Source organism: Goodfellowiella coeruleoviolacea (genome assembly GCF_024171785.1).
GTDB lineage: Bacteria > Actinomycetota > Actinomycetes > Mycobacteriales > Pseudonocardiaceae > Goodfellowiella > Goodfellowiella coeruleoviolacea.
In genome coordinates, this window is sequence record NZ_JAMTCK010000003.1 from 1 (window position 1) to 57,671 (window position 57,671).

The window sequence follows — 57,671 nt, forward strand, 5'->3', positions numbered from 1 at the left end:
ATGGCGGAGGGGAAACGCCCGGTCCCATTCCGAACCCGGAAGCTAAGCCCTCCTGCGCCGATGGTACTGCACTCGGAGGGGTGTGGGAGAGTAGGTCGCCGCCGGACATTCTTTCTGGTCTGGAGGGGTTTGTGGTTGACGCGAGAGCGTCCCCGAACCCCTCCAGACCATTTTTTATGCCCAGCATCTGCTGACGCGCAGAAGACACCGGGTGCTGGACATGCCCTGGGTGTCCCACCGCCAGGTCAGACTGGCGGTCAGGCGGGCGTGTCCACAATCGTGACTCGGCTGACGTCGTCGATCCGGTAGCCGAACCCGCGCACGGTGGTGATCAGCGGCAGCTCGGCACCGAGTTTGCTGCGCAGGCGGCGGACGTGGACGTCCACCGTTCGACTGTCGTCGTGCTTGACCTCGCCCCAGACCCTGGTCATCAGGGCCTTGCGCGGGTGGACCTGGTGCGGGTGCTGGCAGAGAAACAGCAGCAGGTCGAACTCCAGCCGGGTCAGGTCCAGCGGGTGGTTGTCCCGAACGACTCGCCGGGCGGCGACCACGATCTGGAGCAGCGGCCAGGCCGCTGGCGAGCTGGCCGAGCGTGGGCGGGGTAGCCGGGGTTGCGCTGTGTCGTCCCCGGAGGCGGTTTCATTACTGCTGGGGAGCGCGGCGTCGGTGATGATGGCCAGCTCCGACCGGATGGCCGGGCCGAGCGCCGCGCGGATGGCCTTGGCCAGGTGGGCGGCGAGGGTGGGCGCCTGGTCGTAGTCGGTCCGCACCTGGAAGGTGACCGTGACCTCGGCGCTCCGGGACGATCTGGTCGGTGGCGGTGCCGGTTCGGCAGGGGCGGCTGTCTCGCGGTGCTGGGAGATCCGCACAAGCATGGGTACCTCACGACGATCAGTGCACCGGCCGGTGGCCGGTGCAGACGTGTGTCGGCTCAGAGGTGGTGCAGGGCCTGCTGTTGTGGTTGCTGGCCATGCGCACGGCACGGCCAGCAGCGGGCACATGCCTGAGCCGCGACACGGACAAAGTCAACGTGTCGTCGCTTGGTCAGGGTGGTGGAAACCACGCAACTATCGGACCAAGGGGCGCGGGACGGTGTCAACGCGTTCCAGTTGGTGGGCCGACTGCGTGGTGGGGTGGTCAGCTGGTGGCGGCGTAGGCCGGGGTTGGTGCTGCCACGTCGGCAGGTGCCACTTCGGCAGGTGCCGGTTCTGCGGTTGCTCGGGCCTGGGGCGCGGGGGTCGGCCGGGCAGCCGTCCTGGTCAGGGCGAACCACGCGACCAGGGTGGCCAGGATGACCGCGGCGCCGGCCAGGTGCAGGGTGACGGCCGGACCGATGTCCTCACACAGCCAGCCCAGCAGCGGGCCGCCCACCGCGCCGGCGCCGGCGCTGACCATGCCCTGGGCGGAGAGCACGCGGCCGCGCATCTCCTCAGCGGTGTCCAGCTGCACGCGGGTGCTCATGGTGGTGTCGATGAGGACAGCTCCCGCGGCGATCGGGATCAGCAGGGTGGCGAAGGCGAACACGCCGTTGGACAGTCCGCTGACCGCCTGGAGCATTCCGGTGGTCGCCGCCGTGACCAGCAACAGCCGCAGGGTGAGCGCGGGCCGCTGCGCCGCGACCAGGCCGCCGAGCACCGTCCCCACGGCGAACACCGTGGACAGCAGGCCGTATCCGGCCGCGCCGGCGTTGAGCGGCCCCTGGCTCATGGCGGCCATGGTCACCTGGTAGTTGCGGCCGAGACTGGACAGCGCGAATCCGAGCAGGAACAGCACCAGCACGCGGTGGTCGGCGCGCAGGTAGCGCAGGCCGGCGCGGATACCGGCGCGTTCCGGTGGGCTGACCGCCAGCGGGTGCAGCAGTTCGGGGCGGATGCGTGCCAGGGCGACGAGCACCGCGACGAAGCTCAGGGCGTTGCCCAGGAAGAGGACCGGCTCGCCAAGCACACCGACCAGCACGCCGGCCAGGCTCATGCCGAGGATGCGTCCGGCTGAGTTGAGCACCGAGCCCAGCGCCAGTGCGTTGCCGAGATCGGCGGGGCCCACCACCTGGGAGCCGAAGCGCCCCAGCGCCGGTCCGTCGAACACGCCGACCAGGCCGGACAGGACGGACAGCAGGTAGAACCCGGACAGTGGGCCGTCGCCCCAGGCCAGCGCCGCCATGGCGAGCGCGAGGACGGCGTGCGTGCTCTGCGCGTACCGGATGACCCGCTGCGGCGGGAACCGGTCGGCGAGCGCCCCGGCCCAGGAACCGAGCAGCAGCGCGGGCAGTGCCTGCAACAGCACGGAGAGGCCAACCGAGGCCGCCGAGCCGGTTCGGTCCAGTACCAGCCAGTTCAACGCCAGGACCTGCATCCACGAACCGGTGACCGACACCAGGTCGGCCGTTGCCCACAGCCGGTAGTTCCGCTGGCCGAGGGCACGGAACATCGGCGGCATGCGGTGCCGCAAGGGGACCTTCCTTAGGACAGGCTGAACGTCGCCGAGTCAGCGAAAGCGCCCCGCCAGCAGCGACAGTGGGTGTGGGTGTGATGGGCGCCGAACAACAAAAGACCGCCTGGCAGCGTAGCAACCGCGGAACGCGATTCCGGCCTCCAGCGGCCGGACTATTGCCTATCCCACGTTTGCTAACACTTCTCCTCAGTGGATCATCGCCGCAGGTCAGCGGCTTGTCGGGGTAGCTGGACGGTGCCGGGTCGGCGGTTGGGCCAGTATCGGAGTGAGTACTTACTTCTCCATTGACGGAGTAAGTACTCACTCCGTACTGTTGCGGTATGACACCCACACCACCCCGGCGTCGGGCGCCGGGCATGAGCCCTGAACAGCGGCGCGAAATGATCGTGCGGGCGGCGTTGCCGCTGGTCGCCGAGTACGGCGCGAGCGTGACCACCGCTCAGGTGGCCCGCGCCGCCGGCATCGGCGAGGCCACGATCTTCCGCGCTTTCACCGACAAGGACAGCCTGCTGGCCGCGTGCATGGCCGAGGCGATGCGGCCCGACCACGTGGTGCGGGAACTCGCCTCCGTCTCGTTGGACCAGCCGCTGGCCGCGCGGCTGCTCGACGCGGCCGACGCGCTCAGCGCGTTCCTGGCGCGCATGGGGGCCATCGCCGGTGCCCTGCACGCGTCCGGTCACCTGACTCGCGCACCCGAGCGCGGGGCCGAGCGGAAGCCACCGCGGGCGGCGGAGCGGGATGCCTCGCTGGCCGCGATCCAGGACGCGCTGGCCGAGCTGTTCGAACCCGATCGCGCGTCACTGCGCCTGCCGCCGGAGCGGTTGGCCGACGTGTTCGGCATGCTGATGATGTCGGCCGGCCGGATGCGCTCCGAGATCAGCGACCAGGGCGCCGTCAGCACCAGGGAGCTTGTCGACCTCTTCCTGCACGGTGCTGTCACGGATGGGGGCGTGGACACGTCAGCGGTACCGGAGGACCGGTGACCGCCGCCGCCGAGGCCGACCCGTTCGCCGAGATGAGCGCCGGCACGCGGCGCGCGGTGACGTTCGCGCTGCTCGGTTGCGCGTTCCTGGGCATGCTCGACGGCACCGTGGTCGGCACCGCCATGCCGCGGATCGTCGCCGACCTGGGTGGTGACCAGACCTGGTACGTGTGGGTGGTCACCGTCTACCTGTTGACCTCGACGGTGACCGTGCCGCTGTACGGGCGGTTCTCCGACCTGCGTGGCCGGCGCGCACCGCTGCTGACCGGGCTGGGGATCTTCCTCGCCGGCTCGGTGGCCTGCGGGGCGGCCGGCAGCGTCCCCGCCCTGGTCGTGTTCCGGGCGGTGCAGGGCATCGGCGCTGGTGCGCTGCTGACCGTGGGCATGGCAGCGGTGCGGGACCTCTACCCGCCGCACCGGGCGACCGGCCTGCTGCGGATGCAGACGCTGCTCGCCGGCATGATGGCGGCCGGTCTGATCGGCGGCCCACTGGTCGGCGGGCTGCTCAGCGACCACGCCGGTTGGCGCTGGGCGTTCCTGCTCAACCTGCCGGTCGGCCTGGTCGCCGGCGCGGTCGTGGTGCTCGGCCTACCCCGGCACCGCCCGTCGCGTGCCGGCACCGGACCGGTGGACCTCGCCGGGATCGTGCTGCTCACCACAGGGCTGTCGCTGGTGCTGCTCGGGCTGGCGCTCACGGGCCACCCGGTGGCGGCGCAGCCGCGCGCGTGGACGGATCCGCGGGTCGCCGTGGCCCTGGTCGTGGGGCTGGGGCTGCTGGCGGTCCTCGTTCCGGTCGAGCGGCGAGCAGCGGTACCAGTGCTGCCGCTGCGCCTGTTCACCCGCCGGACCTATGCGGCGGTGGTTGCGGCGGGGTTCTTCTTCCAGGTGGCCAGCCTGCCGGCGACCATCCTGCTGCCGTTGTACTTCCAGCAGGTGCGTGGGCACACGGCGACCGCGTCCGGGTTGTTCCTGCTGCCGTTGATGATCGGCATGGTGGTGGGCAACCGGCTCACGGCCGCGCTGATCATCCGGACCGGGCGGGCCAGGGCCGTGCTGCTGGCCGGGGCGGGGTTGGTGACCGGGGGAACCGTGCTGTTCTTCCTGCTCGGCACCACCACGGCACCGGCCGTGGTCAGCTGTTGGCTCGCGCTCATCGGGCTGGGCATCGGGCCGGCCATGGGTGGCGCGACCATGGTGGCCCAGTTCAGCGTGCCGGGTGCGGACGCTGGTAGCGCCACCGCCGGCTCGGCGTTGAGCAAGCAGGTGGGTGGGGTGTTCGGGCTGGCCTGCGCGCAGTCGCTGCTGGCCCAGCAGCTCGCGGCGCACGGGGCTTCGGCCGAGGCCACCAGTCGGGCCATCGGCGGCACGGTGGCGTGGATCGGCGGCGCCGCCGGCCTGCTCGCCGTGGTGGCGGTGCTGGTGATGCGGGATATCCCGCTGTTGGCGGGTGTGCGGCAGCCGCCCGGGAGTGCGGGCCAGCGGCGACAACAGGAACAGCGGGCGGTGGCGACGGATTCCCCGTGACCGTGTTCGTCCAGAGTGGACGTTGTGGGACATGTGGGATTTGGTTGCCGTGAGGCGGGGCGCCGCCGGCTGGGCCCGAGCGAGGTCGCGCGTGGACAGCGGGGTGCGGTGCGCTGTTGTCGTTGCGTGGCATGGGTAGCCGTCGGAGTGGTGTGTCCTTCGTGGACAGTCCACAGTTGACTGTGGTGCTGCGGGGTTCGGGGCGGTCGCCACGCTGCGGACGTCCGCGGGTGGTTCCGTCGGCGGGAGCTGTCGCCGGGGTGGGTGGTGGTGATCGGCGGCTGGTTTTGGCGCCGCTGTCAGGTGCCCGAGGTCAGGAGATCCGGGGCGGACGCGTTCTGCCCGTTGCCAGGCAGCCGGTGCTCGTGGCGGTGGTGCGGGGGCGGTGCGCCTTCGGCTGCGGTCTGCTCGTTGGCCCAGGCCAGCCCCCACCCTTCCCTGGGGGGCGACCCCGGGTCCAGCCTACCCGGGGTCGCGTGGGGAGGGCAGTGGGGCGGGTGGGGGTGTGGACAACACCGGGGGCTGTGGATAACTGGTGACACGATCGGGTGGTTGTGGCTGGGTTAGGACGCGTTTTTGCTAGCGGCGAGAAAGGGGCAGCCGACCAGCTTGCGCAGTTCCGTGGCCAGTTCGGCGGCGCTGGTCACCGCGCGGGAGAACGCGATCCGAACGTCGTGGTCGGAGTCGGCCGCCTCCACGCGCAGCCGCAACCCCAGCCGGTCCAGGCCCAGCGGGCGGACGTGGCCACCCCGCAGGTGCTCCGGCAGGTGCCTGGCCAGCAGGCCGACCACGTCCCGGTGGGACAGCTCCAGGTGGCGCAGCCACTCGTCCTCGTACTGGTGGAACGGGTCGGGGGCGGCGTTGGCGAACTCGTCGGCCGGCACCGACCCGGTGCCCTCGGCGTCGGCCAGCACCAGCGACAACGGGTTGAGCCGGAGCACGGTCGCGCCGTGGCCGGCGTCGAGCAGCCTCGGGTCGGGCCGCTGCTCGGCGATGGCCAACACCTCGGCCCTGGCCTTCTCGCCGGACAGGGCCCGCAGCCAGCCGGTGATCCACAGCAGGCCGCGCACGGGTTCGCGCAGCCGCACCGGGGCCTGGTCGGCCACCTCCAGCATGGCGGTCAGCTCGCCCCGGGCGGCCTGCCAGGCCGTGGCGACCAGGGGGTGGTCATCGGGCAGCAGCACCGACGCCGCCCCGCACGGGTGCACGTGGTGCAGCAGCGGGCTGATCCGGGCCACCGGGCCGGCGGCCGTGGCCGTGCCCTCGGGGGAGGGCAGCAGGGCGGCACGGCCACCCCGGGCGGCAATGGTCCTGGCTCGTTCGGCCAGCTTCGGGGCTGGTGGACGACGGTCGGTCGGTTCGGTCAACTCGGCCACTGCTCACCTCCTGGTTAGGCGAGCCTAACTTGCCGGGGCAACGGAGAAAAGGGCTGGGAAAACCGTAGCGGGACCATCGCCGCACGTGGTAACGCCAACGTTGGTGAGCGAACCACCCAAAAGGGGGACGGAGGTCGACAACGGGCAGGTTCGGCCAGCACAGTCCCCGGACGTGCCGGCAGAACCACCTGAACGGCCTAGCGTCGGCGCGCTGGTCGCGCGCCCGGAGCTGGCCGTGCGGTCGGGCGTCGCTCGACCGGGGCGTCCGCTAGGTTGGCGTGGTTGAGCTGGGCGGGTGACCGTCGCGGGCGTGTCGTGCCAGGGTGGGGCAGTGCGGGCCGCTGGCCTCTTCCGGGTAGCGGGTGCCGGCCGGCTCGGCGAGGCCGCGGTGGAGCTTTTGGGGTAGCCGGCAGGCGCGACCGCAGTACGCGGTTAGTCGCTCCGGGTGTTCGCCAGCCGGACATCTTTGTTCAGTTGCTGGTACGCCACTAGCGTGTCTGCCGTGTCAAGCGCTGTCGAACTCCGTGCGCCCGGTCCACGTGGCACTCCTCCGCTGTTGGCGAGGCTTGTCGACGATGCGGCGTTGTTCCCCCCGGGAAACGCCAGCATGTCCGATGCGGTGCGGGCTCACCTGGATGGACGGGCCGGCGAATTCGCCGGCGTGCTGGGTCTGTTCCTGTGCCCGGCCTCTCGGCTGCCCGAACTCATCACCGAGCTGATCAAGGCCAAGCCGGTCAAGCCGGTCGGACTGTCCCTGGTGATCGACACCGGCCTCGGCGGGGTGCCCAAGGCCGTGTCGATCGTGGAGTCGCGCAGCGAGCTGCTCGCGCTGCGCATGGTCGAGATGCCGGCCCCGTCCGACGTTGACGAGGTGTGGCTGGAACGCGTGTCGGAGTTCGTGCCCGAGGATGTCATCCGCGTGGTCGAGCCGCGCCGGGGCGGCCCGGAGTGGCTGGACGGCGTGCGGCGCGTCGCCGAGCACGGCTCGTGGCCAAAACTGCGCTGCGGTGGGCTGAGCCGGGAGACACCGCCGAGCATCGACGAGGTCGCCGACTTCATGTCCGTGGTCAGCGGCAGCGGCGTGTCGTTCAAGACCAGCGCCGGACTGCACCACGCGGTGCGCCGGATAGACGAGGAGACCGGCGTGGGCCACCACGGGTTCCTCAACCTGCTGGTCGCGACCGCCCGGGCGCTGTCCGGGCGGGACGTCCGCGAGGCGCTGGCCAGTACCGACGGTGCGGCCCTCGCTGAGGAGGCCCGGTCCCTGTCCGACCCCGCAGCACACGCCGTGCGCGGGGTTTTCGCGTCTTACGGGTCGTGTTCCCTGGCCGAGCCAGTGGCCGACCTGGAACGCCTGGGGCTGCTGTGAGCTGGATCGACGATCCCGCCTTCACCGCCGACCAGCCGTTCGGCCCGCAGACCCTGCCCTACGGGGTGGTGGAGCTGGACGACGGGCCGAGCGTGGCGGTCCGCGTGGGTGAGCACGCCCTGCCGCTGCGGCCGGTCGCGGCCAGCCTGGGAGAACGGCTGGCCGAGGTGGTCTCGGCCGGCTCGCTGGACCCGCTGCTGGCCGCGGGCCGGCCGGTGTGGAGCGAACTGCGGGCCAGGCTGATCGAGCTGGTCGGCGCGAGCGCGGCGCCCGCCGGCGGCCGGCTGCTCCCGCTTGACCGGCAGCGGCCCGTGCTGCCCTTCACCGTGGGCGACTACGTCGACTTCTACTCCTCGCGCCACCACGCGGAGAACGCCACCCGGATCTTCCGGCCCAACGGCGTGCTGCCGCCGAACTGGACCCACCAGCCGATCGGCTACCACGGCCGGTCCGGCACCGTGGTGGTGTCCGGCACGCCCGTGGTGCGGCCGAGCGGGCAGCGCAGGGGCGAGTCCGGCCCGGTGTTCGGGCCGACCACCGCACTGGACATCGAGGCCGAGGTCGGGTTCGTGTGCGGCGGCCCGGTGGCCCGGCGGGTGCCGGTGTCGGCCGCGGCCGAGCACGTGTTCGGGGTCGCCCTGGTCAACGACTGGTCCGCGCGGGACATCCAGGCGTGGGAGTCCCAGCCGCTCGGGCCGTTCCTGGGCAAGTCCTTCGCCACCTCCATCTCCGCGTGGATCACGCCGCTGGAGGCGTTCGCGGTGGCCAGGGTCGCGCCGCCGGCGCTGCCCCACCCGCCCATGGACTACCTGGCCGAGGACCAGCCGTGGGGCCTGGACCTGACGCTCGCGGTGCGGTGGAACGACACCGTGGTGGCCACCCCGCCGTTCGCCGAGATGTCCTGGACCTTCGCCCAGCAACTGGCCCACCTCACGGTGAACGGCGCCACGGTCCGCCCCGGCGACCTGTTCGCCTCCGGCACGGTGTCCGGCCCGGAGCCGCGACAGCGGGGCTGCCTGCTGGAGCTGACCTGGGGCGGCCGGGAACAGCTCACCCTGGCCGACGGCACCACGCGCACCTACCTGGCGGACGGCGACACCGTGGTCATCACCGCGACCGCGCCGGGTGAGGACGGTTCCGTGGTGGGGTTGGCCGAGGTCAGTGGAACGGTGCTGCCCGTGCACGGCCCAGGGGACCACCCGGAACGGAGGTGATCGCGGTGGTCGGCAGACCGCCCCCGCCGGCCCGGCGCACGCCGTCGTCAGCCGCCGGCCCGGCCGCACCGTGGGCGTCGGCGTCGTCCGCGGCGGCGCCCTCGGCACAGGCCGCGGTGCCGGGCGCGGACGTGGCACCCAGCGCGGCCCCGGCCGGGCCAGCGGCTTCGGTGGCCGTGCCGAGCACCGCGGTCACCCCGTCGGCGGCTCCCCGCTCGGCGCCTTCCCACGCGGCATCTCCCCACGCGGCGGTGCCCCCGTTGGCCGCGCACCCGGTGGGGAGCGGCGCGCCGGCCGGGCTGGTCTCGGCCGCACCGGTCGAGGCCGTGACCCTGGACGGGGTGACCAGGCCGGCCGCGGCCAAGGAGAGTTCGCTGACGCTGGAGCGCGGGCTGGCGCTGTTACAGGCGGTGGCCGACGCCGACACCGAGGCGTTGAGCATCAGCGACCTGGCCGCCACGATCGGCGCCAGCCGGGCGGCCGTCTACCGGCTGCTGGTGCCGTTGCAGGCCAGGGGACTGGTGCGGCGGGACGGCTCCAAGGTGCGGCTCGGCCTCGGCGTGCTGCGCCTGGCCGCCAGGGCACTGCCGCAGCTGCGGGTGGCCGCCCTGCCCGCGCTGCGCACCCTGGCCGAGCAGGTGGGGGCGACCGCGCACCTCACCGTGGCGGACGGGCCCGAGGCGCAGGCCGTGGCCGTGGTCGAGCCGTCCTGGACCGCGTTCCACGTCGCCTACCGGGTGGGCACCCGCCACCCGGTGCGCCTGGGCGCGGCCGGCCGGGCCATCGAACTGCCCCCGGGTGCGGACCCCTGGGTGTGCACGATGGGCGAGTTACAGCCGGGCGCGTGCGGGGTGGCCGCTCCGGTGCGGGGCGTGCCCGGGCTGCGGGCCAGCGTGGGCGTGGTCGCCATGCAGGAACTCGACGTCGACCGGGTCGGGCCGGCCGTGCTGACGGCCGCGACCGAGGTGGCCCAGGCCCTGCACTGAGCAGTGCGCGCTGCCCGCTGGGCACTGGGTAGCACTGGGCAGCACTGGGCACTGGGCACGGCACCGCGCGGGCACTGCTCACCGGGCGGCCGCGGGCCGCGGCTGGAAGTCGGCGGCGTGGTCGCGCGCCCACTCCAGGAAGGTCCGCGCCGGCCTGCCGGTGACCTCCTGCACGGTGGTGGTGACCGGGGCGGGTGGCTGGGCCGCCATGCTGGCGTAGCCGTCCAGCAGGACATCCACGAACGACAGCGGGATGCCGTCGGCGAGCAGCTGTTCCCGGGCGTCGGCGCGGTCCAGTTCGACCCAGCGCAGCGGCCGGCCGATGGCCGTGCCGATGACCCGCACCTGCTCCGCCTGGGACAGCACCCGCGGCCCGGTCAGCAGGTAGCTGGCCCGGTCGTGCCCGTCCTCGGTGAGCGCCCGCACCGCCACCGCCGCGATGTCGCGTTCGTGCAGCACGGCCATGCCCAGCGCGCCGTGGCTGCCCCGCACCACGTCACCGCGGCGGATCTGCGGCACCCACCACAGCGCGTTGGCCGCGAACGTGCTGGGCCGCAGGTAGGTCCAGCTCGCGGCGGACCGGGCGAGCAGGTCGCGCTGCCGGTCGAAGCCGAAGTCGGCGAGCGCCCCGGTGCCGAGCAGCACGACGCGGCGCGCGTGCCCGCCGACCAGGTCCAGCACCGCGGGCGCGGCCTCGGCGGTGTGCAGCGGCCAGATCAGGAACACGGCGTCGACGCCGGTCAGGCCGGGCCGCAGGCTGTCGGGGTCGGCGAGGTCGCCGCGGACCACCTCGACGCCCTCGGGCAGTCGGGCCGCGCCGGGGTCGCGGGTCAGCGCGCGCACGGCCACCCCGGAGTCCAGCAGCTGTGCCACCACCTCGCGGCCGACGTTGCCGGTCGCGCCGGTCACCAGGATCCTCGGGTCGTTGTTCATCGGTGTTCCTTTCCCGGCTGCCGTGCCCCGGGGGCACGGGCGCGCCGGTCGGGGGGACAGGGCGAAGACGGCGGCAACGGTCCTGCCGGCGGAGTGCGGGCACCAGCCAGTCGGCCAGATCCGCTGATTTCCGCCACTGATTACGCTGTGGCGGTGGAATCCGCCGTGGCACCCGCCGTGCTGGATGGGCTCGACCGGGGGCTGGTGCACGCGCTCCAGGTCGACGGCAGGGCCCCGTTCAGCCGGATCGCGGCCGTGCTCGGGGTGTCCGAACAGACCGTTGCCCGCCGCTACCGGCGGCTGCGCTCGGCCGGGGTGCTCCGGGTGGTCGGCGCGGTCAACGCCGCCCGGCTCGGCCACGCCTCGTGGACGGTGCGGCTGCGCTGCACCCCGGACGCGGCCGAGCCCATCGCCGCGGCGCTGGCCCGCCGCCCCGACACGTTCTGGGTGCACGTGCTGTCCGGTGGCACCGAGATCTCCTGCAACGTCCTGGCCCGCACGGCCGCGGACCGGGACGCGCTGCTGCTGGCGAAGTTGCCGCGCACCAGCCGGATCCTCGGGATGACCGCGCACTCGATCCTGCACGGGTTCGCCCTGCCCGACGACTGGTCGGGACTGGCCTGGCTGACCGACGCGCAGGTCGCCCAGCTCCGGCGGGGCCGGCCGGCGGCGCCGGACCACCGGGGCGAGCGGGCGGACCCGGGCGAGCGGGTCGTGCTGGAGCGGGGGGACCACGCGCTGCTGGCGGCACTGGCCCGGGACGGGCGCGCCGGCCACGCCGAACTCGCGGCCGGCACCGGGTGGTCGGAGTCCACGGTGCGGCGGCGCGTGGACCACCTGCGCCGCGCCGGGGTGCTCACCTACCAGCTCGACATCCCACCCGCCGCGCTCGGCTTCCACGCCGAGGCGCGGCTGTGGATGTCGGTGCGGCCGGCCGGGCTGGTCGGCGTGGCCAACACCCTGGCCGGCCACGCCGAGGTGAGCTTCGTGGCGGTGACCACCGGGCCCACCAACCTGGTGGCCACGGTGGTCTGCCGCGACTCGCACGGGCTCTACCGCTACCTGACCGAGCGGGTGGCCGCGCTGGAGGCGGTTCGCGACGTGGAGACGGCACCGGTGATCCGCACGGTCAAGCGCGCCGGCGCTGTGCTGCCGTTGCCCGGGCCGGGCACCACCTCGGCGACCGGACAGTGATCCAGGTCACGGAACCGCAACCGACTGATAACCATCCGATCGGGGTATTGACGCCGCCGGTTGTGTCTTTTGTCGGTCGGGTGACGTGAGGAGCGGTTTCGTGCGAGTTCGACCCATCGTGGCCAGGTCGGCCGTGGCGGTCGCGGCCCTGGTGCTGGCCGCCGGCTGCGCTGGCGGTGACAGCGGCGGCGCGGGCAGCGGTGCCTCCACCACCGCCACGTCGGGCAGCACCACGGGCACCTCCACCGCCGGGTCGTCCGCGTCCTCGGCGCAGCCCACGTCCTCGGCCGCGGCCGGCGCGAGCGGCGTCGGCCTCACCAAGCCGGGCACCACGCTCAAGGTGGGCGAACGGGCCGTGGTCCCGTTCGAGTACGCCGACTACAAGGGCACCCTCGGGCTGACCGTGACCAGCATCGACAAGGGCGACCCGGCCGATCTGGCCGCGCTCCAGCTCGGTGACCGGGCCGCCGGGATGACCCCGTACTACGTGCGGATCACCGTGGACAACGAGGGCGGCACCGACCTGTCGAACGTGTTCGTGCACGGGTGGGACGGCCTGCTGGCCGACGGTGACCAGGCCCAGGCGGTTTCCGTGATCGGCAGCTTCGACAAGTGCGACGACTCCGGCGCGAACGACGGCTTCACCACCAAGGGCGCGACCTTCCAGATGTGCCACCTCGCGCTGGCCGGTCAGGGCACCGCCGTGACCGCGGCCCAGTACGGGGACGGCGACTACAGCGACAAGCCGGTCGTCTGGAAGCAGTGACCGGGGCGGCGGTGCCCGGGTGCGGGCGCCGCGGCAGGGAAGACTTCCTCGGGGATGGGGAAGAAACGGTCTCTGGGCGGGTTCGCCCAGAGACCGTTCTGCTTTCCGGGGTGCCGGCCGCCGGCTGTCACCAGGGGGCCAACCACCCGGCCAACCAGGGGCTGACCGGGGGGCTCAGCCGAGCACCGCCTGGACCAGGGCGACCAGGGCGAACGCCCCGAACACCACGCCGGCGCCGCGCTGCACCCAGTGCGCCGGCACCCGGCTGCGGATCTTGCGACCGACCAGCACGGCCAGCCCGGTCACCGCCATCAGCGCCAGCCAGGTGCCCAGCATGACCGCCACCGGCTGGGCGTACCTGGCGGCCACGCCCACCGCGGCGAGCTGGGAGGCGTCCCCCCACTCGGCCGCGAACAGCATGCCGAACGAGGTCAGGGCCGCGCGCAGGAACGAGGCCGTCGGCCGCGCCGACGCGGCCTGGTCGCCCAGCTCGTCGCTGTCCTGACGGCTGAACCCCTCCCGGAACAGCAGGAACGCGCCGACGCCGAACAGCACGGCCACCGCCGCCGCCACCAGGCGTTCGGGCAACAGGGTGATCGCGCTGCCGAGGCCGACCGCGATGATCGACTGGAGGGTGAAGGCGACCGCGGCACCGGCCACCACGGGCAGCGCGTGGAACCGCGTGGTCAGTACCAGGGTGAGTGCCGTGGTCTTGTCCGGCAGTTCCAGCACGAAGACCGCGCCGAACGCCGTAACCAGGGCCAACAGCCAAGAAGCCATGAAGGTGCAGATCCTCCCGTCCGACCCGGACGGAGGCATGCTGACCCCGACCGGGTGTGTCACAACCCGGCCGGAGGTCTCGTTCGCCCATCGCAGTGGGTGAGGGACCGGACCCAGAGATCAGGTCAGTCTGTCGATCACCTCGCCACGCCGTCGCGGTCCTCTCGGGCCGGTCGAACGCGGGAACTACTCCCCTCAGGCACTAAACATGCTACCGGGCGCATGCGTGCGCGGCGAGGATGACCAGGGCGAAACGTGGTGAGTCCCACTGTCGGTGGCATGCCGCACCCATCCGGGTGACCGCGCTCACGGGACCTTGGTCCTGGGTGGACAGAGGACCCGCGTCCCTGCTCAGCGCGGCTGTGCGCACCTACTGTCAACGGTGAACGCACAGCTGGGGGAGGCTCGGAGTGGACGTGCTGGACGTGGCCCGGTGGCAGTTCGGGATCACCACCGTCTACCACTTTCTGATGGTTCCGCTGACGATCGGTCTCGCACTGCTGGTCGCGGGCATGCAGACGGCCTGGTACCGCACGGGCAAGCCGCGGTACCTGGCGATGACCAAGTTCTGGGGCAAGTTGATGATGATCAACTTCGCCATGGGCGTGGTCACCGGCATCGTGCAGGAGTTCCAGTTCGGCATGACCTGGAGCGCCTACTCGCGGTTCGTCGGCGATGTGTTCGGCGCCCCGCTGGCCATGGAGGGGCTGGTCGCCTTCTTCGTCGAGTCGACCTTCCTCGGGCTGTGGATCTTCGGCTGGGACCGGCTGTCCCGCCGCGTCCACCTGGCATGCGTCTGGGCGTTCTCGCTGGCCACGGCCGCGTCCGCGTACTTCATCCTGGCCGCCAACTCGTGGATGCAGCACCCGGTCGGCGTCGAACTGGTCGACGGCCGCCCCCGGCTCACCTCCATCTGGGCGGTGCTGGGCAACAACACCGTGCTCGCCGCGTTCCCGCACACCCTGGCCGGCGCCTTCGCCGTGGCCGCCACGTTGCTGGTGGGCGTCTCGGCCTGGCACCTGTGGCACAAGCACCGCGACCGGCAGGAGGAGCGCGACGCGGCGGACCCGGCTGACCGCGCGGTCTGGCAGGCGTCGCTGCGGCTGGGCGGCTGGGTCGGTGTCCTGGCCTTCGCCGCCGTGGCGATCAGCGGGGACGCCCAGGGCAAGCTCATGTTCGAGCAGCAGCCCATGAAGATGGCCGCGGCCGAGGCCCTGTGCCACACCGAGGCACCCGCGTCGTTCTCGGTGTTCGCCTACGGCGACGTGTCCCGGTCCGACTGCGAGAACGTCAAGAGCATCAACCTGCCCGCGCTGCTGTCCTTCCTGGCGCACAGCGACTTCACCACCGAGGTCAAGGGCGTGCAGGACCTCATCCCCGAGTACCAGGCCAAGTACGGCACCCACTACCCGGTCGACGAGCGGTTGGGCGCGCTGTCCGGGCAGCCCATCGACTACGTGCCGGTGCTGCCGGTGACCTACTGGGGATTCCGCCTGATGATCGGGTTCGGCGCGGTCGCGGCCGGCGCCGGCGTGCTCGCGCTGTGGCTCACCCGCCGAGGGCGCATCCCGCGCAGCCGCTGGTTCCCCCGGCTGGCCCTGGCCAGCATCGCCACCCCGTTCCTGGCCAACTCGGTCGGCTGGATCTTCACCGAGATGGGCCGGCAGCCGTTCGTGGTCGTGCCCAACCCGTCCGGAGTGGACGGGGTGTGGATGTACACGGCGACCGCGGTGTCCAACCTGTCCGTGGGCGAGGTGCTCACCTCGCTGATCACCCTCACCCTGGTCTACGGGGTGCTGGCCGGGGTGGAGGTCTTCCTGCTGCGCCGCTACGCCCGGGCGGGTGTGGCCGGGGTGATGCCGGCCGGGGCCGGCGGTGCCACCGGTGGCGGGGACGCCAACGACCGGGACGCCGACGACGGGGACGCCGACGACCGGGACGGCACCGGTGGGCGCGGCGGTGCTGACCGGGCCAAGGCCGACGACGTGCTCTCCTTCGCGTACTAGGAGTTGTGGTGATGTTGCTGCACACCGCGGGTGCCGCCGCCCAGTCGGTGCTCGCCGCCCCCGCCGGCGCCGCCCCGGCCCAGCCCGGTGGCCTGGCCGTCTTCTGGTTCTGCGTGATCGCCGTGCTGTGGCTGGGCTACCTGTTCCTGGAGGGCTTCGACTTCGGCGTGGGCATGCTGCTGCCGGTCCTGGGACGCGACGAGACCGAGCGGCGCGTGCTGGTGAACACCATCGGGCCGGTCTGGGACGGCAACGAGGTGTGGCTGATCGTCGCGGCCGGAGCCACCTTCGCCGCGTTTCCCGGGTGGTACGCCTCGCTGTTCAGCTCCGCCTACCTGCCGCTGGTCGTGCTGCTGGTCGCGCTGATCGGCCGGGGCGTCGCCTTCGAGTACCGGGGCAAGGTCGACTCGGCGCGCTGGCGGCGGGTGTGGGACCGGGTGATCGTGTTCGGCTCGTGGGCGCCCGCGCTCAGCGTCGGCCTGCTGCTGTCGTGGAACGTGCTCGGGCTGCCGCTGGACGCCAACGGGGACCGGGTGGGGTCCGCGTTCGCCGCGTTCAGCTGGCCGACCCTGCTCGGCGCGCTGGCCGTGGCCGGCTTCGCCCTGGTCCACGGGGCGGTGTTCGTGGCGCTCAAGACCGAGGGGCCGATCCGGGACCGCGCCAGGACACTGGCGCTGACGGTCGCGCCGGTGGCCCTGCTGCCGCTGGTCGGCCTGGTGCTGCTGGTGCAGACGCGGGCGGGGTCGTTGTGGACGTGGGTGCCGGTCGTGGTGGTGCTGGCCGCTGCCGCGGCCGGCCTGGTGCGGCTGGCGGCCGGTCGGGAGGGGCAGGCGTTCGCGCTGCTCGGTGTGGTCGTCGCGGCCGCGGTCGTCGCCCTGTTCGGCGCGCTCTACCCGAACACCATCCCGTCCACTGTGGACCCGGCGTTCTCGTTGACCGTCGCGGACACCGCGTCCAGCCCCTACACCCTGTCCGTGATGACCTGGGTGGCGGCGTTCGGCACGCCCGCGGTGCTGGTCTACCAGGGGTGGACCTACTGGGTGTTCCGCCGCCGCATCGGCACCCGGCACATCCCGGCCGTGCACGTGCCCGCAGCGCCGTGACCACCCTCGATGGCGCCGGGACGACCACGCCGGCGCGCCACCCGGCCCCGACCGCGACCCCCGCCCCGACCGCAGCCTCAGCTGCGACCGCAGCCTCAACTGGGACCACGGCCTCAACTGCGGCCACGACCACCGAAGACCTTCCCGGCCGGGACCTTCCCGCCAACACCCGGTTGGGAAGAGGCCCGCTCGGCGCGCTGCCCGCACTGTCTCCGTCAGCGCGCCGGGCGTTGGCCGCCTGCGGGGTGCTGGCCGCCCTGCACGCCGTGGCCCTGGTCGCGCAGGCCGTGGCGCTGGGCACGGCCCTGGCCCAGGTGGCCGGTGGCGGTGCCACCCCAGCCGGCCTGCGGGTGCCGCTGGCCGCACTGGCCGGCGCGGTCGTCGTCCGGGCGGTGCTGGCGTGGGCCACCGAGTCGGTGGCGGCCAGGGCCGCGGCCGGCGCCAAGGAGGAGCTGCGCGCGGCACTGCTGGACCACGTGCTGGCGCTGGGGCCGGAGTGGATCGCGCGCCGTGGACCGGCCGAGGTGACCGTGCTGGCCACCCGAGGACTGGACGCGCTGGACGCCTACTTCACCCGGTACCTGCCGGCCCTGGTCACCGCGGTGGTCACCCCACCCCTGGTGGGCGCGTGGATCCTGGTCAGCGACTGGCCCTCGGCCGCGCTGGTCGCGGTGACCCTGCCGCTGATCCCGGTGTTCGCGATCCTGGTCGGCTGGTACACCCAGCGGCGCAGCGCACGGGCGGCGGACGCGACCGCCCGGCTGTCCGGTCACCTGCTGGAACTGGTGCGGGCGCTGCCCGTGTTGACCGCGTTCCGTCGGGCCGGGGCGCAGGCCGACACCGTGCGGCGGGTCAGCGACCAGCACCGCGGCGCCACCATGGGCACGCTGCGGGTGGCGTTCCTGTCCGCGCTGGTGCTGGAGCTGGTGGCCACGCTGTCGGTGGCGCTGGTCGCGGTGGGCATCGGCCTGCGCCTGGTCTCCGGGGAGCTGGGGCTGGTCACCGGGCTGGTCGTGTTGATCCTCGCACCCGAGTGCTACCTGCCGCTGCGCAACGCCGGTGCCGCGCACCACGCCAGCGAGGACGGCCTGGAGGCGGTGCGCCGGGTCGCGGCGGTGCTGGCCGAACCGGTGCCGTTCGCGGGAACGGGAACGGCACCGGGAACAGGCACTGGCACGGGTGCTGGCGCTGGGGCTGGGGCGGTGCCGGATCGCCGGCTGGGTGTGGTGGTGCGGGAACTGCGGGTGGCGCGGCGGGGCGGTGCCGCGCCGGACGGACTGTCGTTCGTCGTGCGGCCCGGCCACGTGGTGCGGTTGAGCACCCCGAGCGGGTCGGGCAAGTCCACCGCGTTGGCCGTGCTGCTCGGTTTTGTCGAGCCCACCTCGGGCACGGTCACCGTCGGCGGCGCTGATCTGTCCACTGTGGACATGGTGGCGTGGCGGCGGGCCGTGGCGTGGGTGCCGCAGCGGCCGGCGTTCAGCGGCGGCACCGTGGCCGAGGAGCTGTGCGTCGCCGTGTCCGACCAGCCGGGGCCGCCACCCGACCGGGCCGAACTGGACGAGGTCGCGGCCGAGGTGGCCGCCGGCCACCTCATCGACCGGCGGGTGGCCACCCTGTCCACCGGGGAGCGGCAGCGGGTCGCGGTGGCCAGGGCGCTGCTCCGGCTGCGCCGGGGTGCGTGGCTGCTGCTGCTCGACGAGCCCACCGCGCACCTCGACCAGGCCACCGCCAGCACCGTGCTGGCGGCCGTGCGGCGCGCCGCCCAGGCGGGTGCCGCCGTGGTGCTGGCCACGCACCGGGTCGCGGCGCGGCCGGATGCGCGCGGCACGGCTGGCCCGGGCGCGTCACCGGTGCCAGTGCCGGTGCCGACGGCGGTGCCAGTGCCGGACACGGACGGCGAACCGCGGCCGGCGCGTCCGGTGGGCGGGGCCCCGGGTGGGCTGCCGCGGCGGCCGGGTGTCGGACTGCTCCGGCAGTGGCCGCGCTGGCCGTTCGCCGGGCTGCCCCGACCCACCTGGCTGACGCTGGTCGGCGTTGTGCTCGGAGCCGCCGCCCTGGCCAGCGGCATCGCGTTGACCGCCACGGCCGGGTGGCTGATCGCCAGGGCCGCGCAACAGCCGCCGATCCTCACCCTGTCCGTGGCCGTGGTGGGTGTGCGCGCCTTCGGGCTGGCCAAGGGGGTGCTGCGGTACCTGGAGCGGCTGGTCACCCACGACGCGGCCTTCCGGCAGGCCGGCCAGTTGCGGGTGCGGCTGTGGCGGGCGTTGGTCCGGCACGGCCCGGCGCGGACCGGGGGCGCGCGGCGCGACGACGACCTGCGCCGGCTGGTCGACGACACCGACACCGTGCGCGACCTGGTGCCCCGGGTGGTGCCGCCACCGCTGGTCGCGCTGCTGGTGTGCCTGGCCAGCGCGGTGCTGATGGCGTGCGTGCTGCCCGAGACGGGTGCGGTGCTGGCGGTGGTGTCCCTGGTGGTCGGGCTGGCCGCGCCGGCCGTGGCGGTGGCCGTGGAGCGCCGGGCCAGCAGCGCGCTGGCGGCCGGGCGGGCGCGGGTGGCCGAGGACGTGCTCACCCTGCTGGACTGCGCGCCCGACCTGATCGCGTGTGGCGCGCACGCGCCGAGGAGAAGCGCGTTGGCCGCCGCGGATCGCCGGTTGGCCGCGCAGTCCCGGCGGCAGGCGCTCGGTGCGGGCGCGGCCAGCGCCGTGGTGAGCGCGGGCACCGGGATCGCCGCGCTGGTGTGCACCGCGCTGGCCGCGGTCGCCGTGGCCGCCGGCCGGCTCGACCCGGTGTTGGCGCCGCTGCTCGGCCTGGTGCCGCTGGCGGTGGCCGAGGCACTGGCCGCGCTGCCGCCCGCCGCCCAACACCTGGGCCCGCTGCGCGCGGCCCACGCCCGGCTCACCGCGCTGCTCGACTCGGCGCCAGCGGTGGACGGCGCGGACGCGGAACCGGCTGCCGTGCCGGCGGCGGAGCGCGCCGAACCGGGGACTGTGCCGGCGGGGGCGGAACCGGCTGCCGCGTCAGCGGCGGAGAACGTGGGGCCGGCGGCGGAGCGCGCCGAACCGGGGACTGTGCCGGCGGGGGCGGAACCGGCTGCCGCGTCAGCGGCGGAGAACGTGGGGCCGGCTGCCCGTGAAACTGGGCCGACCCAGCCGGCGACAACGGCGAAACCGCTGGTGGGAGCCGCCGCGCCCACCCAGCCAAGCCCCCACCCTTCCCAGGGGGGCGACCCCAGCTCCAGCCTACCGACCCACGGCCGTGGGGCCAGGGGCGTTGAGGCGCCTGTGGATAACCGGGCGGGGTGTGGACAACTCGTGCACGATCGTGGTCACTCGTCCGGGGTCTTGCTGGATGGCGTGGACGTGTGGTGGCCCGGCGCGGCGGAGCCCTCGTTGCGGGACGTCACCCTTGACCTGCCCCAAGGCGCGACCGTTGCGGTGGTGGGGCCGTCCGGGGCGGGCAAGTCCACGCTGCTCGCCCTGTTGTTGGGGTTCCTGCCGGCCAGAACCGGGCACGCGAAAATCCCCGATCGGGTGACGTGGTGTCCGCAGGAGCCGCAACTCGTGTCGACCACGATCCGGGAAAACCTCCGAATGGCCGATCCGCACGCCGACGACGCCGCCCTGCGCACCGCCCTGCGGCTGGCCGGGCTCGACGCGTGGACCGACCGGCTCGACACCCTGGTGGGCACCGGCGGGGCAGCCGTGTCCGGCGGTGAGGCGCACCGGCTGGCCCTGGCCAGGGCACTGGTCGCGGCGCCGAGGGCCGATCTGGTGCTGCTCGACGAGCCCACCGCCCACCTGGACGTGCCCACGGCCGACGCCGTGCTGGATCGGCTGCGCGGCGCGCTGGCCGGGCGGACCGTCATCCACGTCACCCACCGGCCCGCCGAAGCGGCCGACGCCGACCTGGTGCTGGAGGTGGTGTCCGGCCGGGTTCGCACCGCGGTCAGCAGGATCACCCCGGAGAGCGCCGAGAACGGCGACAGCACGGCCGGGTCAGCGCGCCCGGCCCACCCCCGTCCGCCCGACCGCGACCAGGTGGGGCTGATCACGTCACCGGCCCGGATCGACCAGGTGGACCAGGATGGTGCCTAACCTGTGCGTGTCATGGACCCCGCAGTCGCCAGGCGGGCGCTGGCCGCGTCCACCGAGATCACCCGCATGGCCCTGGCCGGTGACGACCCGGAGGCCGTGCTGCCGCTCGTGGTGCGCAGCGCCGCCGCGCTCGCCGAGGCCAACCTCGGCCTGGTGATGGTGCGCTCGCCGGACGGCACCCTCACCGTGGAGGCGGCGCACGGCGAGCCGGCGCCCGGCACGGACAACCCCGTGGGCGTGGTGCTGTCCGCCCGCTCGGCCGCGGCCAGGGCGGCGCGCAGCGGGGTCACCGTGGTGGCCGACGACTTCACCCTGGACCCGCGCACCGCGCCGTTCGTGCCCAGGATGCTGCGCGGTTACGGGCCGTTCGCGGTGGCGCCGTTCGGCACCAGGGAGCGGCGGCTGGGCGCGCTGGCCGTGTACCGGCGGCGCGGTGCCGAGCCGTTCGACCCGGCCACCGTGGACCTGTTGACCTCGTTCGCCACCCAGGCCGGCCTGGCCATGGTGCTCGCCGAAGGCTCGACCGCGCGCCAGCGCGTCGCGGTCTACCAGGAGCGCGACCGGATCGCCATGCAGCTGCACGACGTGATCATCCAGCGGCTCTACGCGTCGGGCGTGCAACTCGACCTGCTCAGCCGGCGGCTGGCCGGCCGGCTGGACGCGGCGGACGCGGCCCGGCTGGCCGAGGCGGTCGACCAGCTGGACCAGACCATCGCCGAGGTCAGGGCCACGGTCCGGGCGTTGCGCAACGCCGGGACCGGCGAGCAGCCGGAGCCCACCGACCTGCTGGACTCGGTGCGGGCCGAGGTGCGGACCGCGGGCGAGTTGCTCGGGTTCTCGCCGCGGCTGGAGGTGCACGGCGACCCGGTCGACGTCCCGGTCGAGGTGGCCGACCACACCCGCGCCGCACTGCGCGAGGCACTGTCCAATGTGGTGCGTCACGCCGGTGCCCGGCGGGTGGTGGTGGAACTGCGGGTGGACGAGGCCGGACTGCGGCTGCGGGTGGCCGACGACGGCTGCGGCATCCCGCGCGGGGTGACCCGGCGCGGCCTGCGCAACCTGGCGGAGCGCGCCGCAGCGGCCGGTGGTCGGTGCGAGGTCGGCTCGTCACCCCGGCACGGCACCACCGTGGACTGGTGGGTGCCGCTGGACCGCTAGCGGCGGCACCAGGGCCGGCGGCCGCTGGCCGGGTTCACAGGGCGGCGCCGCCGGCCGGGCCGACCCCGCGGAGCAGGGTGTCCACCACCAGGGCGGCGAGCGCGTCGGTGTCGGTGACCTCGTTCTCGGCCGCGCCGGCAGTACCCGCGTCGGCAGCACCCGCGTCGGCAGCACTCGCGTCGGCGCCGGCCCGGCTCGCGCGCTGGGTGGCCTCGTGGATGAGGGCGTAGTAGACGGTCCTGGCCCACTCCACGTCCACGTCCGCCCGGATCACCCCGGCGTCCTGGGCGCGGCGGAGCAGGTGCGTGCAGGTGGCGAGCACGTCGGCGTGCACCCGCGCCACCTCCGGGCTGGCGTGCGGCGCCCGGTTCATCGCGAAGTTCCAGTCGATCTTGACGCGCAGCACGTTCGCGGTCACCTGGTACAGGCCGACCAGGGACGGTGTGGTGTCGATCCGGGCGGCCCGCACCGCGTCGGCGAACTGCTGGGTCGCCCACGCGGTCATCGCCTCGATGAGGGCCTCCCTGGTGGCGAAGCGGCGGTGCACGGTGGTTCTGGCCACGCCGGCGGCCTCGGCGATCTGCTCCACGGTGGCGGCGGGGTTGTCGCGCAGCACCCGCTCGGCCGCCTCCAGGATCGTGCGCACGGTCCGTTCGGCGTCCGCGCGCAGGGCGCGTGCACCCGGGGTGCGCGTCGGTTGGTTCGCCCTCGTCCGGGCCCGTGCCGCAGTCACAACGCTGAAGAGTACGGGCACGACCCAGCTCCACTCATAGTTGCAACACTGGTGATGCAAGTAGTACCTTCTCTGCATCTCAAGTGATGCGATTCGTGGGAAGGGAAACCACCGTCATGGACATGGGTCTGTCTGGGAAGACCGCACTGGTGACCGGGGCCAGTCGGGGCATCGGCCTCGCCACGGTCAGGGCGCTGCTGGCCGAGGGGGTGCGGGTGGTGGCCGGGGCGCGCACCGCCCCGCCCGAGCTGAACGAGACCGGGGCGGTCGTGGTGACCTCGGACCTGTCCACCAGCGCGGGCGTTGACCACCTGGTCGAGCGGGCACTGGCCGAACTGGGCGAGATCGACGTGCTGGTGAACAACGTCGGCGGTGGGGACAGCGGCCAGGGCCAGCTGGACGGCTTCGCCGCCTTCACCGACCAGGACTGGCACCAGGCGTTCGAGCTGAACTTCTTCAGCGCGGTCCGGGTCACCAGGGCCGCCCTGCCCAGCCTGCTGCGGCGGCGCGGCAGCATCGTGAACATCTCGTCCATCGGCGCCCGGATCCCCTCGGACGGGCCCGTCCCCTACACCACGGCCAAGGCCGCGCTCACCGCGCTGGGCAAGGCGCTGGACGCGGAGTTCGGCCCGAGGGGCGTGCGGGTGAACACCGTCTCACCCGGGGTGACCCGCACCGCGATGTGGGAGCGGCCGGATGGCTTCGGCGCCGAGATGGCCAAGAAGATGGGCGTGGACCTGCCCGAACTGCTCCAGCGCGTGCCGGGCATGAGCGGCATGACCACCGGCCGGCTGGTCGAGCCCGAGGAGGTGGCCGCGCTCGTGACCTACCTGGCCGCACCGGTCTCGGCCAGCATCGCCGGCGCCGACTACCGGATCGACGGCGGCGCGGTCCGCGTCGCCTGAGCTGGACAGGCCGAGCTGGACAGGCCGAGCTGGGCAGCCTCGCCGGGGCGGCCTGACCGGGGCCGGCGGCGCTACCGCTCGGGTTGGCGCGACCGGCGGGCCACCCAGGCCACCGCCTGGGTGCGCCGTTCCAGGCCGAGCTTGGCCAGCACCGACGTCACGTAGTTCTTCACGGTCTTCTCGGCCAGGAACAGCCGTTCGGCGATCTGCCGGTTGGTCATGCCCTCGCCGACCAGGTCGAGCACGCGGCGTTCCTGCTCGGTCAGCCTGGCCAACTCGTCGGACTCGGCCGGGTGGCGCAGCCTGGCCAGCACCCGCGCGGTGGTCACCGGGTCGAGCAGGGAACGGCCAGCGGCCACCTCGCGGACCGCGGTGACCAGGTCCTGGCCGCGGACCTGCTTGAGCAGGTAGCCGGACGCGCCGGCGCTGATCGCCGCGACCAGCGCGCGCTCGTCGTCGAAGGCGGTCAGCACCAGGCAGCGCGGCCCGACCTCGCCGCGGCCGGCCCCACCGCCACCGCGCACGGCACCACCGCTCGCGGGGCCGTCGTCGCCGGACCCGCGCAGCCGCCGGCACAGGTCCACCCCGTCGCCGTCGGGCAGCCGCATGTCCACCACGGCCACGTCCGGGTGGCTGGCCTCGGCTCTGGCCAGGGCCTCGGCCACGCTGCCCGCCTCGGCCACCACCTCGATGTCGTCCTCCTCGTCGAGCAGGTCGCGCAGGCCGCGGCGCACCACCTCGTGATCGTCGACGAGCAGCACTCGAACCGGCACGGGCATCACGGTACGTCCAATGCCGGTGCCCATGACGCCCTGGTGTTGCCACAGTTCCACCATGCGCGTGCGACCAATTGAGGAAGCCGACCGGCTGGTGGTCGGTCGCCTGATCGTCGACCTGTGGGGTGCGTCCACGGTGGTGGCGCACGGTCAGACCTTCTACCCGATCAGCCTGCCCGGTCTGCTCGCCGAGCGCGGCGGCAAGGTGATCGGGCTGCTCACCTACACCAGGACCGGCCAGACACTGGAGATCGTCACCCTCGCCGCGCTCAACCGGGGGCGCGGCGTGGGCACGGCACTCGTCGAGGCGGTGGCCAGAACAGCGCGCCGGGTCGGCTGCGAGCGATTACTCATCACCACCACCAACGACAACCTGGACGCGTTGCGCTTCTGCCAGCGGCGCGGCTTCCGGCTGTGCGGGCTGCGGCCGGACGCGGTGAGCCGGGCCAGGCAGAGCAACCCGGAGATCCGCCTGGTGGGGGAGTACGGCATCACCGTCAGGGACGAGCTGGACCTGGAGCGCCCGGTGCTCGCCCGGCGCTGACCAGGGCCCCCGCCAGCGCCGGCCACCACCCGTCCGCCGATCGGGTGGTTGCCAGGGCAGCGGGAACAACCACACGCGGTCCATCGTTGGCACTCACGTAAGCCGAGTGCTAAACCGGCTGGTCAACGAGCGGATGCCCGGCGTGGCCGGGCAAGCGCCCGCACAACAGGAGGGATGCCAGATGGCGATCGCCGTTCGGGGTTCCGTGTGGGACCCGTTCACCGCGCTGGTCCGACAGATGGACGACTTCGACTCGATCGTGCGCCGCGCGTTCGGCGGTGGCAGCGGCGGCACCACCACGGGCTTCGTGCCCGCCGCCGACGTCACCAGGCAGGGCGGCGACGTGCTGATCACCCTGGAGCTGCCCGGCGTGGACGCGGCCGAGGACGTGGACGTCGAGGTGCTGCGCAACCGCCTGGTCATCAGCGGACACCGGGCCGAGCAGACCAAGGCCGAACAGGACGGCGTGCTCGTGCGCGAGCTGCGCTCCGGCGCGTTCCGCCGCGAGTTCGCCCTGCCCGAGGGCGTGTCCGCCGACCAGATCGACGCCGAGTACGACCGCGGCCTGCTGCGGGTGCGGGTGCGCGACGTGGTCCGCCCCGCCGACCGGCCCACCAAGGTGGCGGTGCGCACCGCCGACCGTCCGGCCATTGTGGACACTGGCGGCAGCGGCCAGGAGTGACACCGGCGCCGGGACGCAAACCGGCCCGGCGACGACCGCGAGACGAGGACCAGGGGTGGGCCGCACCGGCTCACCCCTGGTCCGCTGTGCGTGTTCAGTTGGGTGCGCGTGCTCCGGCCGGTGCGGCGGCCGCGGCTCAGCCGTGCGCGGTGGTCAGCTCGGTGAACACCTCGTCCCAGGCCGCCGCGACCTGCCGGGCGCACGCCGCCGGGGCCACCCCGCCCACCCCGGTGCCCAGGCCGGGCATGGCGATGGTGTGGACCGAGGCCCGGACGGGCGCGCCGTTCTCGAACCGCCCGGTCGCCCACAGCCGCAGCACGGCCCGGGCGGCGAGGTAGGGGTGCACGGTGTCGGCCGGCAGCCGCTCACCCGGGTCGCGCATGGTGGGCGCGCTGATCAACCACGCCGGCACCGACACGCCGGTCGGCACCACCACGGCCTCGCCCACCGGCAGCTCACCCCCGTGCAAGGCCAGCACCGCGCTCCGGACTCTGGCCTCCACCTGGGAAAACGCCTGTGCGTATACGGCGTCGATCCCTCCACGCATCCAGCCAAAGGAATTGGCGGGGCTCACCACGGCCTGCGCCGGAACGTCCAACACCGAACCCCGGTGCACGCTGACGCCCTCGCGGTCGGCGGCAATCGCCTGCCATGCCTGCGCGAGAGGTTCGTCAACCGCGCACAGCACCAGTTGGGGCGCTGCGGCCGGAGCGTACGTCTCACCCTCCGTATCGGCGGTCACGTCGTCAAGCATTGCAGGCAGGTGACGTCACGCGGAACCGGGTTGGGTACCCACCTCTCGGGTGATCTCTGCCTCATCACTGGTCACCCTGCGCGGTCGTTAGGGTGTACTCCGTGTCGCGGATCGCCTACTTCGGACCCCGGGGAACGTTCACCGAGCAGGCCGCGCACGCGCTGGCCACCGGCCAGGACGAGCTGATCCCCGCCCAGACCGTGCCGCTGGCCCTGGACATGCTGCGCGACGGCCAGGTCGACGCCGCGTGCGTGCCGGTGGAGAACTCGGTGGAGGGCGCGGTCCCGGCCACCATGGACGCGCTCGCCGACGGGCCGGCCCTGGTCGCGGTCGCCGAAGCCGTGCTCGTGGTCTCGTTCAGCATCCTGACCAGGCCGGAGATCACCGGAGCCGGCGAGGTCCGCACGCTGGCCAGCCACCCGCACGCGCTGGCCCAGGTGCGCCACTGGGTGGCCGCGAACCTGCCCGCCGCCGAGGTGGTGGCCACCACGTCCACGGCCGCCGCCGCGGCCGCCGTGCACCGGGGCGAGTTCGACGCGGCCGTGTCCGCGCCCGTGGCCGTGCGCCACTACCCGCTGCGCGAGCTGGCCACCGACGTGGCCGACGTGCCCGACGCCCGGACCCGGTTCCTGCTGCTGCGCCGGCCGGGGACGCTGCCCGAGCCGACCGGCGCGGACCGCACCTCGGTCATCGCCACCACCCCCGACCAGACCGGCGCACTGGCCGAACTGCTCACCGAACTGGCCACCCGGGGCATCAACCTGACCCGGCTGGAGGCCCGGCCGACCAAGGGGCGGCTCGGCGAGTACCGGTTCTACCTGGACTTCGAAGGGCACGTGGCCCAGCCGAGGGTCGGCGACGCGCTGGCCGCGCTGCACCGGCGGTGCACCCACGTGCGGTTCCTCGGCTCCTACCCGAAGGCCGGGCAGCCCGCACCCGGTCCCGCCGGCGCGGCCGGCGGCCCCGCCACCGACCTGGTCCCCCCGCACAGCACCCTGGACAGCGCGTTCGTCTCGGCCGCCGACTGGGTGGCCGCCGTGCGCCGAGGCGAGCGGGCCTGAGCCCGGGGTGATCCGACGCCGACGACGACAGTGAGGTGAGCTGGTGAGCACGCTGCGGCTGGTGCTGGTCAGGCATGGGGAGACCGCGTCGAACGTGCGCGGCGCCCTGGACTCGCGGCCGCCCGGCCCGCCGCTGACCGAGCGCGGCCGCCAGCAGGCCGCCCGGCTGGCCGAGGAACTGGCCACCGAGCCGGTGGTGGCGGTGTACGCGAGCACCGCGCTGCGCGCCCAGCAGACCGCCGAACCCGTGGCCCAGCGGCACAGCACGCCCGTGCGCGTGGTGGACGGCGTGCACGAGGTGCAGGTCGGCGACCTGGAGGGGCTGGCGGACCAGGCCTCCTACGACCGGTTCTTCGCGGTGTACTCGGCCTGGGCCGACGGCGACCTGCACCGGCCCATGCCGGGTGGGGAGACCGGCCAGCAGGTGCTGGACCGCTACCTGGCCGTGGTGCGCGGCATCACCAGCCGGCACGCCGACGGGTCGGTGGTGCTGGTCGGGCACGGCGCGTCCATCCGGCTGGCCGGCATGGCGCTGGCCCGCAACGTGCCCACCAGCCTGGCCGAGGGCGCGCTGCTGCCCAACACCGGCCGGGTGGTGCTGGAGGCCGACGCCAAGTCGCCGACCGGCTGGCAGTGCCTGAGCTGGACCGGCCTGCGGGTGCTCAGCTAGCCGGGTCAGGCCCAGCCCAGCTGGTGCAGGCGCTCGTCGTCGATGCCGAAGTGGTGGGCGATCTCGTGCACCACGGTGATCGCCACCTCGTCGACCACCTCGTCCTCGGTGTCGCACATGGCGAGGATGGGCAGCCGGTAGATGGTGATCCGGTCCGGCAGCACCCCGCCGTAGTCGAAGGTCCGCTCGGTCAGCGCCACCCCGTGGTAGAGGCCGAGCAGGCCGGGCTCGTCCGGGTTGCGGTCCTCGACCAGCACCACCACGTTGTCCATGGCTGCGGCGAACTCGGCCGGGATCAGGTCGAGGGCATCGCTGACCAGCTCCTCGAACCGCCGCGCGGTCATCTCCACCATCTGCCCGCTCACCCGCCGCCGTCGGTGTCCCCAGTGCCGGTGTCCCCAGCGCCGGTCTCCCCAGCGCCAGTGTCCCCAGTGGCGCTGCCCGTGTCAGCACCGCCGTCGGCCGTGCCGCTGGTGCTCTGGCCGTCCTGGGGCGCGTTCTCCCCGGAGTGCATGGGCGCACCGGTCGGGTCGCTCCTGGCCGCCCGGACGCTGCCGGTCCACGGGGCCAGGCCGGACTTGTCCTCGAGCAGCGCGCCGACCTTGCAGTTCACCCGGTGCGAGCCGGCCGCCCAGCTCTCCTCGGTGCGGTTGTCCCAGGTGAAGCTGAGCCCGGCCGCCTTGAGGTCCCGCCCGCCGGTGTAGTCCTTGGTGAGCGTCTCGCACAGCCCGTAGAGCACGTCGTCCTGCCTGCCGTTCGGCGGGTAGTCGCCGGTGGGGAACTGCGGGGACAGGTCGATGATGCCGACGATCTCCCAGGAGTGCTCCTGCGCGCAGTCCACCGGGTCGCTCACCGTGCCGTTGTCGATGCCCAGGCACGTGCCCGGCTCGTACACGTCGGACTGGTCGTCGCGGGCGCTGCCGGTGACGGGCAGCAGCTTGCCGGTCACCCCGGGGCTCTGCAGGCCGCAGCGCAGCGTGCGGTTGCCCGCCCGCCAGCGCTCCTGGCTCAGCTTCAGCGAACTCACGCTGAACTTGCCGTTCGGGTCGAACTTTCCGGACAGATAGGACAGCGAGGTGTCGGTGCAGGCGTCCTGGGCGATTTTCTGCCACAGGGTCTGGTCCGGGAACTTGGCATCGGGGCCGTAGCCGGCTGAGATGTCTGCTGTGCCGGTGACCTCGAACAGGTGCGACTCGTCGCAGCTGACCCGGACCATGTCCGAACCGTCCGGCCTGGTCCAGTTCAGGCAGTCACCGGCCGCGGCCTGCTCGTCGGGATGCGCCGTGGAGGTGGTCGTGGAACTCAGGGCCAGCCCGCTGCCGCTGACCGGCCACGACACCAGGGTGCTCGACGCGAGCAGGGCGAACGCGCCCGCGGACGCGCCTGCCATCACCAGACGGATGCCACGCGTCCGGCGTGCCGTGCGAACCCGGTCCCCGCTGTTGGCCATCTCCTCCATGATGCCGGTAACGCGGGACGCGGATACCTCGGGTGACGGATGTTGCTGTTTGAGCCATCTCGGCTGCCCCCCACCTCGGTTGTGGGTACGGTGCCGGGCGGGAGCTGCTGATGACTGACCACGACAAGCCTGGTGACACCACGCCACCGCCGCACGGGGAGCCGGACCGGCCGGCCCCCGCGTCCGGGGCGGGCGCGCCAGCACCGCAACCCGACCGACCGACCGAACCCGGCCCCGAGCCCACCCGGCCCGCGCACGCCGGGGCGGACGGCGGGCCGGACCAGACCACCGGGCCAGGCGCCGACCAGCCCGGCGACCAGCCCACGGCCCGGACCCCGGACCAGCCCGCCGACCAGCCCGCTGACCAGCCCGACGAACCGGGCGGCGCGGCGGCTGAGCCGGCTGGCCCGCCGCCGCCCGGTGCCGAGGCCGCCGGCCCGCCCCGGCGCGGCCAGATCCGCTACCAGGACCCGTCGGTCACCCGGCCGCGCGAGCCGAGCCTGGCCGAGAAGCGGGCGCGGCAGCGCGCCGTGGCCCAGGAGCGCGAGGCCGAACTGGCCGCGCGCGCCGAGGCCGAGCGCAAGGCCACGGTGCGCCGGCGGGTGCTGATCGGCAGCGGCGTCACCGTGGGCGTGGTCGCCCTGGTGGCGATCTGGTACGCGGCGGCCAGCACCGAGGAGGTCACCGCGCAGTGCACCCGCGACGACGGCACCATCGTCGAGGAGCAGTACTGCGACGAGAGCTACTACAGCAGCCACGGCGGCTACCACAGCGGCGGGTTCATCTACATCGGCGGCACCGGCTACCGGTACAACTACGGCGGCACCGGGGCGGTCGGGCAGAAGGTGTCCGGCGGCACCTACACCGCGCCGGACTCGGGCACCACCGTCAAGACCCAGTCCGGCAAGACCGTGCAGCGCGGTGGGTTCGGCGTCAGCAACAGCGGCAAGAGCGGAGGCAGCTGAGTGCGCAGGGAGCGGTCCCAGCCCCGACCGAACTGGCAGCGGATCGTCCACGACGAGCAGGGACTGGTGTACGGCACGCCGGCGCGCGACGCGAGCGGGGCGGAGCGCCCCTACTGGGACGAGTCCGTGCACTACGTCTTCGACATGGACGAGGTGCTGTCCCTGGAGGCCGACGTGGAGCTGCTGCACTCCATGTGCCTGGACGCGGTGGACAACGTGATCGTCACCGAGCGGTACCGGGACTTCGGCATCCCCGAGTGGGTGTGGCCGGCCGTCGCCGAGTCGTGGCAGCGCCACGACCCGCACGTCTACGGCCGGTTCGACCTGCGCTACGACGGCTCGGGCCCGGCCAAGCTGCTGGAGTACAACGCGGACACCCCCACCAGCCTGCTGGAGGCCTCGGTCGTCCAGTGGTACTGGAAGGAGACCGTGTTCCCCGCCGACGACCAGTGGAACTCGCTGCACGAGAAGCTGGTCGAGCGGTGGCGGGAGGTCGGCCAGCGGCTGCCCTCCGACGAGGTGCACTTCACCTGGTCGGCCGGGGACGCCAGCGGTGAGGACCACGTCACCGTCGCCTACCTGCAGGAGACCGCGGCCGAGGCCGGGCTGGACACGGTGGGCCTGGCCATCGAGGAGATCGGCTGGGACCCGCTGCTCAAGCGCTTCGTCGACCTCGAGGAAGCGGCCATGCGCACGGTGGTCAAGCTGTACCCGTGGGAGTGGGTGGTCAACGAGGAGTTCGGCCGCCACGCCGTGGACACGCTGCCGGCCACCCTGTGGGTCGAGCCGCTGTGGAAGATGCTGCTGTCCAACAAGGCGCTGCTGGCCGTGCTGTGGGAGATGTACCCGGGCCACCCCAACCTGCTGCCCGCCTACCTGGACGACCCGGGCATGCTCACCGAGTACGTGCGCAAGCCCAAGCTGGGCCGGGAGGGCGCGAACATCCAGATCGTGGCGCCGGGCTACGAGACCCAGACCGGCGGGGTGTACGGCGAGGAGGGCTACGTCTACCAGCTGTTCGACCCGCTGCCCGAGTTCGACGGCTACCGGCCGGCGCTGGGCGCGTGGCTGGTCGGGGACAACGCGGCCGGCCTGGGCATCCGGGAGACCGCGGGGCTGGTCACCGACGACGGCGCGGCGTTCGTGCCGCACCGCATCCCCCAGGAGTGAGGGGCGGACCGGGCCGGCCGAACCCGGCGGTTCGCCCGGACCCGCCGTGATCGGTGTTTTCGCCCGAATCCCCCACGGCGGATCCTGAATCGCGCATACTCCACCGCGGGCGGCCCACCGCCACCAGTGTCCGGACCAGGAGGCTCTGTTGTTCCCGTTCGCCGCGCAGGCAGACCAGGTGACCCTCGCGCTCGACCCCGGTTTCGGCGGGGTGCTCGGCCGCGGCATCGGCGCGATCGTGCTCTACGCCATCGTCGGCCTGGCGCTGATGCTGGTCGGCTTCTACGCGATCGACTGGACCACGCCGGGCAAGCTCAGCGCGCTGGTGCGCAGTGGCGCGCCCAACGCCGTGGTGGTGACCTCGGCCGGGCTGGTGAGCATGGCGCTGATCGTGGTCATCGCCATCGTCAACTCCTCGGGGCAGCTGGACGAGGGCCTGCTCAGCGCGCTGGTCTTCGGCCTGGTCGGGATCATCGTCCAGGTCATCGCGGTGCGCGTGGCCGAGTGGGTGACCCGGATCAACATCGGCGAGATCATCCAGTCGGAGCGGTTCGCCCCGGCCAGCGCCGTGGTGGCCGCCGCGCACCTGGCTCTCGGCCTGGTGGTGGCCGCCGCGATCAGCTAGCGCCGGGTAGGCTCGTGTGCCGTGATTGACCTCAGGACACTGCGCGAGGACCCGGACGCCGTACGCGCCTCCCAGCGGGCCCGCGGTGAGGACGAGACCCTGGTCGACGCGTTGCTGTCCGCGGACGAGCGGCGGCGCTCCGCGGTGTCCACGGCCGACGCGCTGCGCGCCGAGCAGAAGCAGCTGGGCAAGCAGGTCGGCAGGGCCAAGGGCGACGAGCGGGCCGCGCTGCTGGCCAAGGGCAAGGAGCTGGCCGCCGAGGTCAAGTCCGCCGAGGCCGAGCAGGCCGAGGCCGAGAAGGCCATGGCCGAGCTGCACCGGTCCGTGCCCAACCTGGTCCACCCGGCCGCGCCGGTCGGCGGTGAGGACGACTACGCCGTGCTCAAGCACGTCGGCGAGCCGCCCACCTTCGACTTCACCCCGCAGGACCACCTGGATCTGGGCCTGGGGCTGGGCGCGATCGACACCGAGCGCGGCGCCAAGGTGTCCGGCGCGCGGTTCTACTTCCTCACCGGGGTCGGCGCCCAGCTGCAGCTGGCCCTGTTGAACATGGCCGCCGCCCAGGCCGTGGCCAACGGCTTCACCCTGATGATCACGCCCGCGCTGGTGCGGCCGGAGATCATGGCCGGCACCGGGTTCCTCGGCGCGCACGCCAGCGAGGTGTACCGGCTGCGCGACGACGACCTGTACCTGGTGGGCACCTCGGAGGTGCCGCTGGCGGGTTACCACGCCGACGAGATCCTGGACCTGTCCGCCGGCCCGCGCCGGTACGCGGGCTGGTCGTCCTGCTTCCGGCGGGAGGCCGGCTCGTACGGCAAGGACACCAGGGGCATCATCCGGGTGCACCAGTTCGACAAGGTCGAGATGTTCAGCTACTGCCGGCCCGAGGACGCCGAGGCCGAGCACCAGCGCCTGCTGGCCTGGGAAGAGGAGATGCTGGCCAAGATCGAGGTGCCGTACCGGGTGATCGACACGGCCACCGGTGACCTGGGCACCAGCGCGGCCCGCAAGTTCGACTGCGAGGCGTGGCTGCCGTCCCAGCAGACCTACCGCGAGCTGACCTCCACGTCCAACTGCACCACCTTCCAGGCCCGCCGGCTGAACGTGCGCTACCGGGACGAGAACGGCAAGCCGCAGGCCGCGGCCACGCTCAACGGCACCCTGGCCACCACCAGGTGGATCGCGGCGATCCTGGAGAACCATCAGCAGGCCGACGGGTCGGTGCGGGTGCCCGAGGCGCTGCGCCCGTTCCTGGGCGGCCAGGAGGTGCTGACGCCGCTGGCCCGCTGACGCGGCGGCTGGTTCAGCGCGTGGTCCCGCCGGCCGTGGCCGGGCCGAACCAGGTGGTCAGGGCGGAGCGCAGCGCCTCGGTGTCGGCCGCGCCGGACTCGGCGGTCCGGGGCGCGACCCAGGCCAGGTAGCCGTCCGGCCGGATGAGCAGGGCCGCCGGCGCCGGGACCGCACCGACGCACGGCACAACCCAGTGGTCGGCCCGGCAGTGGGCCCGCACCAGGTCCACCCGGTCGGCCCAGGCCGAGGCGGCCTCGGCCAGGTCGGGTTGGGCGGGTCCGGCGGTGAGGTCGAGCAGCACGGGCCGGCCGGCGGACAGCAGGCTGACCAGCCGGCGGTCCCCGGTGGGCGTGCTCAGGTCCACGTCCGGCACCCGCCGGCCGAGCAGCGGGTGCGGGTCGGGGTGGTCCTCGGCCAGCGGGTAGCGGATGTCCAGCCCGGTGAGCATGCTGCCCAGGTACTCGTTGACCTGATCGAACCCGATCAGCTCGGCCATCACCGCGCGCAGCGCGTCGGTGTGCGGGCCCGGGCGGCTCAGCAGCGACTGGGCGCGGGTGTTGTTGAGCACCCGCGCGGCCACCGGGTGCCGTTCGGCGTGGTAGCTGTCCAGCAGGTGCTCGGGCGCGTGGCCGTGCAGCACGGCGGCGAGCTTCCAGCCGAGGTTGGCCGCGTCCTGCAGGCCGGTGTTGAGTCCCTGGCCGCCGGCGGGGAGGTGGATGTGCGCGGCGTCGCCGGCCAGCAGCACCCGGCCCTGGCGGTAGCGGGTGGCCTGGCGGGCGGCGTCGTTGAACCGGGAGAGCCAGCGCGGGCTGTGCATGCCGAAGTCGGTGCCGGCGGTGGCGACCAGGGCGGCGCGCAACTGCTCCAGGGTCACCGGCGCGGCCCGGTCGGGCACCTGGTCGTACTGGTTGACGATCACCCGGTGCCAGCCCGCCTCCAGGCTCAGCACGGTGTGGTCGCCGTGCGCGCCGCGCCGCTGCATGATCATGGGCTCGGCCGGCGGGTCGGCCAGTTCGACATCGCCGAGCAGCGCGGTCATGGTGGCCGGCGTGCCGGGGAAGTCGATGCCGGCGAGCGTGCGCACGGCACTGCGGCCCCCGTCGCAGCCCACCAGGTAGCGGGCCCGAACCCGCTCGACGCCGTGCGGGCCGCTGACCGTCACGGTCACCCCGGACTCGTCCTGGTCAACACCCACCACCTCGGACGACCAGCGCACGTGCGCGCCCAGTTCGGCGGCGCGCCGCTCCAGCAGCCGTTCGATCTTGGTCTGCAGCAGCACGAGCGTGTAGGGGTGGCGGGTGGCGAACCCGCTGAAGTCCAGCGGCAGCGCGGAGAAGTGCCCCCGGCCCAGCGGCCGGCCGGCCGCCAGGAACGGCTGGAGGACGCCGCGCTGGTCCAGCACTTCCAGCGAGCGCGGGTGCAGTCCGCCAGCCCGTGACTCCACGGTCTGACGCTGGGCGAGCCGGTCGAGCAGCACCACGTCGACCCCGGCCAGCCGCAGTTCGCTGGCGAGCATCAGCCCGGTCGGTCCGGCGCCCGCGATCACCACGGCGGTGTCGATCCTGGTCTCGGTCACGACATCTCCTTAACGTTGTTCAGGATTTGATGAACGACGTTAAGGATGAGATGAACAGTGTTAAGCTGTCAAGGGGTGGCGACGGGAGGACTGAGGTGAAGATCAACGCCGAGGTGATCGCGCGGACCGCGCTCGGCCTGCTCAACGAGGTCGGCCTGGACGGGCTCACCATGCGACTGGTGGCCAAGGAACTGGACGTGCGCGCCGCCGCCCTGTACTGGCACGTCAAGAACAAGCAGGAACTGCTGGACGCCATGGCCACCCTGTTGTTCACCGACGTCGTCGAGCGGCTGGAGGCGCCCGGTCAGGGTGAGACCTGGTCGGCCTGGCTCACCGAGCTGATCAGGCAGCTGCGCCGCGCGCTGCTGCGCTACCGGGACGGCGCCCGCATGTTCGCCGGCACCCACATGGCCCACCCGGCCATGCACCGGTGCATGGAACTGACCCTGCGCACGCTGCGGGACGCCGGGTTCACCCTGGCCGAGGCCGCGCGCGCCGTCACCGTGCTGCTGCACTACACCGTGGGGTTCACCATCGAACAACAGGCCCGCGACGGCGCCGCCTACCAGGACGACAACCCCTACCGGCCGGACCTGATCGCCCAGCACATCGACGCCAGCCGGTTCCCGCTGTTCCACCAGGTGGCGGTGGAGGTGTTCGACGTGGGCAGCGACGCCGACTTCGAAGCCGGCCTCCAGGTGATCCTCGCCGGCATCACCGCCACCCGGGCAACCGGCTGATTCAGTCCCTCGGGGTCAGCAGGCGCAGGTACCTCTCGACGAGTTCGATGAACTCGTGGTGGCTGAGCACGAGTTTCTCCTCGGTCCAGTAGTGCTCGATGACCACGTGGTCCGGCAACACCTGCGCCATGGTCGCGTCCCCGCCCCAGAACGGGATGTCGTCCTCGGCGACGTTCTCCGGGTGCCTGGCCATGTCCACACCCAGTCTCAGCGCGTCCGGGTAATACCTGCTCTCGTCGAAGAAGTCGTACAGGAGACCGGCGTCCGGATTGACCGAGGTGTTGACCTTGATCGCGATGTGGCCGTCCGGCTGGCGCTCCAGGGTGACGTCAAGCTTGGGCTGCACGCTCGGGACCTCCCTCGTACAGGGGCCATGCCGTTCGCACATCGTCGGTGGTCGCCGACATGGCGTCCAGACCAGGCGTGACGAATCCTCGGATCCGAACCCCGCGGAACTCGCCTTCCCAGGTGGAGATGCGGTCGTCGCCCTGCTGGGCAGGGCGGGTGCGGCTGGCGAAGGCCACGCGGATCGCGTGCGCCACCTCCGCCCGCGTCCAGTGGTTCGGGAAGAACGTCACGTGGCTCTTCACCAGGATTCGACCGTTCGGTAGGACCTGTCGCACATTCGCTTTCCAGACTCCGTTCCGGTCGTTGGGATATCGGCCTTCCAGACTGAGGCCGTCCGGCAGTGCGCCGTCGTGGAGGTGGTGCAGGCCGGAGATGAGTCTGCCGCGTCGCTCGCCCTCGAAGACGTGGCGGTCGAGCCGGTTGTGGAGGGGGTATTCCGGCAGGGTGAACGGTGCCGCGGTGGGTATGTCGTCGGGGAGCGGGTAGGTCGGTCTGCCGGTGAGCGTCAGGCCCAGGGTTTTGTGCAGCCAGACCTCGATGTGCTGCTGGATCTTGGCGCAGTGGTCGAGGAGTGCCGGCGTGTCTCGGTGCAGCTGGTGGAATCTGGTGGCGGCCACCGCGAAATCGTTTCGGGTGGTTCCCGCGCCCACGCTGGTCAGGATTGCCGTGATCGCGTCGGTGTGGTCAGCGGCCTGAATGATCAGCTTTTCGATGTGCGTCATGCCGGTGACGGCCTGTTCGCACTGGTCCGCGATCTGTTGGAAAGTTGCTGGTTGCGCTGACAAGCCATCGCCCCCCAATGGCCTTGTTCTCGTGGTGCCGCAGCATATCGGAATAGCGGTGTCGGACAATTGGATTAGGCGTGGGGGAATTTGCTGAGCGAATCATCAAAGTGGCTGAAGTGGCCGCGGTGCCGTTTGGCGCGGCGCGATAACCCGCTGCGCGTGAAGATCGCGGAGAAGTACCGTGGCGCTGACAGCGACCAGGGACAGGAGGACATCATGGCGAAGGGGCGCAACAACCTGCTCGGCGTGGGTGGGCAGCGCAGGAAGATGTCGCGTTCGGCGCGGCAGGGGGCGCCGGGCTACGGCCCGGGCTCCCAGGCCGACCCGTTGAGCCAGAAGCAGGAGCTGCTGCGCAAGCTGCGGGAGCGGGCCGAGGGCAGGACCGGCGACCAGGACGCAGCGGGCACGGCGAGCAAGGCCGAGGACGGCGCGGCGGAGTGAGCCCGGCCGGGCCGGCTGGCCCGGACCGGTTGTTGGTTGGTTCATGCCGGCCGTCGCTGACCAGCGGCGTGGGTGGGGTGGGCCGGTGAGCTGAGTGGGAGCCTGGCGCGGTGTGCGGCAGCCGCGCCAGGCTCCCTGGGTGGCCGGTCAGCCGGTGACCGGCTCGGGGATCGGCAGGCCGGCGCAGGTCAGGTCCTGGCCGGGGACCGCGTGGTTGACCAGGTAGTCCGCGACCGCGGTGTCCACGCAGGCGTTGCCCGCGTTGTAGACGCCGTGGTCGCCCTCACCGGTCACGGTCAGCAGGCGGGAGTGGGCGAACGCGCGGTGGGCGCGCAGCGCGCCCTCGTAGGGCGTGGCCGGGTCGTGCGTTGACTGCACCATCAGCACCGGGGGCACGCCCGCCCCGGTCGGTGTTGGCAGGTGCACCTCGGGGCGGTCCCAGAACGCGCACGGCTGGTCAATGGTCTGCCAGCCGCGCAGCGGGTAGCGCGCGCCCTGGTCGGCGGAGAACGCGATGATCCGGTCCCGGTCGCCGCGGAACGGGGTGTCGTTGCAGAACAGGGTGATTCCAGCAGCCTCGGCCGCGTCCGGCGCGCGGGACGTTGATCCCGCGGCGGCGGACGGCGGTTGTGCCGCGGCGGTGGCCGACGGGGGCTGCGCCGCGGTGGCCGCCGACCCGTTGACCCAGCCCTCGGTCTGGACCAGCCGACTGGCCAGCGCGGGGAACGCGACCTTCTTGTACAGGTGCCCGATCACCAGGTTGTCCAGTCCGGCGCCGCTGAGTCCGTTGACCGGGGCGGCGGCCAGTGCCGCGCGCAGTGCCTCGTAGCGCTGGCGCACCTGCTCGGCGCTGGTGCCCAGGTGGTAGACGCTGTCGTGCTCGGCCACCCAGGGCAGGAAGTCCTCCCGGAACCGGCGTTCGAAGCCCATCGGCATGAGCGCGTCGCTGTCCTGCAGCGTCCCGGTGAAGTCCACTGTGGAGTCCAGCACCATGGTGTCGACGCGGCGCGGGAAGTAGGTCGCGTAGAAGGCGCCCAGCCAGGTGCCGCCGGACATCCCGTAGTAGCTGATCCGGTCCTGGCCCAGCAGGGCGCGCAGCAGGTCCAGGTCGTGCACGGTCTGCTCGGTGGTGACGAACCGGCCCAGCTCGCCGGATGCCTGCTGGCAGGCGTGCGCGGTCCGCTCCGCGCGGGCCAGCAGCGCGTCGATGTTGGCCCGGCTGCGGTCGCGCGGGTCGAGCACCGCACCGCCACCGCCCGGGCCGCAGGTGACGTTGTCGCTGGCCCCGGTGCCGCGCACGTCCACGCCGATCACCTCGAACGCGTCGCTGACGCGGGGCTGGGCCAGCAGTTCCAGCGGCATGGCGCGGCCGGGCAGGCCGGGGCCGCCCGGGTTGGTGAACAGCACGCCCCTGGGCGCGGCGCCGGGTGGCCGCAGCCGGCTCACCGCGATCGTGACGTGGTTGCCGTCGCCGGGGTGGCGCCAGTCCCTGGGCGCGGTGAACTCCGCGCAGTCCAGTCGTTCGGCCCCGGCCGGTCGGGGCGTGGGGAACAGCGCGTCCTCGCACGCGTGCCAGGCCAGGTGCTGCCGAGGGAAGCCGCCGGCCGGGGCGGCCGCCGGCTCGGCGGCGGCCAGGGCGGGATGGGCGACGGCGACCGTGCCACCGACCGCCGCCACCAGGCCGGCGACCAGTGCTCGTGTTCTTGCTCGCACGATGTCCTCTCTGGTGTGGATCTCTCTGGGGTGCGGGACCGAACCCCGCCCAGACCACCAGCCGCCGGGGTAGTCCGGCGTCGGCCCGCGGGCTGATCGCCCGCTCCGCCCGGAGGCGGAGCCAGAACCGACTTGACCCTGACGCCGCGTCAGGGTCCGACCCTGGGCGCATGCGCCTGATCGTTCCGCTCTACCTGGCCTCGTCGGCGTTGTCCCTGCTGGGCAATGTGATCGCCGGCCTGGTCCTGCCCTGGCTGGTGCTGACCCGCACCGGCGACGCGGCCGCCGCCGGAACCCTGGCCGCGGTGACCGGCCTGCCCATGTTGGCCGCCTCGTTGGTCGGCGGCGTGGTGATCGACCGGTGGGGACGCCGACGGGTGTCCGTTGGCGCGGATGTGGCCTCGGCGCTGAGCGTGGCCGCACTGCCCGTGGTCGATCTCGCCTTCGGCCTGGACCTGGGCTGGTTCATGCTGTTCGGTGTGGTTGGCGCGGTGTTCGACCTGCCGGGCATGACCGCCAGGGAGAGCCTGCTGCCGGAGATCGCCAGGGCCGGTGGGGTGCCCGTGGAGCGGGTCGCCGGGCTGCGCGAGGGCCTGCAGGGCGTGCTGACCATCGTGGGGCCGGCGCTGGTCGGCGGGCTGATGTTGGCGCTGCCCGGTGCGTCCGTGCTCTGGGTGACCGCGGCCTGCTCGGGACTGGCCGCGCTGCTCACCGCCCTGCTGCCGGCCGGGCTGGGCGCGCCGGTCGCGCCGGCCGGACAGGAGCGGCGGCACTGGCTGGCCGAGCTGCGCGAGGGGGTCACGCTGCTGCGGTCGGACCGGCTGCTGGGCGGGGTGACCGTGCTGAGCACGGTTGAGCTGCTGGTGCTGGCCCCGCTGATCGGGCTGCTGCTGCCGGCCCACCTGGCGGTGGTCGGCTCGGCCGGCCAGTACGGGCTGGTGGTCAGCGCGTCCGCGGTCGGCGGGGTGGCCGGTGCCGTGGCCTACTCGGTGGTGGGCGCCCGGTTACCGCGCCGCATGTGGTTTGTCGGGTCGACGGTGTTGGCTGGTGTCGGCCTGGTCTGGCTGGCCGTGCTGCCGCCGTTCCCGCTGATGCTGGTGGCGGTGCTGCTGGTGGGCGTGGCGTCCGGGCCGATGCCGCCGCTGCTGGCCGTGGTGACCGCCGAGCGGGTGCCGGACGCGCTGCGGGGCCGGGTGCTGGGATTGCAGAACGCGGTGTCGCTGGGCGCGTCACCGGTGGGGATGTTCGGGGGTGGTCTGCTCGTGGCGGGTCTCGGCACGAGCGCGGCCGGCGTGGTGCTGGCCGGGCTGTGGGTGCTGGTCACCGTGTTCGCGCTGCTGGCTCCTGGCCTGCGCCGGTTCGACCCGGAGCCGGTGACCGGCGGGGACGCGGCCGGGCCGGGGGAGAACGTGGTGAGCGGGGGTGGCCCGTGTTGACGATCGGGCAACTGGCCTCGCTGGCCGGCACCACGGTGCGCGCGGTCCGGCACTACCACGCCGAGGGGGTGTTGGCCGAGCCCGAGCGGGACCACTCGGGGTACCGCCGCTACGGCGCGTCCGCACTGGTCCGGCTGATGCGCGTGCGGCGCCTGCGGGAGCTGGGCATTCCCCTGGCCAGGGTGCGTGAGCTGCTGGACGACGGGGCACCGCTGGCCGTCACCCTGGACGAGTTGGACGCGGAGCTGGCGGCCAAGCAGGACGCGATCGCCGCGCAGCGGCGCCGGCTGGCCGAGCTGCGGCAGGGTCGGTTGGACCCGGAACTGCCGGCGGCCTTCGCCGAGATGTTCAGTGAGCTGGCCGCGCACGGGGTGCCCGCGGAGGTGCTGGCCAGTGAGAAGGAAGCGGTGCTGATCACGCTGGCGATCGACCCGGACCAGTGGGAGCGGCTCGCGGTCGAGTACCGGCGGATGCTGTCCGGTCCGACGGTGGCCGTCGGCGCCGGGCTGATGGTGCGGATCGCCGCGCTGGCCACGGCTGACCCGGCCGATCCCGCCGTGGACGAGCTGGCTGTCGATGTCGCGGAGTTCCTGCGGGAGCACTCGCTGGACCTGATCCGGGCCACCCAGGGATCCGTCGGCGCCGGCCGGGCGGGCGAGTTGCTGTTCGCGGAGTGGAACGAGGGCACGGCGCCGGCCCAGCGCCGGATGTTCAGCCTGGCCGCGGCGCGGGTCGCCGCGATGCTGGAGGAGCAGGCGGAGTCAGTTGACGGAGCCACCGGTGGGGTTGGCTCGGCGGGTTGAGTCGGGGTGGCGGGTTGGGTTGGTGGCGGGTTGGGTTGGTGGCGGGTTGGGTTGGTGGCGGGTTGGGTTGGTGGCGGGTTGACTCGCTAGCACGAGAAACGCCTGGGGCGGGACAGTTCACCCGATCGAGGGTGGACTTGTCCACAGCCCGCTGACTTGTCCACAGATTCGCTCGGGGTGCTGTTTCCGCAGGTGGGGGTGGGTAGGCTGGCGCTGGGGCAGCCCCCCGGGAAGGGTGGGGGGTGGGCTGGAGCCGCCGCTGGGCTGGAGCCGCCTCGGGGGCAACGACGTCGTCCCCGAGGCTCCGGGCCGCCCCTCAGAACCAGCGTTCCAGCACCAGGGCCAGGCCGTCCTCGGCGTTGGACGAGGTCACCTCGTCGGCGGCGGCCAGTGCGTCGGGGTGGGCGTTGCCCATGGCCACGCCGTGCCCGGCCCAGTGCAGCATGGGCACGTCGTTGGACATGTCGCCGAAGGCGACCACGTCGGCCGCTGCCACGCCCAGCCGGTCGGCCACGTCGGCCAGGCCGGTGGCCTTGGTCACGCCGCGCGCGGAGATCTCCAGCAGGCCGGCGCGGCTGGAGAAGGTGAAGTTGACCGCCCCGTCCAGCACGGCCGAGGCGATCTCGGCCATCTCCTCGCTGGTGGTGTTGTCGTGGCGGATCAGCAGCTTGAGCGCGGCGTGGCCGAGCACCTGGTCCCGGCTGGTGGCCGAGTGCTCCGGGTCCCACCAGGGGTGCTGGTAGCCGGGTTCGGACAGGAACCGGCGGCTCGGCCGGCCGTCACCGCCGACGTCCACGCGCTCGGTGGCCACCCGGCAGCCGGGCAGCGCCTCGTCGATCGCCCTGGTCACGTCGCGCAGCAGCACCGGGTCCAGGGTGCGCTGCCACAGCACCCGGTCCGCGTCGATGTCGTACAGCGCGGCGCCGTTGCCGCACACCGCGTAACCGGTGACGCCGGCGGCCTCGGCGACCGGGGGCACCCAACGCGGTGGCCGCCCGGTGACCAGCACGAACGGGACGTCTGCCGCGACTACCCGGCGTACTACGGCCGCAGTGCGTGCGCTGACCCGTTCCAACGGGTCGAGCAGGGTTCCGTCCACGTCAGAGGCGACGAGCCTTGGTCGTTCCACCCCTTCATCGTGCCCCGTGCTGGCAAGCTCGTGATGAACTCCGGCCGGCCTGTCAGTGAGCCGTGCGCCACGTCATGACCGTATCGCCGATGTCTGGCGTACTGATTAGTGTCAGTCCTGTGCGCATCGGCATTGTGATCTTGCCCGAGCATCGCTGGTGGGTCGCGGAACCCAAGTGGCGTGCGGCTGACGAGTACGGCTTCGACCACGCCTGGACCTACGACCACCTGGGCTGGCGGTCCCTTGTGGACGGCCCGTGGTTCGCCGCGGTGCCGACCCTGACCGCGGCGGCCATGGTGACCAGCAGGATTCGGCTGGGCACCTGGGTGGCCTCGCCCACCTTCCGGCACCCGGTTCCGTTCGCCAGGGAACTGCTCACCGTGGACGACGTGTCCGACGGCCGGTTCACCCTGGGCATCGGCGCGGGCGGGCTGGCCGGCTACGACACCACCGTCCTGGGTGGACAGCCCTGGTCGCTGGGGGAGCGGTCGGCCCGGTTCGCCGAGTTCGTCGAGCTGCTCGACCAGTTGCTGGTGGCCGAACGCACCACCTGGCAGGGCCGCTACTACGCGGCCGACCAGGCCCGCAGCGCACCCGGCTGCGTGCAGCGGCCCCGGATCCCGTTCGTGGTGGCGGCCAACGGTCCGCGCACCATGCGCACGGCCGCGCGGTTCGGCCAGGGCTGGGTGACCACCGGCAGCGGTGGCGAGACCGTGGACGAGTGGTGGCGCGGCGTGGCCGAGCTGGCCGAGCGGTTCACCTCGGCACTGGTCGACCAGGGCCGCGATCCCTCTACAGTGGACAGGTACCTGAACCTGGACTCCGCCCCGGTCTACTCGCTGTCCAGTGTGGACTGCTTCCGGGACGCCGTTGGCCGCGCCGCCGAGCTGGGCTTTACCGACGTGGTCGCGCACTGGCCGCGCGGTGACGGCTTCTACGCGGGCAGCGAGACCGTGCTGGAACAGGTGGCCGCGGACGTGCTGCCCGAGGTGCGCGCCGGCTGAGGCGGGCCGCGCCACCGGGCGTGGCCGATCCGGTCCGGCCGGGTGGTCCGGCCCCGCCGGTTGGTCCGGTCATCCGGCGAATAACGCCCGAATGTTTCGGCCGGCGTTACCGCTTCTTGATCACTCGAACATCTTGATCACTCGGGCGGGTGAAGTCGCTGGTTTGTCCGGTGCGGTGGTACCAAGCTGACGTCAACGTGTCGTGCCGTAACCGATCGGGGCGGGTGGTGCGGCACGTGGGTGCCGCCGACAGGGGCAGTCGGCGGCACCCAACCCGTTTACCGGCTCCCCGGATCCCGCCGCCCGGGCAACGATTGCGTCGCGTGTGATCGAGTCGGCAACCGGCGCCGCCGCGACTCCCGTCCCGGCTGTGGGCGCCCCCACACCTGTGAAGCGCCTATGCGTAATCGGATACTGTGCCTGTGTTACGTGGGTCTTACCCGACCGTGTGACACGCGTACCGTCCTCGCGGCCGGGGCCGGCGCCGGACAGCCAGGGAGCATCGCCGCGAGCGCGGAGTCGGTCCGGCCGACGCGGTGTGCGGTCCGGCCGGTGGGCGGCCCGGGGGAGCGGGTGCTCCGCCGGTGCCGGGCAGTACGACACGGGAGGTGGAAACAACGGGTGAAAGGGGTGTGGCGGCGCGTCGACCGGCAAAAGTCAACGCGGTGGCAATGCCCTGGTATTGATCGCTCCAACGGGCGGGAGTGCCGCGAGCGCTTCGAACGATTGTTCGTGACCAGCGGTGACGGCTGACGTTGCCAGTGGATAGCGTAACTGGCCGGTCGAGTGCGGCCGGGAATAAGCGGTGACTCTCGGTGATTTCTTCGCTGCTCGGTAACGACGCTCCGGTTGGCGCCGAGAGACGCGAAGAGAAGAATACGTAGTCAGGTCAAGTCATCCGGTATCCAGACCGATAACCTTTCGCGTAGTAAAACCTGGGCTTGGCGAAGTGGCCGCGGGTTGCGTCCGAGATCACGTCTTGGTGGACCTGAGGGCGATCCGGGAAAACGCTGTGCACATTATGGGAGTGAACGCATGTTCCTGTCGGTAGTCGTTCCGTGCTTCAACGAGGAGCACGGGATGACCAGCCTCCACGAAGCACTCGTCCGGGTGCTGCCGGACCTGGCCGACACCTTCGAGGTCCTGCTCGTCGACGATGGCAGCAGCGACGGGACGCTCACGCAGATGCGCGAGGTGTCCAGGCGTGATCCCCGGTTCCGCTACATCGCGCTGAGCCGCAACTTCGGCAAGGAAGCCGCCATGCTGGCCGGCCTGAGCCAGGCCAGGGGCGATGTGGTCGCGCTGATCGACGCCGACCTGCAGCACCCGCCGGAGCTGCTGGGCCAGATGATCGACCTGCTCGGCAAGGGCTACGACCAGGTGGTGGCGCGGCGCACCCGGACCGGTGACCCCGCCCTGCGCAAGGCCATCTCCAAGCTCTACTACCGCATGATCAACAAGGTGGTGGACGTCGAGCTGGAGGACGGCGTCGGCGACTTCCGCGTGCTCACCCGCCGCGCCGTGCAGGCGCTGCTCTCGCTCGGCGAGTACAACCGCTTCTCCAAGGGCCTGTTCTCCTGGATCGGCTTCGACACCGCCACCATCGACTACGAGAACGTGGCCCGCCAGGAAGGCACCACCAAGTGGACCTTCCGCAAGCTGCTCAACTACGGCATCGACGGCGTCATCTCGTTCAACAACAAGCCCCTGCGCGCCGCCGTCTACCTGGGCGGACTGGTCACCCTGGTGGCGTTCTGCTACGTGGCGTGGGTGATCTTCCAGGCCCTCACCAACGGCGTCACCTCGCCCGGTTACGTCACCATCATGTCCGGCGTGCTCGGCCTCGGCGGCCTGCAGCTGCTGTTCCTCGGCGTGATCGGCGAGTACCTGGGCCGCATCTACTACGAGTCCAAGCAGCGCCCGCACTTCCTGGTCAAGGAGTCCAGCGGGCCGGAGCACACCCCGGTGACCGTGCCGCTTGGCCTGATGATCGCCAGCAGTTCCGACCCCAACGACACCGCGCCCAGGGGTGCCGCGGCCTTCGGCGGCCCGGCCGGGGCAGCCGCCGACCAGGCCGAGCCGGCCGGCCAGAGCGGTCAGGACGACCAGGGCGGTCCGGCGGGGCAGCACGACCAGCACGACCAGAACGGGGTGCGCCCGGCGGACCAGGACAGCTCGGCCGACGCGGTGGCCGCCGGCGCGGAGCAGTCGGTCCGGTGAACCTGCGCACCGCCCTGCCCTGGGGCCGGATCGTGCGGTTCGGCGTGGTCGGCGTGATCAACACGGCCACGTACTACTGCCTGTACCGGCTGTTCCTGCTGGCCCTGCCGTACCTGTTCGCGCACCTGCTCGCGTTCGTGCTGGCCATGATCGGGTCGTACTTCCTCAACTGCTACTTCACCTTCCGCACCAAGCCCACGCTGCGGACGTTCCTGCTGTTCCCGCTGACCACCGTGAGCAACCTGGTTATCCAGACGGCCGGCCTGTACGTGCTGGTCGAGTGGGTCCACATGAACCAGGAGATCGCGTCGCTGGTGGCCGCGCTGGCAGCCATCCCGATCACGTTCGTGGCCACGCAGCTGCTGATGACCGGCCGCCGCAAGCCCACCGGGGCGGCCGAGACCCTCGTGCCAGAACGGGAGCCCCAGCCGTGACCACCGTGTCCGATCCGGCCACCGCGACGTCGGCGGCCGACACCTCACCCGAGGCCACAGCCGACCGGCCGGGCAACTCCCGGCTCACCGGGCTCGGCGTCGGCGCCCTGGTCTGCGTGGCCGTCGCGGTGCTCGCCCAGCTGCCGTTCCTGCGCAACCGGCTGTTCTACATCTGGGACGACAGCGCGGTGCAGTTCATGCCCACCTGGCACTTCCTCGGCCAGCGGCTGATGGCCGGGGAGTGGCCGGTGCTGTTCAACGCCGACTCCTGGATGGGCGGCAACTTCTCCGCCGAGGCGCTGTTCGGCGTGTGGAACCCGGTCAACGTGGCCAACTACCTGCTGGTCGCCCAGTTCTCCGACCTGGCCTTGGCCGCGCTGGTGCTCAAGACCGAGTTCCTGGTGCTGCTCGCGCTCGGCACCTACCTGCTGACCAGGGAGTACGGCGCCAAGCGGGGGCCGGCCGCCGTGGTGGCCATCGCCCTGCCGTTCTCCGGCTTCACCCTGTTCTACGACACCTCGCTGTGGGCGGGCGGGCTGATCGCCTTCACCACGCTGCCCTACCTGTGGTGGATGGCCCGGCGGCTGGCCAGGGGCGTGGCCAACCCGCTGTGGGCGTTCCTGTTCGGTGGCCTGGCCGTGACCAGCGGCAACCCGTACGGCGTGCTCGGCGTGTGCGCGGTGCTGTTCGCGCTGATCGTGGAGTTCTGGTTCCGCGGCTGGCGGTCCCGCCGCACCGAGACCGCCGAGACCGCCGAGGCGACGAGCGCTGCCGGCGCTGGTGGGTCCGGCGCCGGCGGGTCCGGCGCTGGTGGGTCCGGTCAGGCGCGGCGGTCCGGCCGGCTGGCCGCGCTGCTGCCGGTCGGCGAGGACCGCCGCTCGGTGCTGCGGCTGCTGGTGGTCGGCGTGCTGATCGGCCTGGTCGTGCCGCTGGTGTTCCTGCCGCTGCTCGGCAACGCGGACGTGACCTGGCGCACCAACCAGGGCTTCATGAGCACCGGCCGGATGACGCCGCAGCTCAGCGACTTCCTCAACCTGGCCATCCCCAGCCACGAACCCATGATCGACGGGTTCTCCGCCAACAAGCTGGCCGTGCCAGGCATGTACTTCGCCTGGTTCGTGGTGCCGCTGCTGCCGTGGCTGAACTGGCGGGTGCTGCGCGCGCGCTGGCGCGGCCTGCTCGGCGTGTTCGTGGTGGCCGCCGGCTACTGCCTGTTCGCCGTCGGCCCGTCCGACCTGTGGATGTTCCGCTTCCCGCTGCGCCACGTGGAGGTCATCTACCTGGCGCTGGGCGTGGTGTTCGCGGTGCTGCTCAGCGCCGGCCTGCGCACCGACCGGGTGCGGGTCCGGGCGCTGGTCACCGGGCTGGTCCTGGTGGTCAACGGCTGGCTGGCGTTCGCCACGCAGCCGTTCGGCTGGCGCCGCCACCTGGTGTCGCTGGCGCTGCTCGGCGTGGCCACCGCCGTGGTGGTGCTGCTCACCCGGCGCAGTGCGCTGCGCCTGGTCTACCCGGTGATCACGCTGGTCACCGCGATCGCGCTGGCGCTGCAGGTGCTGTGGTTCCCGTTCAACCGGGACGTGGCCAACTACGGCTTCTCCCGCTCCATCCCGGAGCTGAAGGAGGTGGCCTCGCACTACAAGGGCACCACCTTCCAGGTCGCCGACGTGTTCCAGGCCAACCTGCCGACCCGCCCGGACGCCGAGCAGGCCAGGAAGACCTTCCTGTTCGGCAACGTCGACCTGGTGGCCGGCGTGGACATGGTCGGCTCCTACACCGGCATGGGCTTCCGCTCGTTCTCCGACACGGTGTGCATGGGCTACCAGGGCAGCACCTGCGCCAACTCCTGGTACGCGCTGCAACGCCCCACCGAGCTGGCCGGCGCGCAGCTGCTGGACCTGCTGCGGCTGGAGACCGTGGTGATCGACCGGCTGCTGATCCCCAACCCCACGGTGCCGGCGGGCTGGCGGATCACCCAGCAGGACCGGGTGGCCACCGTGCTCCAGCGGGTCGACTCGCTGCCCTGGCCGTCCGGCCGGCTGTCCTGGAACTCGGACAACGTCACCATCCTGGACAACGGCTCCACCGACGACCGGCGCGAGACCGTCCGGTTCAGCCGCACCGGTGACCAGCCGGCGCAGCTGGCGTTCGCCCGCCTGGCCTGGCCCGGCTACCAGGCCACGGTCGACGGCACGCCGGTGCCCACCCACGAGGGACCGGCCGGACTGCTCGTGGTCGACCTGCCACCCGGCATCGACGGCGGTGACCTGACGCTGACCTGGGAGCCGCGCGGCCTGACGTTCGGGCTGGCCTCGGGGGCGTTCGCACTGCTGGCCGCGCTGGTGCTGGCGGTGGTCACGCGCGTGCGCCGACGCGGACACGGTCGGTTCGGGTCGGCCAGCCTGCCCGGGTAACCTGAGTCGCCGTGAGCTTCTCGGGCTATGACCTGATCGTTGTTGGATCCGGCTTCTTCGGCCTCACGGTCGCGGAGCGGGTCGCCAGCCAACTCGACAAGCGGGTGCTGGTGCTGGAACGCCGTGCGCACATCGGCGGAAACGCGTACTCCGAGCCCGAACCGGAAACGGGTATCGAGGTGCACCGCTACGGTGCGCACCTGTTCCACACCTCGAACAAGCGGGTCTGGGAGTACGTCAACCAGTTCACCGAGTTCACCAACTACCAGCACCGCGTGTTCACCATCTACAAGGGCCGGGTCTACCCGATGCCGGTGAACCTGGCCACCATCTGCGAGTACTTCGGCCGGTACATGACGCCGGACGAGGCACGCGCACTGGTGGCCGAGCAGGCCGGCGAGATCGACTCGAAGGACGCGAAGAACTTCGAGGAGAAGGGCATCTCGCTGATCGGACGCCCGCTGTACGAGGCGTTCTTCCGGGGTTACACCGCCAAGCAGTGGCAGACCGACCCCACCGAGCTGCCGGCGGCCAACATCACCCGGCTGCCGGTCCGCTACAACTTCGACAACCGGTACTTCAACGACACGTTCGAGGGGCTGCCGGTCGACGGGTACACGGCGTGGCTGAAGAAGATGGCCGACCACGACAACATCGAGGTGCGGCTGAACACCGACTTCTTCGAGGTTCGCGACCAGATCCCGGCCGGCACCCCGGTCATCTACACCGGGCCGCTGGACCAGTACTTCGGCTACTCCGCCGGCAAGCTGGGCTGGCGCACCCTGGACTTCGAGCAGGAAGTCCTGCCGGTGGGTGACTTCCAGGGCACCCCGGTGATGAACTACGCCGACGAGGACGTGCCCTACACCCGCATCCACGAGTTCCGCCACTTCCACCCGGAGCGGGAGTACCCGACGGACAAGACCGTGGTGGTGCGGGAGTACTCGCGGTTCGCCAACGACGACGACGAGCCGTACTACCCGATCAACACCAGCGAGGACCGGGCCAAGCTGGAGCGCTACCGCGAACTGGCCAAGCAGGAGGCCAAGGAGCGCAACGTGCTGTTCGGCGGTCGGCTGGGCACCTACAAGTACCTGGACATGCACATGGCCATCGGGTCGGCCCTGAGCATGTTCGACAACAAGATCGCCCCGCACCTGACCGAGGGCCGGGCGCTGGACGGCTCGCTGGACGACTGAGGCGTCGGGCCTGGCTGACCGATCGCTCCCCGGGGGTGACCGCTGTGCTGGTTCACCAGTGGTCATCCCCGGGGAAATCAGGACCCGGAACACCCGGGCGGCGGCACCGGGGCGTTGTCGATAACATGAAGTCGCGAGACGCGCTTGCTGATCGCACGTTTCTTCATCTTTCGTGTGGTTGCGCCAGTCTCCTCGACTGTGCTGCGCTCCATGACAACAACACGTTGAGTCACCGCCGACCATGGATCAGCCGGCGCGCGGTAGCCGGTTTGCTGGAGGAATCACGTGACCGAACAGGGCAGCAAGATCGACGCGTCGAGCACAGGGCCCGTCCAGGGCGCTCCGGACAGCAAGCCGAGTGACGTCACGTCGATGCGGGTGGCCGGCCGGGCCGCCGCGATCGACCCGAACAAGGTGTTGCAGCGGGTCATCCTGCCGCGTGACGAGGACCCGCTGGACGTCCGACCGCTGTACCTGGACGAGCCGGAGAACGTGCACAGCCACGTGTCCTCGCGGCGCTCGGTCACCATCCCCACCTCGGCCAAGGTGTCCTTCGCCTCCTACTTCAACGCCTTCCCGGCCAGCTACTGGAAGCGGTGGACCCGCATCGAGGAGGTCGTGCTGCGCATGAGCGTGCGCGGCGCCGGCCGGATCGACGTGTACCGGTCCAAGCCCAGCGGCGACATCGTGCACCTGCAGGGCCACCCGGTGCGCGCCACCAAGCAGGCCACCCACCTGGAACTGCGGATCAGCCTGGCGCCGTTCGAGGATGGCGGCTGGGTGTGGTTCGACGTGTTCACCGACGACTCCACCCTGGAGATCAAGGAAGCCGCCTGGACCACCGAGCAGGAGCTGCCCAGGCAGCGGCTGGCCATCGGCACCACCACCATCCGCCCGGTCGACTGCGTGATCGCGCTGCAGGCGCTGGCCGACGACCCGGCCGTGCTGGACGTGGTGGAGAAGATCTTCGTCGCCGACCAGGGGCCCAAGAAGGTCCGCGAGGTGGAGGGTTTCGACAAGGCGGCCCAGCTGCTCGGCGACAAGCTCCAGGTCATCGAGCAGGACAACCTGGGTGGTTCCGGTGGGTTCACCCGCGGCCTGTACGAGGCGCTGGAGCACACCGACGTCGAGCAGATCATGCTGATGGACGACGACATCCGGTTGGAGCCGGACGCGCTGCTGCGGGCCAACGCCTTCGCCAGGGCCTCCAGCCAGCCGATCATCGTCGGCAGCCAGATGCTCAACCTGCAGGCGCGGGCCCGGCTGCACAGCATGGGCGAGGTCGTCGACCTCAAGGAGTGCGTGTGGCGGCCGGCGCCCGGCGCGGTCACCGACCACGACTTCGGCGAGGAGTCGCTGCGCGAGACCCCGGAGCTGCACACCCGCATCAACGCCACCTACAACGGCTGGTGGATGTGCCTGTTCCCGCGTGAGGTCATCCGCCAGGTCGGCCTGCCGCTGCCGCTGTTCATCAAGTGGGACGACTCCGAGTACTCGCTGCGCGCGCTGGAGCACGGCTACCCCACGGTCACCCTGCCCGGCTCGGCCGTGTGGCACATGCCGTGGACGGACAAGAACGACTCCACCGACTGGACCGCCTACTTCCACCTGCGCAACCGGCTGATCATGGCCGCCATGCACAGCCCGTACGACGTCCGCACCACCCTGCTCAAGCAGGGCCTGAAGCTGTCGCTGCGGCACCTGCTGTCCATGGAGTACTCCACGGTCGCCGTGCAGCAGAAGGCCATCGAGGACTTCCTGGCCGGCCCGGACAAGCTGTTCGACTCGCTGCGCACGGCCCTGCCCGAGGTGCGGGCGCTGCGCGACCAGTACGCGGACGCGCAGGTGCTGCCCTCGGCGCGGGAGTTCCCCACGCCCACCTTCGACATGGTGCGCGCCGAGCAGATGCTCAAGCCGCCGGTCAACCCGGTGGTGATCGCGGCCCGCGCGTCCAAGGCCCTGGTGCACAACCTGCGCCGGCCCGAGGAGTCGGCCGCGGCCCACCCGCAGATCAACGTGCCGGCCGCCAACGCCCGCTGGTTCCTGCTCGGCAACCTGGACAGCGCCACCGTGTCCACGGCCGAGGGCAGTGGCGTGGCGTTCCGCCGCCGCGACCCGGTCATCTTCCGGCAGCTGGCCAACCAGGCGCTGCGCAACTACCGGCGGCTGGTCCAGGAGTGGCCGCGGATCCGCAAGGCCTACCGGGACGCCATGCCCGAGCTGACCTCGGTGGAGTCCTGGCGCAAGGTCTTCGAGAACTGAGCGGCCGGCCTGAGGGCCGCACGAGATCGTTCCGGCGGGGCCGGGCCACCTGCGATCGGGTGGTCCGGCCCCGCCGGCGTTTCGGCCGGCTGTCCGCCGACTACGGTGCCGGCCGGCTGCTGATTCTGATGTGGACGGTGCCGATACCGGGCAGGATCGGCGCGGTGGGCGCGGAATCCTGCCGTTCCCAGTCCTCAGTGGACAGTGTGCCCCGGTGTGCCCAGCCGAACCGGTAGCGGCGGACCGTCGGCACCGTCGGGTATTCGTCCACATCGGACTTCACGCCGCGCCACACCGGGATCTCGTCGGTGTCCGCGGTCATCACCTCCCACCAGCGGGGCCGGTCCGGCCGCCCCTGGCGGGCCCGCTGCTCCTGCACCGCCTGGCGTTCCTGCCGGACCCGCCGCAGCAGGTCGGTCACGGTGGTCTGGGCACCGCCGTGCCGCCGCGCGCCCGGGCCGTGCCGGGGCTGGTGCCGCCGTGTCGCCGCCCCCGGCTGTGCCGGCTGCGCCGGTGCTGGCTGCTGCGCCGGTGCTGGCTGGCGGGCCGGTGCTGGCTGGCGGGGTGCTGGGAGCGGGGTGTGCTGCCGGGTGGCCGGGCGCGGCGCGGTGGCCGCGGGCCGGGGCCGGCCGGTGGGGACGGGGCCGGGCGGCGGGTGCTGGCCGGGTCGGGGGCGCTGGCCGGCCGGCCGGGTCGGGCCGAAGGCGCTGGGCTGCCCGGCCTGCCCGGCCTGCCCGGCTTGTCCGACCTGGCGGGGCTGGCGGGCCGGTGCGGTCGGCGTGGACCGCGGTGGCCGGCCGGCCTGGCTGGTTGTCGTGTCCCGGTCGCGCAGCCGGATCAGCAGCGCCAGCATGGCGACCACCACGGCGATGATCCCGGTGGCGCCCACCAGCAGCAGCTGCGCCCACAGCGGGCCGGGATCGAGGGTCAGCGGTGTGGCCGGGGGCGCGGCCGCAGCGCGGGCGCCGAGGGCGTCCGCCCACGCGCCGGCCAGATCGGCGGGAACGACCACGACCAGGCCGCGCAGCAGCCATGCCCGCGGCTCGCCGGGGCGCCGCCCCGCACCGGCCACGCCGTGTCCTTCGGTGCCCAAGACCGTGTCCACCTCGCACGTTGCGTGCCGTGGCACCAGACCGGCCGAGGCGGCCAGGTCGACGACTGGTGGGCCACGGAACACCGCGCCGGCCGAGGCGAAACTGAGCGGGCAGGACGCCCCTGGGTGGGGTCTTGACCTGCCCGGCCGGGCCGAGCGTGGCAGTGACACTACGCCGGAGTAGCTCTCGGCCGGCAGGGCAAACCGGGTGACGGCTACTCCATCCGCCGATCACGGACAGCCATGCCCGGCCCGGAAGAACCAGCCTGAATCGGGCATTTCGGTGAGCTGATCGGCGAGCGGGTGACTATCCCTTGATGCCGGTCTCGGTCACCCCGCGCACCAGGTAGCGCTGCAGCGCCACGAACACCAGCACCAGCGGCAGGATGGACACCAGCGCGGCCAGGAACAGCTCGTGCACGTTGATGCGCTGCGCGGTCAGGAACGTGGACAGCGCCACCTGGATGGTCCAGGAGGACTCGTCCTGGGCGATCACCAGCGGCCACAGGAACGCGTTCCAGCTGCCGATGAACGAGATCACCGCCAGCGCGGCGAAGAAGTTCAGCGAGTTGGGCACCACCACCCGCCAGTAGGTGCCCCAGTGGCCCAGGCCGTCGATGCGCGCGGCCTCCTCCAGCTCGCGCGGGAAGTTCAGGAAGTACTGGCGGAACAGGAACGTGGTGAACCCGCTGAACAACCCGGGGATGACCAGGCCGCGCAGGTCGCTGAGCCAGCCCAGGGTGGACACCACCACGAAGCTCGGCACGAACGTCACCGCCGCCGGGATCATCAGCGTGGCCACCACCGCGTAGAACACCTTGTTGGCGTGCCGGTAGGGGATGCGGGCCAGGCCGTAGCCGGCCAGCGAGCAGAAGAACAGCTGGCCGAGGGTCTGCAGCACGGCCACGACGACCGAGTTGACCAGGCTGCGCACCATGGGCACGGCCGGGTCGCCGAACAGCTCGGCGAAGTTCTCCCAGTGCCAGGTCTCCGGCACCAGTTGCCAGTCCGGTGCGGTGATCTCCCGCTCGGTGGCCAACCCGTTGCGCACCAGCAGGTAGAACGGCAGCAGGAAGAGCACCGCCGCCACCGCCAGCGCGAGGTAGCGGGCCACCGACCCGATCACGCCGGCCGGGGTGCGGTGGTAGCCGACCGGCCGGTGCACGTGCGGCGCGCCGTCGCCCATTGCTCAGTCCTCCCGCCTGGTGAAGCCGAACACCTTGCCCTGCAACAGGGTCACCAGGGCGATCAGCAGGGCCAGCAGCACCGCGCCGGCACTGCCGTGGCCGAAGTCCTGGCCGCCGCTGCCCAGCGCCGAGTAGTACAGGTACACCAGGGGCGGCCGGGCGAACGGCGGGTAGCCGTCGGCGGTGCCCAGCACGTTGTAGAACTCGTCGAACGCCTGGTAGGCGGCGATCAGGGTGAGCAGCAGCACCGCCACCGACGTGGTGCGCAGCTGCGGCAGGGTGACGTGCCGGAAGGTCTGCCAGCCGGGCGAGGCGCCGTCGATCCACGCGGCCTCGTAGAGGTGCTGCGGGATGCGTTGCAGGCCGGCGATGAACAGGATCATGTAGAAGCCCAGTTGCAGCCACAGCCGCAGGGTGACCAGCACCAGCCAGTACCACGGCGGGTTGGTGGAACCGGTCCACGCGATGCTGTCCGCCCCGAACCAGCCGAGCACGGTGTTGGCCAGGCCGTAGCGCACGCCGTTGAAGATGGACAGCTTCCAGATCAGCGCGGCCACCACGTAGGAGCAGGCGGTGGGCAAGAAGAACACCGAGCGGAAGAACGTGCGCGCGAACCCCACCTGGTTGACCAGCAGGGCCAGCGCCAGCGACAGCACGAACGTCAGCGGCACGATGAACAGCGCGAACAGGCTGAACGTGCCGAGGCTGCGCAGGAACGGCCCCTCGGTGAGCATGTCCACGTAGTTGTCCAGGCCGACGAACGTGCTCGGGGTGACCGTGTTGTAGGCGTCGAAGAAGCTGAGCAGCGCGCTCCAGCCGATCGGCAGGTACACGAACACGGCCAGCCCGATCGCGAACGGCCCGACGAACAACCAGAACGCCAGCGTGTTGCCGCGCACCCCGGTGCGCCGCCGCGCGCTGGCCGGCGCCGTGCGCCCGTCCCCGGCGACCCCGCTCATCCGCCCCACCCCCGTTGCCGTGTCAGCTGTACAGCCGGGTCAGTTCGTCCTGCGCCTTCTGCGCGGCCGCGCGGATCTCGGTGGCCGGGTCGGCGCCCTCACGCACCACTTTGGACACCGCGTCCAGGAACGCGGTGCGCGCGCCCTGGGTCCAGTCCACCGGGTTGGACGCCTTGCCGTGGTCGCGGACGAACCGCACCGAGTCAGCGGCCACCCCGGTCTTGAGCTTGTCGGCCTTGTCGGCCAGGCTGGCGCGCGGCGGGATGTGGAAGCCGTAGGCCAGGTTGAAGTCCTCCTGGTACTCGGTCCTGTCCACCCACAGCCACTTCACGAACGCCTTGGCGTCGTCCACGTGCTGGCTCTTGGCGTTGACCATGGCGCCGAACGCGCCCACCGGCACGGACGGCGCGCCCGCGTCGGTGAGCTTGGGCCAGGGCAGCACGCCGAAGTCGTCGCCGAGCGCCTGCTGCACGGCGGGCACCGCCCACAGCCCGGTCCACTGGAAGGCCACCAGGCCCTGGATGAACGCGTCCGGCTCGGCCCAGTCCTTGACCGCGCCGAGCAGCATGCTGTTGCTGGTGTACAGCTCGCGCAGCTTGCCGAGCGCGGTGGCCGCGGCCGGGTCGTCGAAGCCGGGCTTGTGGTCGGGGGTCACGTAGTCCAGGCCGACCGACCACAGCGACGGCCCGCCCAGCGTGGCCGCGCCGCCGTCGTTGCCGGCGAACAGCCCCTTGACCTTGTCGGTGGTCAACCGGCGGGCCGCGTCGACCAGTTCATCCACAGTGGACGGTGGGGTGATGCCGGCGGCGTCGAGCATGCTCTTGCGGTAGAACAGCATCTGCGTGTCCACGGCCTGCGGGATGCCGTACACCTGGCCGTCCACGGTGTGCGTGGCCAGGATGGTGGCGGTGAAGTCGTCCTTGGCCGGCGCGATCACGTCGTCCAGCGGCACCACCTGGCCGGCCCGCACCCTGGCCACCGACAGGGTCGACTCGAACACGTCCGGCCCGCCGCCGGACAGCAGCGAGGTGGCCAGCTTGGAGTCGTAGTCGCCGGGGTTCCACTGCACGCTCACCGACTTGCCGGTCGCGTCCTGGTACGCCTTGGCGTAGCGCTCCACCGCCTGCTGCACCCCGGCCTCGCCGTAGGCGTGGTACCACTGGCTGATCCCGCCGCCGTTGCCGCTGCTGTTGCCGCGCCCGGTGTTGGAGCCGCAGGCGGCGAGCAGCGGCCCGCCCAGCCCAGCGGCCAACGCGGCCATGCCGGCGGCGCTGAGGAATCCACGACGGTTCACCGGAACGGGCGCGGGCATCGGCGATCAACCTCCAGACGGACGGCGGACGGGCGGAAACCTACTGCGAAGTATCGTCCCCACCCCCAACGACAGGTGCAAACTTCACCACGTTGGCCCCATCACCGTCGATCTCTCCCTACCCGTGGGACAGCCCAGACCCCCACACCCCTCCGCCACCGCGCGAGTTGACTGTGCAAACCCCGCGAGTTGCACGTTCAGGCAGGGCCATGTGGGTGACAGCGAGGTCATCTGGCCGGTGGCCCCGCCGCGCGACGGGACGTGGGCGGCCGCGACACCGGTGCCCAACCGGGATGCCTGCCGGTGTTCTGGCGGCCTTGTCCCCCGTGCGAGCTACGCGCAGGTGTCCACTGCGCGGTGACGATTTCGGGCCGCCAGATCCATAGCGTTCTTCGTGGTCGCGGTGGTGGTGCCGCGGATCTGGCGAAGGAGTTCTCATGAGGTTGGTGTGGCAGCTGCTGGTCGTCGTGGCGATCGCCATGATCGGCAGCCAGGGCGCGGCCGCCGTGCAGGCGAACCCGTGGATCACGGCCGCCGTCGGTGTGCTGACCGCCGTGCTCGCGGTGCTCGGCTACAGGTGGGTGGTGCGGCGGACCGAGCGTCGCCCGGTCGCGGAACTGGCGGGCAAGGGCGCCGGGTTCAGGATCGGTTGGGGGACGGTGCTCGGGGTCGCGCTGTTCGGGGCGGTCATCGCGAACATCACCTTCCTCGGGTACTACCAGGTGCACGGCCTGGGCACGGTGCCGGGCGCGGTGGGGCTGTTCGGTTTCATGGCCGCCGCCGCCGTGACCGAGGAGCTGTTGTTCCGCGGCGTGCTGTTCCGGATCATCGAGCAGCGCACCGGCACGTGGATCGCGCTGGTGCTGACCGGTGTGCTGTTCGGCCTGTCGCACCTGTTCAACCCGGACGCCACCGTGTGGGGTGCCATCGCCATCGCGATCGAGGCCGGCGGCATGCTCGCCGCCGCGTACGCCGCCACCCGCAGCCTGTGGGTGCCGATCGGCCTGCACTTCGGCTGGAACTTCGCCGCTGGCGGCGTCTTCAGC

51 protein-coding genes and 1 rRNA gene (1 of these 52 running past the window's edge) are annotated in these 57,671 nt (G+C 72.4%); 32 read left to right on the plus strand and 20 right to left on the minus strand.

What is annotated here, in order from left to right:
- Positions 1 to 107 (plus strand): 5S ribosomal RNA (rrf, locus tag LX83_RS06000); the annotation flags it as partial.
- Positions 108 to 257: 150 nt separating this feature from the next.
- On the opposite strand, the gene LX83_RS06005 is transcribed toward rrf, so the two are convergent.
- On the minus strand, positions 258 to 875 hold the full coding sequence (locus LX83_RS06005; protein WP_253767949.1) for a winged helix-turn-helix domain-containing protein: 618 nt from the start codon (positions 873 to 875) through the stop codon (positions 258 to 260).
- Between the two features lie 262 nt (positions 876 to 1,137).
- Complete coding sequence (locus tag LX83_RS06010) at positions 1,138 to 2,448, minus strand: MFS transporter (RefSeq protein WP_253767951.1); 1,311 nt, start codon at positions 2,446 to 2,448, stop codon at positions 1,138 to 1,140.
- Positions 2,449 to 2,807: 359 nt separating this feature from the next.
- Here LX83_RS06010 and LX83_RS06015 point away from each other — a divergent pair, with 359 nt between their 5' ends.
- Positions 2,808 to 3,434 (plus strand): TetR/AcrR family transcriptional regulator, encoded by a 627-nt coding sequence (locus LX83_RS06015; protein WP_253767953.1) that lies wholly within the window; start codon positions 2,808 to 2,810, stop codon positions 3,432 to 3,434.
- Positions 3,431 to 4,957, plus strand: coding sequence for an MFS transporter (locus tag LX83_RS06020; RefSeq protein ID WP_253767955.1), 1,527 nt, complete (start codon positions 3,431 to 3,433; stop codon positions 4,955 to 4,957). The genes LX83_RS06015 and LX83_RS06020 overlap by 4 nt, the downstream gene beginning before the upstream one ends.
- Positions 4,958 to 5,520: 563 nt before the next feature.
- Here the strand turns inward: LX83_RS06020 and LX83_RS06025 are convergent.
- A complete protein-coding gene (locus LX83_RS06025) occupies positions 5,521 to 6,324 on the minus strand; it encodes a DUF2470 domain-containing protein (protein WP_253769081.1) in 804 nt (267 codons plus the stop codon).
- A 616-nt stretch (positions 6,325 to 6,940) separates the two neighbouring features.
- Here LX83_RS06025 and LX83_RS06030 point away from each other — a divergent pair.
- Both LX83_RS06030 and LX83_RS06035 read left to right on the plus strand, forming a co-directional pair.
- Positions 6,941 to 7,702 (plus strand): hypothetical protein, encoded by a 762-nt coding sequence (locus tag LX83_RS06030; RefSeq protein ID WP_253767957.1) that lies wholly within the window; start codon positions 6,941 to 6,943, stop codon positions 7,700 to 7,702.
- Complete coding sequence (locus LX83_RS06035; RefSeq protein ID WP_253767958.1) at positions 7,699 to 8,916, plus strand: fumarylacetoacetate hydrolase family protein; 1,218 nt, start codon at positions 7,699 to 7,701, stop codon at positions 8,914 to 8,916. The genes LX83_RS06030 and LX83_RS06035 overlap by 4 nt, the downstream gene beginning before the upstream one ends.
- On the opposite strand, the gene LX83_RS06040 is transcribed toward LX83_RS06035, so the two are convergent.
- Complete coding sequence (locus LX83_RS06040) at positions 8,861 to 9,280, minus strand: hypothetical protein (RefSeq protein WP_253767960.1); 420 nt, start codon at positions 9,278 to 9,280, stop codon at positions 8,861 to 8,863. The two genes, LX83_RS06035 and LX83_RS06040, sit on opposite strands and share 56 nt — an antisense overlap.
- On the opposite strand from LX83_RS06040, the gene LX83_RS06045 reads away from it, so the two are divergent.
- Positions 9,258 to 9,902 carry an IclR family transcriptional regulator gene (locus tag LX83_RS06045; RefSeq protein WP_253767962.1) on the plus strand — a complete coding sequence of 215 codons (645 nt, stop codon included), beginning with the start codon at positions 9,258 to 9,260 and terminating at the stop codon, positions 9,900 to 9,902. The two genes, LX83_RS06040 and LX83_RS06045, sit on opposite strands and share 23 nt — an antisense overlap.
- A gap of 78 nt (positions 9,903 to 9,980) precedes the next feature.
- On the opposite strand, the gene LX83_RS06050 is transcribed toward LX83_RS06045, so the two are convergent.
- Positions 9,981 to 10,835: an NAD(P)H-binding protein gene (locus LX83_RS06050; protein WP_253767964.1), complete on the minus strand. Its 855-nt coding sequence runs from the start codon at positions 10,833 to 10,835 to the stop codon at positions 9,981 to 9,983.
- A gap of 153 nt (positions 10,836 to 10,988) precedes the next feature.
- Here LX83_RS06050 and LX83_RS06055 point away from each other — a divergent pair, with 153 nt between their 5' ends.
- Both LX83_RS06055 and LX83_RS06060 read left to right on the plus strand, forming a co-directional pair.
- Positions 10,989 to 12,029 carry an Lrp/AsnC family transcriptional regulator gene (locus tag LX83_RS06055; protein ID WP_253767966.1) on the plus strand — a complete coding sequence of 347 codons (1,041 nt, stop codon included), beginning with the start codon at positions 10,989 to 10,991 and terminating at the stop codon, positions 12,027 to 12,029.
- Between the two features lie 100 nt (positions 12,030 to 12,129).
- The gene (locus tag LX83_RS06060) at positions 12,130 to 12,795 is read left to right on the plus strand and encodes a hypothetical protein (protein ID WP_253767968.1); all 666 of its coding nucleotides are present in this window, start codon (positions 12,130 to 12,132) and stop codon (positions 12,793 to 12,795) included.
- 174 nt (positions 12,796 to 12,969) lie between these two features.
- On the opposite strand, the gene LX83_RS06065 is transcribed toward LX83_RS06060, so the two are convergent.
- Entirely contained in the window at positions 12,970 to 13,575 is a 606-nt protein-coding gene (locus LX83_RS06065; protein WP_253767970.1) for a TMEM165/GDT1 family protein, read from the minus strand.
- Between the two features lie 410 nt (positions 13,576 to 13,985).
- Between LX83_RS06065 and LX83_RS06070 the strand changes: the two genes are divergently transcribed.
- From LX83_RS06070 to LX83_RS06085, 4 genes are all read left to right on the plus strand, one after another.
- Positions 13,986 to 15,581 (plus strand): cytochrome ubiquinol oxidase subunit I, encoded by a 1,596-nt coding sequence (locus tag LX83_RS06070; protein WP_253767972.1) that lies wholly within the window; start codon positions 13,986 to 13,988, stop codon positions 15,579 to 15,581.
- Positions 15,582 to 15,592: 11 nt separating this feature from the next.
- Positions 15,593 to 16,684 carry a cytochrome d ubiquinol oxidase subunit II gene (gene cydB / locus LX83_RS06075; RefSeq protein WP_253767974.1) on the plus strand — a complete coding sequence of 364 codons (1,092 nt, stop codon included), beginning with the start codon at positions 15,593 to 15,595 and terminating at the stop codon, positions 16,682 to 16,684.
- 173 nt (positions 16,685 to 16,857) lie between these two features.
- On the plus strand, positions 16,858 to 20,781 hold the full coding sequence (gene cydD / locus LX83_RS06080) for a thiol reductant ABC exporter subunit CydD (RefSeq protein WP_253767976.1): 3,924 nt from the start codon (positions 16,858 to 16,860) through the stop codon (positions 20,779 to 20,781).
- Positions 20,782 to 20,793: 12 nt separating this feature from the next.
- Complete coding sequence (locus LX83_RS06085; protein WP_253767978.1) at positions 20,794 to 21,939, plus strand: GAF domain-containing sensor histidine kinase; 1,146 nt, start codon at positions 20,794 to 20,796, stop codon at positions 21,937 to 21,939.
- Positions 21,940 to 21,973: 34 nt separating this feature from the next.
- Here LX83_RS06085 and LX83_RS06090 read toward each other — a convergent pair whose 3' ends face one another.
- On the minus strand, positions 21,974 to 22,672 hold the full coding sequence (locus tag LX83_RS06090) for a TetR/AcrR family transcriptional regulator (RefSeq protein ID WP_253767980.1): 699 nt from the start codon (positions 22,670 to 22,672) through the stop codon (positions 21,974 to 21,976).
- A gap of 122 nt (positions 22,673 to 22,794) precedes the next feature.
- On the opposite strand from LX83_RS06090, the gene LX83_RS06095 reads away from it, so the two are divergent.
- Positions 22,795 to 23,577, plus strand: coding sequence for an oxidoreductase (locus LX83_RS06095; RefSeq protein WP_308203919.1), 783 nt, complete (start codon positions 22,795 to 22,797; stop codon positions 23,575 to 23,577).
- A gap of 71 nt (positions 23,578 to 23,648) precedes the next feature.
- Here LX83_RS06095 and LX83_RS06100 read toward each other — a convergent pair whose 3' ends face one another.
- Positions 23,649 to 24,350 (minus strand): response regulator transcription factor, encoded by a 702-nt coding sequence (locus LX83_RS06100; protein WP_308203920.1) that lies wholly within the window; start codon positions 24,348 to 24,350, stop codon positions 23,649 to 23,651.
- Between the two features lie 61 nt (positions 24,351 to 24,411).
- Here LX83_RS06100 and LX83_RS06105 point away from each other — a divergent pair, with 61 nt between their 5' ends.
- Together LX83_RS06105 and LX83_RS06110 are read left to right on the plus strand one after the other, a co-directional pair.
- Positions 24,412 to 24,897 carry a GNAT family N-acetyltransferase gene (locus LX83_RS06105; RefSeq protein WP_253767985.1) on the plus strand — a complete coding sequence of 162 codons (486 nt, stop codon included), beginning with the start codon at positions 24,412 to 24,414 and terminating at the stop codon, positions 24,895 to 24,897.
- A 181-nt stretch (positions 24,898 to 25,078) separates the two neighbouring features.
- Positions 25,079 to 25,579, plus strand: a complete 501-nt coding sequence (locus tag LX83_RS06110; protein ID WP_253767986.1) for an Hsp20/alpha crystallin family protein — start codon at positions 25,079 to 25,081, stop codon at positions 25,577 to 25,579.
- A 136-nt stretch (positions 25,580 to 25,715) separates the two neighbouring features.
- Here the strand turns inward: LX83_RS06110 and LX83_RS06115 are convergent, their stop codons facing one another.
- Positions 25,716 to 26,333, minus strand: a complete 618-nt coding sequence (locus LX83_RS06115; RefSeq protein WP_253767989.1) for a macro domain-containing protein — start codon at positions 26,331 to 26,333, stop codon at positions 25,716 to 25,718.
- Positions 26,334 to 26,434: 101 nt separating this feature from the next.
- Between LX83_RS06115 and pheA the strand changes: the two genes are divergently transcribed.
- Complete coding sequence (gene pheA / locus LX83_RS06120) at positions 26,435 to 27,394, plus strand: prephenate dehydratase (protein ID WP_253767991.1); 960 nt, start codon at positions 26,435 to 26,437, stop codon at positions 27,392 to 27,394.
- A gap of 43 nt (positions 27,395 to 27,437) precedes the next feature.
- Positions 27,438 to 28,064: a histidine phosphatase family protein gene (locus LX83_RS06125; RefSeq protein WP_308203921.1), complete on the plus strand. Its 627-nt coding sequence runs from the start codon at positions 27,438 to 27,440 to the stop codon at positions 28,062 to 28,064.
- 5 nt (positions 28,065 to 28,069) lie between these two features.
- On the opposite strand, the gene LX83_RS06130 is transcribed toward LX83_RS06125, so the two are convergent.
- Positions 28,070 to 28,417 (minus strand): metallopeptidase family protein, encoded by a 348-nt coding sequence (locus tag LX83_RS06130; protein ID WP_253769087.1) that lies wholly within the window; start codon positions 28,415 to 28,417, stop codon positions 28,070 to 28,072.
- An 8-nt stretch (positions 28,418 to 28,425) separates the two neighbouring features.
- On the minus strand, positions 28,426 to 29,454 hold the full coding sequence (locus LX83_RS06135) for a septum formation family protein (protein WP_253767993.1): 1,029 nt from the start codon (positions 29,452 to 29,454) through the stop codon (positions 28,426 to 28,428).
- Positions 29,455 to 29,633: 179 nt separating this feature from the next.
- Here LX83_RS06135 and LX83_RS38325 point away from each other — a divergent pair, with 179 nt between their 5' ends.
- The 4 genes from LX83_RS38325 to serS all read left to right on the plus strand — a co-directional run bounded on the left by LX83_RS38325 (position 29,634) and on the right by serS (position 33,573).
- Positions 29,634 to 30,488 (plus strand): hypothetical protein, encoded by an 855-nt coding sequence (locus LX83_RS38325; protein WP_308203922.1) that lies wholly within the window; start codon positions 29,634 to 29,636, stop codon positions 30,486 to 30,488.
- Positions 30,489 to 31,658, plus strand: coding sequence for a glutathionylspermidine synthase family protein (locus LX83_RS06145; RefSeq protein WP_253767996.1), 1,170 nt, complete (start codon positions 30,489 to 30,491; stop codon positions 31,656 to 31,658).
- 178 nt (positions 31,659 to 31,836) lie between these two features.
- Positions 31,837 to 32,283: a DUF350 domain-containing protein gene (locus LX83_RS06150; protein WP_253769091.1), complete on the plus strand. Its 447-nt coding sequence runs from the start codon at positions 31,837 to 31,839 to the stop codon at positions 32,281 to 32,283.
- A 21-nt stretch (positions 32,284 to 32,304) separates the two neighbouring features.
- Positions 32,305 to 33,573, plus strand: a complete 1,269-nt coding sequence (serS, locus tag LX83_RS06155) for a serine--tRNA ligase (RefSeq protein ID WP_253767998.1) — start codon at positions 32,305 to 32,307, stop codon at positions 33,571 to 33,573.
- 13 nt (positions 33,574 to 33,586) lie between these two features.
- Here serS and LX83_RS06160 read toward each other — a convergent pair whose 3' ends face one another.
- A complete protein-coding gene (locus tag LX83_RS06160) occupies positions 33,587 to 35,149 on the minus strand; it encodes an FAD-dependent monooxygenase (protein ID WP_253768000.1) in 1,563 nt (520 codons plus the stop codon).
- 95 nt (positions 35,150 to 35,244) lie between these two features.
- Between LX83_RS06160 and LX83_RS06165 the strand changes: the two genes are divergently transcribed.
- Positions 35,245 to 35,889 (plus strand): TetR/AcrR family transcriptional regulator C-terminal domain-containing protein, encoded by a 645-nt coding sequence (locus tag LX83_RS06165; RefSeq protein ID WP_253768002.1) that lies wholly within the window; start codon positions 35,245 to 35,247, stop codon positions 35,887 to 35,889.
- A 1-nt stretch (position 35,890) separates the two neighbouring features.
- On the opposite strand, the gene LX83_RS06170 is transcribed toward LX83_RS06165, so the two are convergent.
- Together LX83_RS06170 and LX83_RS06175 are read right to left on the minus strand one after the other, a co-directional pair.
- On the minus strand, positions 35,891 to 36,235 hold the full coding sequence (locus LX83_RS06170) for a hypothetical protein (RefSeq protein ID WP_253768004.1): 345 nt from the start codon (positions 36,233 to 36,235) through the stop codon (positions 35,891 to 35,893).
- A complete protein-coding gene (locus tag LX83_RS06175) occupies positions 36,219 to 36,959 on the minus strand; it encodes an EndoU domain-containing protein (RefSeq protein WP_253768006.1) in 741 nt (246 codons plus the stop codon). The genes LX83_RS06170 and LX83_RS06175 overlap by 17 nt, the downstream gene beginning before the upstream one ends.
- Positions 36,960 to 37,181: 222 nt before the next feature.
- On the opposite strand from LX83_RS06175, the gene LX83_RS06180 reads away from it, so the two are divergent.
- Positions 37,182 to 37,463 (plus strand): DUF6243 family protein, encoded by a 282-nt coding sequence (locus LX83_RS06180; RefSeq protein ID WP_253768008.1) that lies wholly within the window; start codon positions 37,182 to 37,184, stop codon positions 37,461 to 37,463.
- A 147-nt stretch (positions 37,464 to 37,610) separates the two neighbouring features.
- Here LX83_RS06180 and LX83_RS06185 read toward each other — a convergent pair whose 3' ends face one another.
- Positions 37,611 to 39,176 (minus strand): alpha/beta hydrolase, encoded by a 1,566-nt coding sequence (locus LX83_RS06185; protein WP_253768010.1) that lies wholly within the window; start codon positions 39,174 to 39,176, stop codon positions 37,611 to 37,613.
- A 170-nt stretch (positions 39,177 to 39,346) separates the two neighbouring features.
- On the opposite strand from LX83_RS06185, the gene LX83_RS06190 reads away from it, so the two are divergent.
- Both LX83_RS06190 and LX83_RS06195 read left to right on the plus strand, forming a co-directional pair.
- Positions 39,347 to 40,612 (plus strand): MFS transporter, encoded by a 1,266-nt coding sequence (locus LX83_RS06190; RefSeq protein ID WP_253768012.1) that lies wholly within the window; start codon positions 39,347 to 39,349, stop codon positions 40,610 to 40,612.
- Positions 40,609 to 41,415, plus strand: coding sequence for a MerR family transcriptional regulator (locus LX83_RS06195; RefSeq protein WP_253768014.1), 807 nt, complete (start codon positions 40,609 to 40,611; stop codon positions 41,413 to 41,415). Before LX83_RS06190 ends, LX83_RS06195 begins: the two co-directional genes overlap by 4 nt.
- A gap of 316 nt (positions 41,416 to 41,731) precedes the next feature.
- On the opposite strand, the gene LX83_RS06200 is transcribed toward LX83_RS06195, so the two are convergent.
- Positions 41,732 to 42,544, minus strand: a complete 813-nt coding sequence (locus LX83_RS06200; protein WP_253768016.1) for an HAD family hydrolase — start codon at positions 42,542 to 42,544, stop codon at positions 41,732 to 41,734.
- A gap of 119 nt (positions 42,545 to 42,663) precedes the next feature.
- Between LX83_RS06200 and LX83_RS06205 the strand changes: the two genes are divergently transcribed.
- The 6 genes from LX83_RS06205 to LX83_RS06230 all read left to right on the plus strand — a co-directional run bounded on the left by LX83_RS06205 (position 42,664) and on the right by LX83_RS06230 (position 52,074).
- Entirely contained in the window at positions 42,664 to 43,548 is an 885-nt protein-coding gene (locus LX83_RS06205; RefSeq protein WP_253768018.1) for an LLM class flavin-dependent oxidoreductase, read from the plus strand.
- A 1,035-nt stretch (positions 43,549 to 44,583) separates the two neighbouring features.
- The gene (locus LX83_RS06210) at positions 44,584 to 45,768 is read left to right on the plus strand and encodes a glycosyltransferase family 2 protein (protein WP_301327759.1); all 1,185 of its coding nucleotides are present in this window, start codon (positions 44,584 to 44,586) and stop codon (positions 45,766 to 45,768) included.
- Complete coding sequence (locus LX83_RS06215; RefSeq protein ID WP_253768022.1) at positions 45,765 to 46,202, plus strand: GtrA family protein; 438 nt, start codon at positions 45,765 to 45,767, stop codon at positions 46,200 to 46,202. Before LX83_RS06210 ends, LX83_RS06215 begins: the two co-directional genes overlap by 4 nt.
- Positions 46,199 to 48,613 carry a hypothetical protein gene (locus LX83_RS06220; RefSeq protein ID WP_253768024.1) on the plus strand — a complete coding sequence of 805 codons (2,415 nt, stop codon included), beginning with the start codon at positions 46,199 to 46,201 and terminating at the stop codon, positions 48,611 to 48,613. Before LX83_RS06215 ends, LX83_RS06220 begins: the two co-directional genes overlap by 4 nt.
- Before the next feature lie 11 nt (positions 48,614 to 48,624).
- Complete coding sequence (gene glf, locus LX83_RS06225) at positions 48,625 to 49,812, plus strand: UDP-galactopyranose mutase (RefSeq protein ID WP_253768026.1); 1,188 nt, start codon at positions 48,625 to 48,627, stop codon at positions 49,810 to 49,812.
- A 285-nt stretch (positions 49,813 to 50,097) separates the two neighbouring features.
- Positions 50,098 to 52,074 carry a glycosyltransferase gene (locus tag LX83_RS06230; protein WP_308203923.1) on the plus strand — a complete coding sequence of 659 codons (1,977 nt, stop codon included), beginning with the start codon at positions 50,098 to 50,100 and terminating at the stop codon, positions 52,072 to 52,074.
- 100 nt (positions 52,075 to 52,174) lie between these two features.
- Here LX83_RS06230 and LX83_RS06235 read toward each other — a convergent pair whose 3' ends face one another.
- From LX83_RS06235 to LX83_RS06250, 4 genes are all read right to left on the minus strand, one after another.
- Positions 52,175 to 53,167 carry a hypothetical protein gene (locus tag LX83_RS06235; protein ID WP_253768028.1) on the minus strand — a complete coding sequence of 331 codons (993 nt, stop codon included), beginning with the start codon at positions 53,165 to 53,167 and terminating at the stop codon, positions 52,175 to 52,177.
- Positions 53,168 to 53,474: 307 nt separating this feature from the next.
- A complete protein-coding gene (locus LX83_RS06240) occupies positions 53,475 to 54,257 on the minus strand; it encodes a carbohydrate ABC transporter permease (RefSeq protein ID WP_253769095.1) in 783 nt (260 codons plus the stop codon).
- Between the two features lie 99 nt (positions 54,258 to 54,356).
- Positions 54,357 to 55,313, minus strand: coding sequence for a carbohydrate ABC transporter permease (locus tag LX83_RS06245; RefSeq protein WP_253768031.1), 957 nt, complete (start codon positions 55,311 to 55,313; stop codon positions 54,357 to 54,359).
- Between the two features lie 22 nt (positions 55,314 to 55,335).
- Positions 55,336 to 56,625, minus strand: a complete 1,290-nt coding sequence (locus LX83_RS06250) for an ABC transporter substrate-binding protein (RefSeq protein ID WP_253768033.1) — start codon at positions 56,623 to 56,625, stop codon at positions 55,336 to 55,338.
- A 437-nt stretch (positions 56,626 to 57,062) separates the two neighbouring features.
- On the opposite strand from LX83_RS06250, the gene LX83_RS06255 reads away from it, so the two are divergent.
- A protein-coding gene (locus LX83_RS06255; RefSeq protein WP_253768035.1) for a CPBP family intramembrane glutamic endopeptidase crosses the window boundary here: on the plus strand, positions 57,063 to 57,671 show its 5' portion. The gene runs 228 nt beyond the window's last position; the window shows 609 of its 837 coding nt (coding positions 1–609); it begins with the start codon at positions 57,063 to 57,065; the stop codon falls past the right edge of the window.

Coding starts and splice junctions, on each gene's coding strand:
- LX83_RS06190 (WP_253768012.1), top strand. CDS start 39,347: ATGCGCCTGATCGTTCCGCTCTACCTGGCCTCGTCGGCGTTGTCCCTG.
- LX83_RS38325 (WP_308203922.1), top strand. CDS start 29,634: ATGACTGACCACGACAAGCCTGGTGACACCACGCCACCGCCGCACGGG.
- LX83_RS06210 (WP_301327759.1), top strand. CDS start 44,584: ATGTTCCTGTCGGTAGTCGTTCCGTGCTTCAACGAGGAGCACGGGATG.
- LX83_RS06085 (WP_253767978.1), top strand. CDS start 20,794: ATGGACCCCGCAGTCGCCAGGCGGGCGCTGGCCGCGTCCACCGAGATC.
- LX83_RS06245 (WP_253768031.1), bottom strand. CDS start 55,313: ATGAGCGGGGTCGCCGGGGACGGGCGCACGGCGCCGGCCAGCGCGCGG.
- LX83_RS06015 (WP_253767953.1), top strand. CDS start 2,808: ATGAGCCCTGAACAGCGGCGCGAAATGATCGTGCGGGCGGCGTTGCCG.
- LX83_RS06105 (WP_253767985.1), top strand. CDS start 24,412: ATGCGCGTGCGACCAATTGAGGAAGCCGACCGGCTGGTGGTCGGTCGC.
- cydB (WP_253767974.1), top strand. CDS start 15,593: ATGTTGCTGCACACCGCGGGTGCCGCCGCCCAGTCGGTGCTCGCCGCC.
- LX83_RS06005 (WP_253767949.1), bottom strand. CDS start 875: ATGCTTGTGCGGATCTCCCAGCACCGCGAGACAGCCGCCCCTGCCGAA.
- LX83_RS06050 (WP_253767964.1), bottom strand. CDS start 10,835: ATGAACAACGACCCGAGGATCCTGGTGACCGGCGCGACCGGCAACGTC.
- LX83_RS06175 (WP_253768006.1), bottom strand. CDS start 36,959: ATGACGCACATCGAAAAGCTGATCATTCAGGCCGCTGACCACACCGAC.
- LX83_RS06115 (WP_253767989.1), bottom strand. CDS start 26,333: ATGCTTGACGACGTGACCGCCGATACGGAGGGTGAGACGTACGCTCCG.
- LX83_RS06135 (WP_253767993.1), bottom strand. CDS start 29,454: ATGGCAGGCGCGTCCGCGGGCGCGTTCGCCCTGCTCGCGTCGAGCACC.
- LX83_RS06030 (WP_253767957.1), top strand. CDS start 6,941: ATGTCCGATGCGGTGCGGGCTCACCTGGATGGACGGGCCGGCGAATTC.
- LX83_RS06250 (WP_253768033.1), bottom strand. CDS start 56,625: ATGCCCGCGCCCGTTCCGGTGAACCGTCGTGGATTCCTCAGCGCCGCC.
- LX83_RS06130 (WP_253769087.1), bottom strand. CDS start 28,417: ATGGTGGAGATGACCGCGCGGCGGTTCGAGGAGCTGGTCAGCGATGCC.
- LX83_RS06065 (WP_253767970.1), bottom strand. CDS start 13,575: ATGGCTTCTTGGCTGTTGGCCCTGGTTACGGCGTTCGGCGCGGTCTTC.
- LX83_RS06095 (WP_308203919.1), top strand. CDS start 22,795: ATGGGTCTGTCTGGGAAGACCGCACTGGTGACCGGGGCCAGTCGGGGC.
- LX83_RS06110 (WP_253767986.1), top strand. CDS start 25,079: ATGGCGATCGCCGTTCGGGGTTCCGTGTGGGACCCGTTCACCGCGCTG.